This is a genomic window from Phaeodactylibacter sp. (assembly GCF_022763345.1).
GTDB lineage: Bacteria > Bacteroidota > Bacteroidia > Chitinophagales > Saprospiraceae > Phaeodactylibacter.
The window spans coordinates 57,672-115,342 of sequence record NZ_JALEGS010000018.1 but is presented as its reverse complement, the minus strand read 5'-3'; the positions used below and the strand labels follow the sequence as shown (position 1 = coordinate 115,342).

General features: G+C 52.9%; 51 protein-coding genes (2 of these 51 cut by a window edge). 23 read left to right on the top strand and 28 right to left on the bottom strand.

Features of this window, described 5'->3' with window-relative positions:
• Positions 1-242 carry the start of a T9SS type A sorting domain-containing protein gene (locus MRY86_RS04665; RefSeq protein ID WP_293562997.1) on the bottom strand. The gene continues 2,548 nt to the left of window position 1, outside the view, so the window shows 242 of its 2,790 coding nt (coding positions 1-242); its start codon is at positions 240-242; its stop codon lies off the left edge, out of view.
• 104 nt (positions 243-346) lie between these two features.
• Positions 347-844: a DUF427 domain-containing protein gene (locus tag MRY86_RS04660; RefSeq protein WP_293562998.1), complete on the bottom strand. Its 498-nt coding sequence runs from the start codon at positions 842-844 to the stop codon at positions 347-349.
• A gap of 95 nt (positions 845-939) precedes the next feature.
• Here MRY86_RS04660 and MRY86_RS04655 point away from each other — a divergent pair, with 95 nt between their 5' ends.
• Both MRY86_RS04655 and MRY86_RS04650 read left to right on the top strand, forming a co-directional pair.
• Positions 940-2,433, top strand: a complete 1,494-nt coding sequence (locus tag MRY86_RS04655; protein ID WP_293562999.1) for an oligosaccharide flippase family protein — start codon at positions 940-942, stop codon at positions 2,431-2,433.
• 38 nt (positions 2,434-2,471) lie between these two features.
• Entirely contained in the window at positions 2,472-3,029 is a 558-nt protein-coding gene (locus tag MRY86_RS04650; RefSeq protein ID WP_293563000.1) for a Uma2 family endonuclease, read from the top strand.
• Here MRY86_RS04650 and MRY86_RS04645 read toward each other — a convergent pair.
• Positions 3,024-3,602 carry a hypothetical protein gene (locus MRY86_RS04645; RefSeq protein WP_293563001.1) on the bottom strand — a complete coding sequence of 193 codons (579 nt, stop codon included), beginning with the start codon at positions 3,600-3,602 and terminating at the stop codon, positions 3,024-3,026. The two genes, MRY86_RS04650 and MRY86_RS04645, sit on opposite strands and share 6 nt — an antisense overlap.
• Before the next feature lie 191 nt (positions 3,603-3,793).
• Between MRY86_RS04645 and MRY86_RS04640 the strand changes: the two genes are divergently transcribed.
• The 5 genes from MRY86_RS04640 (at position 3,794) to MRY86_RS04620 (ending at position 13,508) form a co-directional block, all read left to right on the top strand.
• Entirely contained in the window at positions 3,794-4,777 is a 984-nt protein-coding gene (locus MRY86_RS04640; protein WP_293563002.1) for a glucosaminidase domain-containing protein, read from the top strand.
• A gap of 26 nt (positions 4,778-4,803) precedes the next feature.
• Positions 4,804-5,874, top strand: a complete 1,071-nt coding sequence (locus tag MRY86_RS04635) for a hypothetical protein (RefSeq protein ID WP_293571036.1) — start codon at positions 4,804-4,806, stop codon at positions 5,872-5,874.
• 470 nt (positions 5,875-6,344) lie between these two features.
• A complete protein-coding gene (locus MRY86_RS04630) occupies positions 6,345-8,660 on the top strand; it encodes a hypothetical protein (RefSeq protein WP_293567896.1) in 2,316 nt (771 codons plus the stop codon).
• 140 nt (positions 8,661-8,800) lie between these two features.
• Positions 8,801-11,968, top strand: coding sequence for a TonB-dependent receptor plug domain-containing protein (locus MRY86_RS04625; protein WP_293567898.1), 3,168 nt, complete (start codon positions 8,801-8,803; stop codon positions 11,966-11,968).
• 1 nt (position 11,969) lies between these two features.
• The gene (locus MRY86_RS04620; protein WP_293567900.1) at positions 11,970-13,508 is read left to right on the top strand and encodes a hypothetical protein; all 1,539 of its coding nucleotides are present in this window, start codon (positions 11,970-11,972) and stop codon (positions 13,506-13,508) included.
• A 196-nt stretch (positions 13,509-13,704) separates the two neighbouring features.
• On the opposite strand, the gene MRY86_RS04615 is transcribed toward MRY86_RS04620, so the two are convergent.
• From MRY86_RS04615 to MRY86_RS04590, 6 genes are all read right to left on the bottom strand, one after another.
• Positions 13,705-14,361, bottom strand: coding sequence for an RluA family pseudouridine synthase (locus tag MRY86_RS04615; protein WP_293567902.1), 657 nt, complete (start codon positions 14,359-14,361; stop codon positions 13,705-13,707).
• A 98-nt stretch (positions 14,362-14,459) separates the two neighbouring features.
• On the bottom strand, positions 14,460-14,960 hold the full coding sequence (locus tag MRY86_RS04610) for a hypothetical protein (RefSeq protein ID WP_293567903.1): 501 nt from the start codon (positions 14,958-14,960) through the stop codon (positions 14,460-14,462).
• A 26-nt stretch (positions 14,961-14,986) separates the two neighbouring features.
• Positions 14,987-16,144: a hypothetical protein gene (locus MRY86_RS04605; protein WP_293567905.1), complete on the bottom strand. Its 1,158-nt coding sequence runs from the start codon at positions 16,142-16,144 to the stop codon at positions 14,987-14,989.
• A gap of 32 nt (positions 16,145-16,176) precedes the next feature.
• A complete protein-coding gene (locus MRY86_RS04600; protein ID WP_363325439.1) occupies positions 16,177-16,950 on the bottom strand; it encodes a glycoside hydrolase family 16 protein in 774 nt (257 codons plus the stop codon).
• A gap of 241 nt (positions 16,951-17,191) precedes the next feature.
• On the bottom strand, positions 17,192-18,325 hold the full coding sequence (locus MRY86_RS04595; protein WP_293567909.1) for a glycosyl hydrolase: 1,134 nt from the start codon (positions 18,323-18,325) through the stop codon (positions 17,192-17,194).
• A gap of 50 nt (positions 18,326-18,375) precedes the next feature.
• Positions 18,376-18,849 carry a hypothetical protein gene (locus MRY86_RS04590; RefSeq protein WP_293567911.1) on the bottom strand — a complete coding sequence of 158 codons (474 nt, stop codon included), beginning with the start codon at positions 18,847-18,849 and terminating at the stop codon, positions 18,376-18,378.
• Between the two features lie 262 nt (positions 18,850-19,111).
• Between MRY86_RS04590 and MRY86_RS04585 the strand changes: the two genes are divergently transcribed.
• From MRY86_RS04585 to MRY86_RS04575, 3 genes are all read left to right on the top strand, one after another.
• Positions 19,112-20,143 (top strand): serine hydrolase domain-containing protein, encoded by a 1,032-nt coding sequence (locus tag MRY86_RS04585; RefSeq protein ID WP_293567913.1) that lies wholly within the window; start codon positions 19,112-19,114, stop codon positions 20,141-20,143.
• A 60-nt stretch (positions 20,144-20,203) separates the two neighbouring features.
• Complete coding sequence (locus MRY86_RS04580; protein WP_293567915.1) at positions 20,204-20,914, top strand: M15 family metallopeptidase; 711 nt, start codon at positions 20,204-20,206, stop codon at positions 20,912-20,914.
• Positions 20,915-21,018: 104 nt separating this feature from the next.
• Positions 21,019-21,990, top strand: coding sequence for an AAA family ATPase (locus MRY86_RS04575; RefSeq protein WP_293567917.1), 972 nt, complete (start codon positions 21,019-21,021; stop codon positions 21,988-21,990).
• A 68-nt stretch (positions 21,991-22,058) separates the two neighbouring features.
• Here the strand turns inward: MRY86_RS04575 and MRY86_RS04570 are convergent, their stop codons facing one another.
• Positions 22,059-22,400, bottom strand: coding sequence for a hypothetical protein (locus MRY86_RS04570; RefSeq protein WP_293567919.1), 342 nt, complete (start codon positions 22,398-22,400; stop codon positions 22,059-22,061).
• Positions 22,401-22,497: 97 nt separating this feature from the next.
• Between MRY86_RS04570 and MRY86_RS04565 the strand changes: the two genes are divergently transcribed.
• The 3 genes from MRY86_RS04565 (at position 22,498) to MRY86_RS04555 (ending at position 25,342) form a co-directional block, all read left to right on the top strand.
• Complete coding sequence (locus tag MRY86_RS04565; protein WP_293567921.1) at positions 22,498-22,983, top strand: hypothetical protein; 486 nt, start codon at positions 22,498-22,500, stop codon at positions 22,981-22,983.
• A 105-nt stretch (positions 22,984-23,088) separates the two neighbouring features.
• Positions 23,089-24,174 carry a DUF4837 family protein gene (locus MRY86_RS04560; protein WP_293567923.1) on the top strand — a complete coding sequence of 362 codons (1,086 nt, stop codon included), beginning with the start codon at positions 23,089-23,091 and terminating at the stop codon, positions 24,172-24,174.
• Positions 24,175-24,355: 181 nt separating this feature from the next.
• The gene (locus tag MRY86_RS04555) at positions 24,356-25,342 is read left to right on the top strand and encodes a lytic transglycosylase domain-containing protein (RefSeq protein WP_293567318.1); all 987 of its coding nucleotides are present in this window, start codon (positions 24,356-24,358) and stop codon (positions 25,340-25,342) included.
• Positions 25,343-25,431: 89 nt separating this feature from the next.
• On the opposite strand, the gene MRY86_RS04550 is transcribed toward MRY86_RS04555, so the two are convergent.
• The 5 genes from MRY86_RS04550 to MRY86_RS04530 form a co-directional block, all read right to left on the bottom strand.
• Positions 25,432-27,993 carry a TonB-dependent receptor gene (locus MRY86_RS04550; protein ID WP_293567317.1) on the bottom strand — a complete coding sequence of 854 codons (2,562 nt, stop codon included), beginning with the start codon at positions 27,991-27,993 and terminating at the stop codon, positions 25,432-25,434.
• A gap of 37 nt (positions 27,994-28,030) precedes the next feature.
• Positions 28,031-28,456, bottom strand: coding sequence for a hypothetical protein (locus tag MRY86_RS04545; protein ID WP_293571034.1), 426 nt, complete (start codon positions 28,454-28,456; stop codon positions 28,031-28,033).
• Complete coding sequence (locus MRY86_RS04540) at positions 28,456-28,713, bottom strand: hypothetical protein (RefSeq protein ID WP_293567316.1); 258 nt, start codon at positions 28,711-28,713, stop codon at positions 28,456-28,458. The genes MRY86_RS04545 and MRY86_RS04540 overlap by 1 nt, the downstream gene beginning before the upstream one ends.
• Before the next feature lie 225 nt (positions 28,714-28,938).
• The gene (locus MRY86_RS04535) at positions 28,939-29,946 is read right to left on the bottom strand and encodes an AraC family transcriptional regulator (RefSeq protein WP_293567315.1); all 1,008 of its coding nucleotides are present in this window, start codon (positions 29,944-29,946) and stop codon (positions 28,939-28,941) included.
• 3 nt (positions 29,947-29,949) lie between these two features.
• Positions 29,950-31,383, bottom strand: coding sequence for an ATP-binding protein (locus tag MRY86_RS04530; protein WP_293567314.1), 1,434 nt, complete (start codon positions 31,381-31,383; stop codon positions 29,950-29,952).
• Positions 31,384-31,622: 239 nt separating this feature from the next.
• Here MRY86_RS04530 and MRY86_RS04525 point away from each other — a divergent pair, with 239 nt between their 5' ends.
• Positions 31,623-32,075 carry an SRPBCC domain-containing protein gene (locus MRY86_RS04525; protein ID WP_293567313.1) on the top strand — a complete coding sequence of 151 codons (453 nt, stop codon included), beginning with the start codon at positions 31,623-31,625 and terminating at the stop codon, positions 32,073-32,075.
• A 30-nt stretch (positions 32,076-32,105) separates the two neighbouring features.
• The gene (locus MRY86_RS04520; protein WP_293567312.1) at positions 32,106-32,702 is read left to right on the top strand and encodes a Uma2 family endonuclease; all 597 of its coding nucleotides are present in this window, start codon (positions 32,106-32,108) and stop codon (positions 32,700-32,702) included.
• 13 nt (positions 32,703-32,715) lie between these two features.
• On the opposite strand, the gene MRY86_RS04515 is transcribed toward MRY86_RS04520, so the two are convergent.
• A complete protein-coding gene (locus MRY86_RS04515; protein WP_293567311.1) occupies positions 32,716-33,390 on the bottom strand; it encodes a Uma2 family endonuclease in 675 nt (224 codons plus the stop codon).
• 44 nt (positions 33,391-33,434) lie between these two features.
• Between MRY86_RS04515 and MRY86_RS04510 the strand changes: the two genes are divergently transcribed.
• Positions 33,435-34,250 carry a hypothetical protein gene (locus MRY86_RS04510; protein WP_293567310.1) on the top strand — a complete coding sequence of 272 codons (816 nt, stop codon included), beginning with the start codon at positions 33,435-33,437 and terminating at the stop codon, positions 34,248-34,250.
• Positions 34,251-34,297: 47 nt separating this feature from the next.
• Positions 34,298-34,927: a hypothetical protein gene (locus tag MRY86_RS04505; protein WP_293567309.1), complete on the top strand. Its 630-nt coding sequence runs from the start codon at positions 34,298-34,300 to the stop codon at positions 34,925-34,927.
• On the opposite strand, the gene MRY86_RS04500 is transcribed toward MRY86_RS04505, so the two are convergent.
• Complete coding sequence (locus tag MRY86_RS04500) at positions 34,915-35,664, bottom strand: LytTR family DNA-binding domain-containing protein (protein ID WP_293567308.1); 750 nt, start codon at positions 35,662-35,664, stop codon at positions 34,915-34,917. The two genes, MRY86_RS04505 and MRY86_RS04500, sit on opposite strands and share 13 nt — an antisense overlap.
• The gene (locus MRY86_RS04495; RefSeq protein WP_293567307.1) at positions 35,657-37,387 is read right to left on the bottom strand and encodes a histidine kinase; all 1,731 of its coding nucleotides are present in this window, start codon (positions 37,385-37,387) and stop codon (positions 35,657-35,659) included. The genes MRY86_RS04500 and MRY86_RS04495 overlap by 8 nt, the downstream gene beginning before the upstream one ends.
• A 146-nt stretch (positions 37,388-37,533) precedes the next feature.
• Here MRY86_RS04495 and MRY86_RS04490 point away from each other — a divergent pair, with 146 nt between their 5' ends.
• Together MRY86_RS04490 and MRY86_RS04485 are read left to right on the top strand one after the other, a co-directional pair.
• Positions 37,534-37,953: a hypothetical protein gene (locus tag MRY86_RS04490; RefSeq protein ID WP_293567306.1), complete on the top strand. Its 420-nt coding sequence runs from the start codon at positions 37,534-37,536 to the stop codon at positions 37,951-37,953.
• Between the two features lie 108 nt (positions 37,954-38,061).
• Positions 38,062-39,849 (top strand): FG-GAP-like repeat-containing protein, encoded by a 1,788-nt coding sequence (locus tag MRY86_RS04485; RefSeq protein ID WP_293567305.1) that lies wholly within the window; start codon positions 38,062-38,064, stop codon positions 39,847-39,849.
• A gap of 12 nt (positions 39,850-39,861) precedes the next feature.
• Here MRY86_RS04485 and MRY86_RS04480 read toward each other — a convergent pair whose 3' ends face one another.
• The 6 genes from MRY86_RS04480 to MRY86_RS04455 all read right to left on the bottom strand — a co-directional run bounded on the left by MRY86_RS04480 (position 39,862) and on the right by MRY86_RS04455 (position 45,564).
• A complete protein-coding gene (locus MRY86_RS04480) occupies positions 39,862-40,719 on the bottom strand; it encodes a DUF695 domain-containing protein (protein WP_293567304.1) in 858 nt (285 codons plus the stop codon).
• A 9-nt stretch (positions 40,720-40,728) separates the two neighbouring features.
• The gene (locus MRY86_RS04475; RefSeq protein WP_293567303.1) at positions 40,729-41,433 is read right to left on the bottom strand and encodes an MBL fold metallo-hydrolase; all 705 of its coding nucleotides are present in this window, start codon (positions 41,431-41,433) and stop codon (positions 40,729-40,731) included.
• An 84-nt stretch (positions 41,434-41,517) separates the two neighbouring features.
• A complete protein-coding gene (modA, locus tag MRY86_RS04470) occupies positions 41,518-42,348 on the bottom strand; it encodes a molybdate ABC transporter substrate-binding protein (protein WP_293567302.1) in 831 nt (276 codons plus the stop codon).
• Positions 42,349-42,382: 34 nt separating this feature from the next.
• Positions 42,383-43,435 carry an endonuclease/exonuclease/phosphatase family protein gene (locus MRY86_RS04465; RefSeq protein WP_293567301.1) on the bottom strand — a complete coding sequence of 351 codons (1,053 nt, stop codon included), beginning with the start codon at positions 43,433-43,435 and terminating at the stop codon, positions 42,383-42,385.
• Positions 43,436-43,532: 97 nt separating this feature from the next.
• Positions 43,533-45,077: a hydroxymethylglutaryl-CoA synthase gene (locus MRY86_RS04460; protein WP_293567300.1), complete on the bottom strand. Its 1,545-nt coding sequence runs from the start codon at positions 45,075-45,077 to the stop codon at positions 43,533-43,535.
• A 244-nt stretch (positions 45,078-45,321) separates the two neighbouring features.
• Positions 45,322-45,564: a 4a-hydroxytetrahydrobiopterin dehydratase gene (locus MRY86_RS04455; protein WP_363325431.1), complete on the bottom strand. Its 243-nt coding sequence runs from the start codon at positions 45,562-45,564 to the stop codon at positions 45,322-45,324.
• Between the two features lie 315 nt (positions 45,565-45,879).
• Between MRY86_RS04455 and MRY86_RS04450 the strand changes: the two genes are divergently transcribed.
• Positions 45,880-46,506 (top strand): hypothetical protein, encoded by a 627-nt coding sequence (locus MRY86_RS04450; protein WP_293567299.1) that lies wholly within the window; start codon positions 45,880-45,882, stop codon positions 46,504-46,506.
• A gap of 77 nt (positions 46,507-46,583) precedes the next feature.
• On the opposite strand, the gene MRY86_RS04445 is transcribed toward MRY86_RS04450, so the two are convergent.
• Positions 46,584-47,828 carry a DEAD/DEAH box helicase gene (locus MRY86_RS04445; protein WP_293567298.1) on the bottom strand — a complete coding sequence of 415 codons (1,245 nt, stop codon included), beginning with the start codon at positions 47,826-47,828 and terminating at the stop codon, positions 46,584-46,586.
• Positions 47,829-48,085: 257 nt separating this feature from the next.
• Here MRY86_RS04445 and MRY86_RS04440 point away from each other — a divergent pair, with 257 nt between their 5' ends.
• On the top strand, positions 48,086-48,577 hold the full coding sequence (locus MRY86_RS04440; RefSeq protein ID WP_293567297.1) for a hypothetical protein: 492 nt from the start codon (positions 48,086-48,088) through the stop codon (positions 48,575-48,577).
• Positions 48,577-49,713, top strand: coding sequence for a glycosyltransferase (locus MRY86_RS04435; RefSeq protein ID WP_293571033.1), 1,137 nt, complete (start codon positions 48,577-48,579; stop codon positions 49,711-49,713). Before MRY86_RS04440 ends, MRY86_RS04435 begins: the two co-directional genes overlap by 1 nt.
• Before the next feature lie 7 nt (positions 49,714-49,720).
• Here MRY86_RS04435 and MRY86_RS04430 read toward each other — a convergent pair whose 3' ends face one another.
• Positions 49,721-53,752, bottom strand: coding sequence for an adenylate/guanylate cyclase domain-containing protein (locus tag MRY86_RS04430; RefSeq protein WP_293567295.1), 4,032 nt, complete (start codon positions 53,750-53,752; stop codon positions 49,721-49,723).
• Between the two features lie 290 nt (positions 53,753-54,042).
• Here MRY86_RS04430 and MRY86_RS04425 point away from each other — a divergent pair, with 290 nt between their 5' ends.
• The gene (locus MRY86_RS04425; protein WP_293567294.1) at positions 54,043-54,858 is read left to right on the top strand and encodes a universal stress protein; all 816 of its coding nucleotides are present in this window, start codon (positions 54,043-54,045) and stop codon (positions 54,856-54,858) included.
• Positions 54,859-54,863: 5 nt separating this feature from the next.
• Here the strand turns inward: MRY86_RS04425 and MRY86_RS04420 are convergent, their stop codons facing one another.
• Together MRY86_RS04420 and MRY86_RS04415 are read right to left on the bottom strand one after the other, a co-directional pair.
• Positions 54,864-56,003: a helix-hairpin-helix domain-containing protein gene (locus tag MRY86_RS04420; RefSeq protein ID WP_293567293.1), complete on the bottom strand. Its 1,140-nt coding sequence runs from the start codon at positions 56,001-56,003 to the stop codon at positions 54,864-54,866.
• Positions 56,000-57,671: the 3' portion of a ComEC/Rec2 family competence protein gene (locus tag MRY86_RS04415; protein WP_293567292.1), read on the bottom strand. 443 nt of this gene lie beyond the right edge of the window; 1,672 of the gene's 2,115 nt are visible here — the last part of the coding sequence; its start codon lies beyond the right edge, outside the window — the gene reads right to left on this strand; its stop codon occupies positions 56,000-56,002. Before MRY86_RS04415 ends, MRY86_RS04420 begins: the two co-directional genes overlap by 4 nt.

Here is a 57,671-nt window from a genome sequence, read left to right as displayed (position 1 = left end):
CTGCTGCCATCAAGGGGGCTGATGTCTGCAATAAGTATGCTGGAACCCTCAGCCGGGTCGTACCGGTGTAGCTCCCGGCCAAACTGCCCATCGTCAGCGGTAAAGTAAATCTTGCCTTCGAGTTCTGCAAAGTCGCGGGGGTCCGAGCTGGCAGGCTCCTGATTGATGTCGCGCTCCAGGGTCAGCTGGGCAGAGGCCGACAAAACGATCAGGCAAAAAACGGTGCTCAATAGTGTCTTCATCAGTTCTTGGGGAATGATTAGACACCAAAGATACCGCCTGCTGCGCTGCCCTTTCTATAGGAATTCATAGAGGTGCTGGCCGGACGGGTATTTTTTGTTGGGCACTACCAGCCCCAGGTGCCGGGGCCGCCTTTGAACGGGCCTACAATTTTGGAAGTAATCCACCCGCCGTAGAAGTCGCCTTCCTGTGCCTGCACCCGCTCATCGCCAACGTAGCACTCGTCTACTTTGCTGGGGTAGAAAGCCAGGTAGCCTTTGATGGGCGCAAAGGCCGGCCGGGGGTCTGGATAGCTCCAGGCCACCTGCTGAACGCTGCTTTCGCCAATCTTTAGGTCCCAGTACCGCGCTTTGCCTTTGAACTCGCAGTGGGTTTGAAACATCGGAGATTGTTTCAGCACCCCTTCTTTAATATCTTCCGGCGGCAGGTAATACACTGGCGGATGGCTGGTTTCCAGCACCCGGTAAGCCCGGTTAGTCGAGGCGATGACCTCGCCCTGGTGTTTGATGGTGATGTGAGCAGAGACCGGTTCCAACTTAGGCGGCCGGGGGTAGTCCCAGACGCTTTCCTGACCGGGTTTGGGTGGTATGCGTTTCTTATTCATACGCTTGAAACGGGAAAAACAGCCGTTGGTTGGCCATCGCATGATCATCCCATGAAAATCACTAGCTTTGCAGGCATCATCATAAGCCGTCGCCCGTGTCCCTACTCAAAAAACTGGCAGGTGAGACCGCCATCTACGGTACGAGCAGCATTCTGAGCCGCTTGCTGCACTTCGTCATCCTGACGCCCTTCCTGACGTACTACTTCACGACGCAGGAATACGGTGTGGTGACGGACCTCTACGCCTGGGCCGCTCTCCTCCTCGTCATTTACACCTACCGGATGGAGACGGCCTTCTTCCGCTTTGGCAGCAAAGAATCGGATATGGAGCGCAGCTTTTCGACGGCTGCCATCAGCCTGTTGGCTTCCACGGCGGTGCTGACGGTGCTTTTCCTGGTCTTTGCCCCGGACATCGCCCGTTGGCTGCACTACCCCGACCGCCCGGAGTACGTCCGCTGGTTTGCGCTCATCATTGCTTTTGATGCCCTGGCAGCCATTCCCTTTGCGCGCCTGCGCCTGGAAAACCGTCCCATCCGCTTTGCGGTGATCAAGACGCTGAATATCCTCGTGAATATTTTCTTCATTTTTTTCTTCCTCAAAATCTGCCCCTGGCTCCTGGAGCAAGGGTACGAATGGGCTGGCTGGCTGTACAATCCTGAGCGGGAAATCGGCTACGTCTTTCTGTCCAACCTGCTGGCCAGCGGGTCGGTCCTGCTTTTTTTGGCGCCCTTGCTGCTTAAGGCACAATGGACCTTTGAAGCCGGTCTTTGGAAGCGGATGCTCCGGTACGCTGCCCCGCTCATCGTGGTGGGCGTCGCCGGTATTGTCAATCAGTTTGTGGGCATCCCCCTGCTGAAGGAACTCGCTTCTGATGATATGGACTACAATATCGCTCAGGTCGGCCTGTACGGGGCTGCCGCCAAACTGGCCGTGCTGATGAACCTCTTCACCCAGGCCTTCAACTACGCCGCCGAGCCTTTCTTCTTCCGCAATGCCGCCCGGGAAGACAAGAGTACGCTCTATGCGCAGGTGGGGCAGGGCTTCACCCTCGTGGGCTGCCTGGCCTTCGTGGGCATTATGCTGTACATGGACATCATTCAGTACTACCTCGGAGCTGACCTGCGGGGCGGTCTCGCTGTAGTGCCATTCCTGCTGATGGCCTACCTTTTTCTCGGGCTCTACTACAACTTCAGCATCTGGTACAAACTCGCGGACCGGACCATTATCGGCGGGTACATTGCCACTGCCGGCTCTGTGATCACAATTGGGCTGAATGTCTGGCTCATCCCCCGGTACGGCTACCTGGCACCGGGATTGGCTGCTTTGACCTGCTACAGTTTCATGGCTGCAGCTAGTTACCTTACCGGGCAGCGGTATTATCCCATCCACTATCCGGTGGGCCGAATGGCGCTATACATACTGGGCGCAATCGCCACCTACGTGCTAAGCTTGCTGTTGCAAAAGTCCTACACACCAGGCTTTGCTGCCGGGCTGGCGCTGAATACGGTTTTACTGCTGGGCTATTTGTCCTTCCTTGCGATGCTGGAAAGGCAAGGGCTCCGGCGATTAGTGCGACAGTTGCGAAAGTGAGAGAATAGGTGTATTTTGACTGAACAGAAGCTCGTAAATTGACAACCGTATCCTTTCCCGATTACCTGGTCCTGGATGAGCAAGCGCCTGAGAGGCTGGAGTTTTACAATGGTGAAGTCTACGCCCTTGCCGGTGGAAGTCTTCATCAGGGTATCATTTGTGGTAATGTCTTTGCAGAGTTAAGATCAGCGCTCACTAAAGGAGCAAATCCTTGTCAGGCTTTCAATAGTGAAGTGCGCATCCATATCCAAGCCGTCAACGCCTACGTTTATCCCGATGCCTCCATTGCCTGCCCGCCCCTGAATACGGTATCGGAGCCCGCAGAAGCCATTGCCAACCCCATCCTAATTGCAGAGGTGTTATCGCCTTCCACCGAAAGTTACGACCGGGGCGGGAAATTTCACCGGTATCGCCAATTGAGTTCCCTTCAGGAGTATGTGTTTATTGACAGTCAATCGTATACAGTGGAAGTGTACCGGCGAAAAGGAGACTTGTGGCAGATTGTGGTCTTCACCGGGCTCGGGCAGGAAGTAGCGCTTGGCGCCATCAACGGCAGCCTGAGCATGGAAGCCATCTACAGCGGTGTGGAACTATAACTTCGGCGTACTGTGGTACACCACTAAAAATCCCAGCAACATCCGCATCGGCAAAGGTACTTCGTCCGACAGTTCATCCACCACAATCCAGTCCCGCAGGTCCCCCTCGTAAGCGGTGTACATCTCAAACCAGCCGTGGCGTTCGCTCCCGATCGCCCAGTCCTCCGCCAGGTTCTGATAGCGGGTGCGCAGGGTGACGGTGTGCGTGCCATCGGTGACCCGCCATTCCCGAAAGTTATTGCGAAAAATGGTCCTTGCCGTAGCGATGGCATTATCGCCCCGGGCTTCCCACTCGTTGGGGTTGTCAGGCCACTTTTGCCGGATGGTGCCTACGCCCTCCCCGATGCGGTACTGCCAGCGGCTCCAGTCGTCCTGTGCCACGGACGTCAGGCGCAATTCGCCCCGGCTCTCCGATTCGGTAGTGAAGATGTCCCATTCGGCAAAGCTATCGTTCCAGCGGGTGGCCATGCCGGTCAGGGCAGCGGTGTCTACGAGGGGCTTGGTGAGGGGCGTTTGGGCGGGGAGAGCAAAGGAGATGCTGATTATAAAAAAGAGGATCTGAAGACGCTTCATTCTGATTGCTTTTCAAAAGAACGCAAGATACGTATACTCTATTTCAAAACATATCCAGCTCCTCAACGAAACACTTGTCGCCTGTTTTCGTAAAACAACCTGTTTATCAGCGAATTACCCCCTTGCCAGATGTTAAACAATTGGTAGTCCGCTTCTACTAAAGTATCTTTGCGCCCACAATCAAAAAGCCTATGCTCCGTCAGTTCCTGGCCGGGATATTTGAAATCACGCACGGTATTATGCTCACTCTGCTCTTCGCTGGAGCTGTGATTACAGGGTTGTATGTCTATCAGAACCGCTGGGACGAGGTATCAGAACTTCCCGTTATCCGGGAAATCACCGGCAACTACCGGCAGGGGCTACAGGCTATAGGCGGGCTCTCCGGACTGGCGCTGGAACGGTACGAAACGGGCGACTTCCAGGCGGTTGGTGGGGATTTAAGCGGACAACTGCCCCAAATCGCCCGCGCCTGGAATGCAGATGATATCCTGCGCAAGCTGCGCTTCTCCAAATCCAAAATGCGGCAGGCGGAAGTCTTTACTCAGTACATCGACCAACATGCGGAAAGCGCCTTGCGCGATATGCTGCTGCACCAGGTACCCGCAAGCGTCAAACTGGCACAGGCACTGCTGGAATCCCGGGCTGGTCAATCCGGCCTCGCGCGCAACACCAACAACCACTTTGGCATCAAAGCCCGCCCCAACGCCCAGGCCCGCCGAAAAATCCGCGAGCGCCGCTACGCCGACCTCCACAATCATGAGTTCATCCCGGTAGCCCCGGCCATCGGTGCCTGGCGCTTCCACGACGATAATACCTACGACCGGTTCGAGACCTACGAAGCCGTTGGTGACAGCTACGCCCGGCATACGCAGTTGCTTACACGTGACTGCACCTTCGGGCATACCGGCTGCTACGCCTGGATTTGGGCTGCTTATCCGCCGGGGCAGGAACACGACATCCGGGAGGCGGCAGCCGCTTTTTACCATCGTTCCGGTATCGCAGCTGCCGAATTTTTTGACGGGGACACCCGCGTCCCTTACTACGCCGCCTGTGCCGCCGGGCTGAAGATGGCCGGCTACGCCACAAGCCCCACTTACCATAAAAAAATCACTTATCTCATCGAGACCTACGAGCTATGGCGTTTTGACCTCGCCCTGCTTAAGGCTTTCGAATAATTTTTTCACGCATCAACACCAACATCATGAGTAATCAATACCGAAATAACAGCAGCCTTAGCAGCCTGCTCAAATTATTGGGGGCCACCTTTGCCCTTATCCTGCTCATCGGCGCGCTCGACAAGGCTGGCGTCAAAGTCATTATGGGGGACAAGCCCGCCGGTAATGCCTATGAAAGCAGCATGCTGCCCCGCACTGCCGAACGGGCAGAAGAAGGGCATACCGATTACGCTCCACCCCGCACGCGTGAACACTACCGGCGCTCTGCTGCCCGGGAAGCAACAGCCCCGGCCCGGGAAGGCCTTTCTGCCACAGACATCGACAATTTCCTTGATCAGTTCGCGGCTACGGCCCGTAAGCAGGCGCTGGAGAATGGTGTTCCCGCTGGTATCGCTCTGGCTTACGGCATAGAAGAACTGAAACGTGGGCAGCGCATTGATTCCTGGGAGGCTTTTCAGGAGAAGGTAACCGCTCCACTTTCCCGCCTCAAGCAGGAAGTGCCCCGGGACGCCCTGAGCCGCTATTTCAAATACTCCGCCAACAGTCAGCGCTGGGCGCAGGGCCTGGGCCGCTACTCCCGCCATTCTGAACAGCAATTGATGAGCAATCTGCAGCATTTCAACCTGGAAGCTGAGGACGAAGCTGTGACCGAAATCTTGCTGCAACAACCCGAAGACGCCTCCCGCGTACAGGAAGTCGCTGATGAAGTGACTGCAAAGATCGTTCATCGTCAGAATAAAGGGCAACGTACAGAAACACCCACTGCACGGGCACCTGAGACGGGTACAAAAGCCTGGCGCAATTTCTACGAAGAGGAAGTCGGCCATGAGGTGGCTAAGGAGATTGCCCGCAAAAAACTGCGCAGCGGGCAATACATTGGAGAAGCCGATATGGAAGCGCTGATTGAAGAAACCAATCAGGAAACAGAAGCCACTATGCAGAGCAACATCGGACTGCTGGGCCGGAAGATCAACCGGGAGCACCAAAATGCTGGTCAGAAAACGGACATCACCGACCCGCGTAATGCACAAGCCCGGGAAGAATTGTACCAACGGAAACTCCGGGAGCAGGGCTATGTAAAGGGCCACAAGAAATAGCGGGCCGGCCGTTGTGGAAATAATGGTGTTAATATTTTCAATTTCCGCTGCTTTCAGGAAAATAAATATAGGATAAATCTTATATTTGTGCCTGTTTCCACACTAGACGACCTGATCAGAAGTGCAAAAGCGCACCATTGTGCCGTATTTGCGCTTCAGCCTGGATAAACACTTCAAGTTAGTAAACCAACTAAACAAGCCAGGTTCTTACGATTCAAATAAATCCACCCGACACCCGGTGGACATCAGGCGGCGCTACGCTTTCCCTTTGCTGAAAGACAGCAGCGCTTATCAAGATTGAGAACATCCATACTTATGCCCTGCGGGGCATTAGAGAAACTAAAATGCCCGTTTTTGCGTATAAGCCGCTTACGGGGCTTTTTCTAAGGAGACCGACTTGCGCCAGGTGGCCGGGTCGTAAGCAATTTTGATTTTCAGGCGCTAATTTGCCTTAATTATAGCTACTCGATATGAATAAAACATTGATCTACCCATTGGCCATGATCGCCGCCCTTTTCCTAGGGCCGGTAAGCAACTATGCACAGGACATTTTCGACGGGCTCTTTGAAAAGGAACAGCCCCGGTTTTTCGCACAGGTCAACCCCACTTCGGTACCTGGCGAAGTCGAAATGATTTTTCACTTTACGCACAGTAAGGCCAGTGAGGTGGAAGCCTCCGTATGGCTTACCGATCTTGGTGCTAGCCTGCAGGACCCGGAAAGCAAAGAGATGGTTAGCGGATTGCGGACGCTCGGCAACCGAAAGCGTGACACCCTAGTCATCTCTGGTCTGACCCCACGCCATTTTTACAATATTGGTGTGGACTATCGGGTGAAGTCTACGATTCCCAAAAAATTTGAGTCTACCGTAGTGCGGGAACATTTTCGCTATGAGGGCAGCCAGTCACAGCCTGTGGTACAGCAGCCCCAAACGCAGCGCACTGCCCCCGCCAATCGGGACTGGCAGGCACGTTCTGCCCAGCCCATGCCGCAATCCAATGCACAACCCAACAGGGCACTCGCTCAGCAACCCTGCCAGGAACCACAGCTCAATCTTCGTGTGGACCCGGCAGGCTACTGCGACCGGCTCAATCGCCCGGCCGTTATCATCTCCTGCTCCAATTGCCAGGGCACGACCTGGGACTTTTTGGTCGAAGTAAAAGCTGGCAACGGCAAATGGTTCCCCACCCGTGCTGACGGGCGCCCACAGGCAGCCCTTGGCGTAGCGCCACGTACAGAGCCATTGTGCCTTATACCCGATAACAACTATCAGCTCCGGGTACTTGCATGGGGTGAAAACTGTAATTTGCCGGTGGTTAAAGAATTGGGTACCACGATTCAGGTGGGCAATTCCGTTGCTCAGCAGCCTGCGGCCCAATCTTATGGTCAACCTACCTCCAGCCCTTACCGCACTCAACCTGCAGCACCGGTTAATGCCCCGGAGGTTTGCGGTGTCTCCGGTACAGCAACGCTTATGGGCAAAACTATTCGGGGAAGCCTGCAGTTGCCCGCTAATTCTGACTGCTCTGCCCTCAATCCCTACGCCGAAGTAGCCTATGTGCACCCCGGCTACCGGGATATCAACATGGGTAAAATCAGCCTCTATCCCGGTTTAGATATGCCCTTCGAGCTCGACCTTGATCAGCGGGACCTACAGCGTGGTATCCATACGCTTCGGGTAACGGTTTATATGCCATTGCCTGACCTGCCCCGCCCGGTTGCTGCTGAAACCTTCTGGATTCGCGCAGAAGAGCAGGCAGCGACAGCCAATCGGAGCAGCGTCATTCCAGACCTGGAAAACCGCCTCCAAAATCAGCCCAGCGCTTACGCATCAACACCGGAGAGCTATAGCCAAACACCGGATGCTCCGATGCGGGGTACCATCGGCACCAAAGGTATTGAGCGTACGAATGAGGACTTATACATTGATGAAGCACTGCTGGAAGAACAAGCCAATACCATTAGCGTAACGGCTACGGACCCCAATTGCACGCCCATTCAGGACCTACAGTTGGTGTACAGCCCCACGCAGCCTGACCGGCCGCTTTACCTAAGCTGGCTCAGCCCGCGCTGCTGTCAGGAAGAAGGCTGTAAATACACCGTTTGGGCTGGCCCCACACCGGAAAAGCTCAGCCTCGTGGTTACCGGTCAGAAAGCCGGGGCACAGGTGAGTGAAATCCTGAACAACCTGCCCGCCCGGCACAACTATTTCGAGGTAGCCGTGGAAACCACAAATGGTGTCCGAAAAGCCGCTTATGTACCCGGCAACGGCCCCATCTACGGCATCGAAGCCGTATTAGACTACCACGATCAGTTCAAGCCCCAGAAAAGTGACCCTATACAGGGACAAATGAGCTCAGATACGCAGCGTAAAGGCGGCGTAGACGGAGGCCTGTCTGGCCGAATGAGCCCTCCTGCGCTGCCGGTAGCCATGGAAAGCAATCCGTTGCAGCCAAAGCTGCCAATTTCCAAATTCCGCCCCTGCAAATATCAGCGGGAAACCACGGTAACAGCAGATTACCCGATTCAGGCGGGTGAGACCGTAACCATCGATTACGCCTTTACGGAGCCCGACCATCAGTTTACGCTCTACCATCAGCCTTTCGGCAGCACCGAATGGCAACTGGCGCCGGGCACGACCGAACTGCAGTCTAAGCCAAGCTTCGAACTGCAAGCTACCGACTACCACGCCGGCAAATACCTGGTGCTGGTTTATAAAGATACCAAGAACTGGGGCTGTCTTTCCGCACCCCTTAGTGACCCGATTGAGCTGAATGTGGTCCGGTAAGGGCTTCTCGAAAGGTGTGTATTTTATTTTTGCCCCACTACTAAGTGTTGATCCTGCAACGGGTAGATTTACTGCTCGTTGCAGGATAATTCCCCACAACAGCAACGCTGCTCCACCCACAACCTTGAAAAAAAACGATTATGAGAAAAACGAGCTTCGTCCCTACCGGGATGCTGCTACTCTTATGCCTTTTGCCTGCTTTTGAAGCTGCTGCCCAGCGCCTGACCGTTCGGGGTACCGTCACCTCTTCCCTCACTGGGGAGCCGGTTAAAGGCGTCAAAGTGAGCCTCAATACCAGTGCAGAGACCGCACGATCGGAAAAGGACGGGAGTTACATCATCAATGTAGACCAGAATTTTTTCAATCCCAATCCTACGCCCACCCTGACATTCGCGCATCCCGATTACGAGGAGCAGTCCATAGCAGTGATCGGGCGCAAGCGGGTCGATGTATTGCTCCGGCCCATTAATGCACCGGGGGCGGTTTCTTTCTCCACCGGGCTGGCACAGCCTCGGGCTGTTCCTTTGCTGCCCTTTGGCGGGACCTTGCTGGAAGATGCCACGCTACAGCAAAACCGACCGAACCGGTTGAGTACTGCTCTTGCCGGACGAGTACCGGGGCTCCGCCTGCTACAGCCCGGCGGACAAGCGGGACAGGCTTACCATATCCAGCTTCGGGGCATCAATCAGCTATCTGGCACCCAACAGCCTCTTGTTCTGATTGATGGCATTTTCATGGCTGATGCTCAACTCCTGGATATCAACCCGGAGGATGTTGATAAGGTGGAGGTCTTGAGAGGAGCCGCCGGAGCCGCCGCCTTTGGCGCGCAGGGGGCCAATGGCGTTATACAGATTTTTACGAAAAACGGATACGAGCTGGCAGACGAGCAAACCCAGGTGACCTACCGTACGGATTATCAGGTGAGTGATGTGCAGGAAGCTTATCCCACGCTTGGTTTTACCAATCGGGAAATCCTAAGCCCAGCTGGCCCGCAACCTCTGTTGGGCGGCCCTCTGCCTGCCAACACTTTCACCAACGCCCTGCCCAATATTCAGGATTACGAAAGCAGTCATCTGTTCGAACGGCGCAGCCTGCGTTCCAACTCGCTCACAGTTACCGGAAGAACAGGCGGTACCTCCTTCCGGGGCTCGGCCCAGCGTTTCCGCGACGAAGGCGTCATCCCGGGCCGTGAAGGCTATACCCGGCACGCCTTTCGTGCCAATCTTGGTCATCAGGCGGGCGACCGGCTGAAGGTCAGGGGCAGCGCCTACTATGTGAGCAGTCAGAACGATGCGGGGGCAGCATTGGGCGCTACGCCCGACAACCCCGTTGCCAACACCCTGCTCATGACCCCCATGTTTGACCTTGATGCCCGAAACGAAGAAGATGGAACGCCCTTTGACTGGGACATCGACAATACCGGTGCACGCATCACCAATCCGCTTTACCTGCGGGAGCAACTCCAGGCTGAGGAGCGCCACAGCCGTCTGATGGGTATGTTTGGAGGCACTTTTGAGGCTGCTAAATGGCTGGACATCGACTACGCCGCCACCCTTGACCGCAGCACCACGCAGCGTCAATTGTTTATCGACAAAGGCTACCTAAGCACGAACGTACCGGTCGGTTTCAGCCCGCTTGTGACCTCGGGCGTTCAGGGCAGCAACGGCGGCGGGCTGGAATATGCCGAGCGCCTGCAACAGTACTTCACTTCCTCACTCAGCCTTTTGCTGCATAAGGAATGGCTGGGCTTCAATACCGCCTTCCGGGCGGGGCTGCTGTATGAGGACCTCGACCGGGACTTTTCCCTGGCAAGGGGCGAAAACCTGGCGGTGGCCGGCAACCGCTCCCTCGATAATCCGCAATCCGAAACCAATATTTCTTCCCTGGCGGAGGAGATGACGACCTACAGCGGGTTTGCGCAGGCCGATGTGGACTTCCGCGACCGCTATGTGTTCACTGCTGCAGCCCGGGCAGAACAGTCGACGCTATTTGGCGAAAGTGTGGACTGGCCCGCCTTTTACCGCATCGGTGCCGCTTACCGTATGAGCGAGGACGTTAATCTGAAAATCTTCCAGGAACTGAAATTCCGGGCAGCAATGGGTACTGCAGGCATACGCCCCGCCTATCAGCAACGGTATGAGACCTACGAGCTGGTCAACGGCAGCCTGAGCCGGCAAACCATTGCCAACGATGCCCTGCAGCCGGCCCGAACGCAGGAACTGGAAGTGGGCGTGGATATGACAATTTTCAAAGCCTTTACTCTTTCCGGGACCTACGTACAGTCCACGACCGAAGATCAAATCCTCTTTCAGCAGCTGTCCGGTGGTGCCGGTTTTGAAGGGCAATGGCGCAATGCCGGGACGGTGGAAGCCGATATTTACGAAGGCAGCCTTTCCATAGATTTCAAAAAGCTGTTCCGCATTCCGGGCGCTAAGGTGCGCTGGAACGTACAAGCTACCGGGCAACGGGTGGAGCAGCGGGTAGCCGCCCTTGCCATTCCTGCCTATGAAACGGGCCCTGGCTGGGCGAATACCAGTCTCTTTCGCATAGAAGAAGGGCAGCCCCTGGGCATAATGGTGGGCCAGGCCTTTGCCCGTACCCCCGATGATTTATCGGACAATCCCGATTTCAACCCCTTCGACTACACCACCAATGAGCAGGGTTTTATCGTGCAGCAGGACCTCCTCGGGACGCCTGCAGAAGTCCCCCTGCTGATTACAGATGAGAATGGCGCGCCCGTGCAGCAAGTCATCGGCGATATTAATCCCGACTTTCAGCTTGGCATTGCCCATACCTTTGCCTATGCAGGCTTCGAGCTCTTTGCGTTGTTCGACTGGCGCAAGGGCGGGGATATTTACAACTATACCAAACAGTGGATGTATGCCAATGAGCGTCATGCCGACCTGGCCGCCTCCCCCGAACTGCCTGCCACGTTCTACGGGGCGCAGGGCTTGTCCAATAACCTGATCCCGAATGCCTATTTTGTAGAAGACGGGTCCTACTTCATGCTCCGGGAGGCCGCTATCAGTTACACTTTTACACCGGAGCGCCTGCCTGCTCTGAAGAATATCTTTGAAGAAATCCGCTTCAGCCTGATCGGGCGAAATCTGTTTACCCTGACCGACTACAGCGGCTACCACCCGGCCTTAACCACCACCACAGCCGGCAATCCCCTACAGCAGCGGCAGCCCGGGACACCGGGTAGTCAGCTGGCGAGCCCCGGGGGCAATCCCACCCTGTTTGCCGTCGATTTCTTTAACCATCCGCTGCGGCGCCACCTGGGCTTCAGCGCACAAATAACGTTTTGATATGCTACGTAAATTTACCTTTTCCGTTCTGACGGTGCTGATGGCTGGCCTTTGGTCCTGCGAGTCGCTGGACAATGCTCCTCAGCTTACGCCCGATGGGCAGCAGGTCATCAGCAAAGGCACGGACTTGCAGGAAGCCCTGCGCCGCGGCTATGCCACCTGGTGGGGCAGCATCCACAGTCCGGAGCCCGCTGTGGCGCTCGGTGTTACCGCGGATGCCTACGCCCTGCCCTGGGATGACTTTGGCGCGGCTGCCATGGGGCAGGAACCACGCCTTTCTTACCGTAACCTCAATTCCGAGCCCCTGGATTACCGGGCGATCGTGGAAGTACCCTGGTACGGGTGCCTGCAGGCGGTGGCTGATGCGAATGATGTGCTGAATGCCCTTTCGCAAGGCGTGAGCATTGATCAGAACGGCCCGCAGGATCAGTCGGTACGGGCAGCCGCGTATGCCCTGCGTGGACTGAGCTGGGGCTATTTGTCGCTTTGGTTTGATCAGGCACCAGTGGTGGATGAAAATACCAAGCTGGGCGGTACGATTGAATTTCTGCCCTACACAACGGTCAATGCCCGGGCAGTAGAGGAACTGGAAGCCGCCATCCAATTGGCTGAGGCGAATGGCATTGATTTCATCCACAACTACTTTAATGGGCTGCCATTGGACGGGAGTGCTTTCGCAGAGCTTGCCCACAGCTACGCTGCCCGTTTTTTGGCGCAAGCCGCCCGCACGCTGGATGAAAATGAGACGACCAATTGGCAGGCCGTCCTCCAACACGCTGAGCTAGGGGTGACTTTTGACTTCGCTCCCAACGCCAATGGCAATCAGTGGACAAGCTATCAGCAATATACCCTTGCCAATACGGAAGCCGGCCCTTTCTGGGCGCGCCTCGACCAACGCCTTGTGGCCGCCTTCGACCCCAATCAGCCGGCCCGCTACCCGCAAGTGGAAGCCAATGGAGAAGCCCCCTTGTCCGAAACACAGGCGACCTCCGGGGATGCCCGCCTGACTTCCGACTTTGTTTACAGCCCGGTGGTGGGATTCCCCGCCGAACGAGGGGAATGGCACTTTTCGCACTATCAGCATAAACGCCAACTGATCCAGCCTGGCTTATTCGGTGATGGCCTTGCCGGTCCTATGCCGACCTTTCTCAAAGCCGATAATGACCTGCTTAAGGCAGAAGCGCTCCTTCGCACCAGCCAAACTGCTGCTGCTGCCAACGTGATCGACGGTGGTTCCCGAACTAGCCGGGGCAACTTACCGCCCCTTACCGCTGCGGCCTCCTATTTTGAAGTGGAAGAAGCCCTGCTCTACGAGCGCGCCATTGAGCTGTTCAATACGGCCCCAGCCAGTCTCTGGCTCGACCGCCGCCGGATGCGCCCCCGCGAAGCCTTCACCGAAGTGACGGCCCTGGGCGGCCTGCAATTGGGTACACCGGCACAGCTGCCAGTACCCGCTTCTGAGCTACGCATCAATGGTATGGAGGAGTATAGCTTTGGTGGTGAGCAGGACCCGCAGGGAATAGAGCGTTTTTTCTATTGATATGATCCAACCTTCCAAAGAATACCGTAGATCAAATTGTAAGGAGTGAAATGCCCGCTTTTCCAAAGCGTGTGCATTTTGTGTGAATCTTTCGGCACCGGCGGTTAGGAGCGCGCCGGTCCGATGCTAAGCAAAATTGCTATTGTAAAGATTTTGCTTAATCGATGCAGTGGTGCAGTTTGTGCCACTGCTTTTTCTATTTCAACGCCTCTGCCCATTCCGGGAGTGGCGCTTCCACCAATTGCCGGTCTTTTTTCCGCTCGTCGAAGAATTCCAGTTTCCAGGCATGCAGCATGATGTGGTGGTCCTGATAAGGCTGGGCAGCACCATAGTGGACATCACCAGCTACCGGACAGCCCTCGAATGCCAGCTGAGCCCGGATTTGATGGTAGCGGCCCGTGAGGGGCTCCAATTCCAAGAGGGTTCGATTGTCCGAAGTTGTAGTCAGGGCTTTGTAGTTGAGCAGGCATTCCCGGGCCTTTTCGGCAGGTTCTTTATGGACAATGGCCCGCTTTGATGCCCGGTCTTTTTCCAGCCAATGGTGTAGTGTGCCCTGTTCAGATGGTGGGGGCTGACTGACCGCAGCAAGGTAGGTCTTGCGTACGTCCTTTTCCACAAACTGCCGGTTGAGCTTCCGCAGGACACTTCTGTGCTTGGCGACGAGCACGACGCCGGTCGTTACCCGGTCCAGCCGGTGCACAATCCCCACATAGGGATTGCGGCGCTCCGCTTCCAGGTGCGCATAAACCAAGGACTCCACCGATGGGCCAAAGGGGTTACGCTCTACCTGAATACCGGCCGGCTTGCTAACCACCAGCCAGTCTTTGGTCTCTTCGATGATGTGTATTTGCAAGATAATCGTTTTTAAAAGTCTGTATGCCGGTAGGGCTGCAAATATAGTAAGGGGTTTATCCCGTCTCAATCCAGGTTCTCCCCGTTCCCTAATTGATCCTATTTCCGAACTCTTGTAGAATGAAGTTGCTGAAGCTTCCACCTGCCTTCATCCTTTATGGCAATGGCGCTTTCCAGCCAATGGGCCGTACCTAAAGTGTCCTGTCCTTTGACCCAGGTGCCGTAATTGTGATAAGCCACCCAGATGGCGTGCTTGTGGTGTTCAGATTTTAGGAAATCAAAACGGTTTAGTCGCTGGTATTGTTGGGCCTTCATTGATTCCCGCTCCCTGATCAGGTAACTCGCCACGGAGTCATTGTTCCAGACCACACCATTTTCCAGCAGCATGAAGTCTTGGGTGTGGTGGGCTTCGATCTTTTGAGTGTCCAAATCTGACCAGATGTCGTCGAAGGACTGCATGACCAAGCTTTTTACCGTCTCTATATCACGCTGTATCTGCTGGCTGTCGATTGGATTCGTTTGCGGGTCGGCAGGCTCGGAGCTTTCACTGCAGGACAATAAGCCGAAGAGGAGGAAGGTAAGGGAAAGGATTCTTTTCATAATTGGATAAGTTAGAAACAATGGGGTCAGTCCGAAAATCTGGACTCAAAATAAGACTTTCGGTCAGCGTTTTCGATATGAGTAATAATACCACGGGCGATTTCGCGGACAAACCGCTGTTCGTCAGCACTAAGCTGTGCATAAACCGCATCAAAGAAAAGCAGATACCCTTTGTTGATATCCCTGATCCGGGGCAGTAAGGTTGTGAACTCAAGATCTGCCCGGAGGTAATCTAAAATGAAATGCTCCCTAAAAAATGCTTTATTTTTTCCAGGTTGTGGTTGAAAGGTTCTGGTCAGTCCTTCGACTTTGAGCTGGTCTGCAAAGGGTTGGTACCATTGTTGGGAAACCGATAGCCCGATATGTACCGGGCGGTCACCCTGATAGGACCCTAGAAAGTGCTGTACAACGTTAGCCCAGTTCGTCTCGTATTCGTTGATGTCTACTTCTTCCAGGATGAAGGCGGGGATATCCAATTGCTCAAAAACACGCTCCCGGTACCCGTCAAAAAGGAGGAAATCGATATTGATCACCAGAATATCAGTACGGATGCCCTTTGCATCCTGAAGCATCCACACCGGGTAAGTATCATTATCATGCTGCGTTAGCAATATGCCATTTTCACCAACCGACTGCAGGGTATTGTACCCGTAGTTCATCAGCGCAATTGGGAATTCCCGCTTCTCAAACCAGCGTTGGTTGACTTCTTTTCTCAGCTCCGGGTTGTGCGTGCTTGTGGCGTAGGTAGCCACTGTAGCGAGCAGCCCGGGAAAATCCGGGTTCATTTGGTAGGCCTTTATGAGATACGCTCCTTCTCCGGGATATACGGCGGCAGTGGAGCCCCTTACGAAATTGTAAGTAAAGGACTCCGGGATGTGCTCGCCCATCAGTTTGACGATGTCATCCCCAAGCCTAAGGTGCGGCCCTTCCTTTACGAAATCGGAGCTCCAGTTGGCTTTGCCCTGAGCATTTCGGTTGGCCCGGTAGTAATTGTACCAGCTGTCTTCGTTTTGGAGGTCCTTTTGGAGCACTTCCCACCACAAGCCTGCCTGTGCTATATAATAACTCAAAGGCCGGTCTTCCTTAGCGAATGAAATCTGGGGTTCTGGTACCGCGGTGGGCTGAGCGGTGCCAGCGGACTGGAAGGTCCAACTTAGGCATAGTAGAAGGAGTATTTTTCTCATAGATGACGTTTTTCTGTAAGCCGGGCTGGGAATTATTGATTTTTTCGCCGCTCGTGCTTCACCCAGTCTACCTCCATCACCCATTCGCCCGTCATAGGCGAGTCAGTAATTTTGGCGTAGTTCAGAATGGCAAACATCGGCTCCGGGTATTTGTCCCCTTCCCCTTCGTTACGGTACACCTCTTTGCCATCGAGGCGGTAGACCAGGTCGCTGCCTTCCCATTCGACGGCGTACTCGTGAAATTCATTCAGGGTGGCCGGGAAGTTCCGTCGCATGCTTTCCCAATCACCTTTGTCGCACTCCCCAAGGCTAACGATAGCGCCTGTGGTAAACTCGTCTTTCATGTGGTCGCCATGGTGCTCAAAGATGTCGATTTCGCCGGACCCAGTTAGCGGCCAGCAGACATTTTCGTCTTCCTCCTGCACCGGGGGCTCGTTGTTTTGAGCGCCCAGCAGCCACCATGCGGGAAACATACTGGCTTCCCCGTTGCTGGATAACTTCAAACGGGCAGTCCACCTGCCTTTGATAAACTCCTTTCGGTTTTTAGAGCAAATCCGGCCGGCTACATATTCGGTAGGAGGGTGCTGATTGCCGTGTTTATCAAAATTGTCACAGGGGCGCTGCTCACCGATGTTGACCACTTTGAGCTTTAGCGTACCGTTGCTGACTTCACGAGTGCCAAATTCGCCATCAGGTACGTAGCATTGATTTTCATTGTTCACCCAAATGCGCTGGTCCTGCCAGTTATCGGGATTGAAAGTCTCGAAATCATCTTGAAAATCGACTTCCCAGGTATCATCAGACATATCTTGAGCGGTGTTGTTTTTTGGGCTGCTTTCCTGGCAACTGAAAACCAGCTGCACTAGCACTAACAGTGCCATTGTTGAAATGAGTCTCATTTTTATATCCTTTTGATTGGAACTATGGATTTAAGGTATCACTTATCTGGTAATTCTAAAGCATGATTTTAAAAGTCTGAGAGGATTCTAACTCCGGCATTCTGGCTCTGATGATGCACTTTATTTACAGCCATAAGCTATTGCCCCCTCACTTCATGTACCCCAACTGCTCAAAAAGCCTCTCCGACTGTTTCAAATATCGGTCCTTGCCGGTCTCCTCAAACCAAGCCTTTGCGACCTGTGGGTTGTTCTGCAGCCGGCTGTCCTGCCAGGTGGATATCCCTTCAATGTTCAATTGAGTCCAGTCTTCATTGATGAAGCTGATCGCTTTGATATTCTTGTTGTAAGCGAAGGAGAAGAAGTTTACAAACCATTGATCCCAGACCGCCGTACTTTCCTCTGTTATGCCGTTGATGGGGCTGGCCTCTGCGATCATGACGGGCTTTTTGTGGGTTTTAGCAAAATCAAGGACCCGGTTGCAATCCGGTCCAAAATCAGTTCCATTGTAGGCGTGCCCAAATACCGATATGCCCACCCAGTCCACGTAATCATCTCCCGGATACCAGTCTGCGATGGGGTATCCTTTATAAGTCGGAGCAGCATAGGAATGCCAGACCAACGCCACATTTTCCACTCCCTCTGCGCGCATCAGGTCAACGATGTGGCGATAGGCTTTCACATACTCCTCCGGTTCAAGCGCGTTGTGGGCGCCATCGAACTCGTAGCCAATCCGCAGATAAACCGGCCGGTTGGCCGCCTTTGCCCAGGCACTGTACTTGATGATGACATCATCGTATTCGCCTTTACCAGCTTTCTCTGCGATTCCCCATTTGCCTACCATCCACAGGGCGCTTTGGATGGCCGTGTTCGGGAATTTTCTGACCAACATCTGGTGGTTTTGAGTATTGCCCGTTTGGATTTCATGAGCCTTCGCTACACCCGTAAATTCCGGAATGCCCCAGTAAGCGGACCACCCGCCGGGGAGGGGTTCGGATCGGAAGGCTTTCTGGTATTCGGTAATCTGCTCCACTGTTTGCCCCATAATAAGTAGGGTTTTCCCCTCCGGTGGTACAAACCTGGATTGCCCGTAAGCGTACACAAATTCCGGATCTACTGCTGTATTGATTTTTCCAACCATGTCCTTTGCTATTTGATTACTGGCCTTTTCACCCTGATGCTCAGGCAGGGTTTTTGTGCCGCCACAGGATACTGTCACCAAAACCAGGATAACTGATAGCAATAGAAAGAAAGCAGAATGGATGACCTTTTCCTGTGGAATCATTCTTGTTTTATTGTTTTCCTGATTGTATAAACCGGTAAACCACAGGCTCCTTAGTGGCCGGAGGCCTGGAGTACTTTACGGTTGGACCGGTACTGTCCGAGGCCAACGCTGTCAAACTCATCCATATCTTCCGAACGGTGAACGCCTAAATGCTTCAGGACGTGGTTGACTGCACCGTCTACTACTGTGAAATGCCGGCTTTCCGTTGTCGGCTCTACGCCATCGTAGGATATCATTGGGCCCTCAATTTGTGCACCATCTTCCCATATAGCGGAGGTTTGCGTGCCTATGCCTCCAAAGTAGGCGGTTTCGATATAGGCACATTTTCCCAGCATAGAAAGCCGGCGGATTACCGATGTTGTGGCTTTACTGAGTGCTTCAAAAGGAGGTATTGGTGCTTCAGGAGCGTTGTCTTGTTCAGGGCTGCTCAAAGCGATCAGGTGATACCCCTCAGCCAACTTGACATTCGGTAAATCACCCAAATAGGTGAAGCCCGTTATTATACCGTGTAGATTATGCGCCATTGTGGTGGTGATTGAGTCATTGAGGAATTGAAGCGTTATTTAAGCCCAAACCATGGAAAAGCAATACTGCTGGCACCGGGCATGAAGGGTACGATCTTACTAATTCCACTGCAATATAGTCATCAATCCTGTTATTCCAGATTCCGGAACAATCATGCTGCAAAAGAATAATTATTGCAAATCCTGCTAAGTTATGTACCTTCCTGCATCAGTGGCCCGTTTTTAGCCGTTCCTTCAGACAGTAAAAAAATCGGAATACCCTATGTCAGCTGACCGGAAAACGCAGATTATCAGAATCGTCCTCTTCGTTGGGACAATCGTCTCTTTGTACTTCGTGCCCTGGCCTATGCTTAAAGCGTGGTTAAAGCCGCTGCCGGATACGGTACAGGAGCAGGTGGAAGACGCCCTTGACTACGGGTTCGATGGGGTCATCGTTTACGTAGATCAGGCGGGGCAGCCCCCGGCGTATCATGCAGCCGGCTGGCATGATCCCAAAAACAAAATTCCCGCTTATCCGGAAGCTTTTTTTAAAATTGCCAGCATCAGTAAGCTTTACACCGCCGTAGCCATCGCCAAATTGGTGCACGATGGCCATTTATCTTTGGACAAAACCCTTGCCGATTACTTTCCTGAACTGGCCGGGCGAATGAAGTATGCCGACAAAGTGACGCTGGCTATGCTGGTACAGCACCGCAGCGGCATTCCCAATTACACCAATACGCCTAACTACTGGGTGGCCCCAAAGGAAACCAATGAGGAAAATCTGGAGCTCATACTCGATCTGCCTGCTAATTTCGAACCCGGTACCAGCTATGAATACAGCAATACCAATTACCTGCTGCTGGGGGAACTGATGGACAAAGTGCTGGGGTATCCCCACTTTCAGTTTATTCAGAAAGCCATCCTTGACCGGCTCCATCTGAAAAATACGTTTGCATCAGTCAGTGACGTTGATCCTGACCGGGTGATGAGTGGTTATTATGTGGGCTATCCTCATGATTTAAAAGGTGAAGACATGGGCATGCTCGCCACAGCCGAGGATGTCGGCATCTTTTTGAGGGCGCTAAACGACGGGTCTGTCTTTGATGGTAAAGAGCAGGAAATTTATTCGTCGATTTACGTTTACGAACATACCGGGCTGATCCCCGGCTATCAGAGTATTGCCCGGTACCACAGGGATATTGATGCGGTGGTGGTACAGTTTACGGGCCCAACCGACTTTGAGGGCTACAACTGGGGCTTAGCGGATATCGTTTATGGCCGGGTTTTGAAGATACTGCGTAGGAACAAGTAAAATGTTAGGTAAATAGCTTTCATCTCAGGCTGAATTCATTATCCACCAAGATACATCATTATGCGATTAAAACTGCTTTTTTACTTTTGGGCAATGCTTGGGCTTTTTGCCTGTCAGTCCGCTCCTGATGCCGGGCAGGAAGCGGCTGAAGTAGCCACCGATACGCTGTCATCCATGTCCCAACCGGCTGCCCAAAAACCGCTGCCGCCACCGCCGCCCGATTACGATACCGCAGCGTGGACAGAAGTCGCCCGCCTCGACAGCAGCATCGTTATCGATATGAAGTATGCAACCACGGAGAACTTTGTGGAGGAAAAAATGTACGATTGCAGCCGTTGCTTCCTGCGGCCTGAGGTAGCCAAGGCGGTGGTAAGGATACATCAGCGTCTTCAAAAACAAGGGCTGGGCTTGAAGTTACTGGACTGCTTCCGCCCCCGGCCTATTCAGTGGAAGCTTTGGGAAAAAGTGCCCGACCCACGCTACGTAGCTGACCCACGGGAAGGCTCTATGCACAATCGCGGTGCTGCCGTAGACCTCACCCTGGTCAGTGCAGAGGGCGAAGAACTCGATATGGGCACTCCGTTTGACTTTTTTGGCCCCGAGGCCCATCCGGCCTACACCAACCTGCCGGACAGTGTGCTGACCAACCGGGCCATCCTGAGGGAAGCTATGCTCAGCGAAGGCTTTCAGCCTATCACCACTGAATGGTGGCACTTTTCCCTAAGCGGTAAAAACTATGCGCTTTCCGATATGTTATGGAAGTGTTATTGAACAGGTAAGCGCTTTCGGCTGCAAAAAGAAAGTTTATTTTCGCCTGTTCCGTAACTTGCGCTGCCCGAACAGCACGCATAGACGATCAAAACTAATATCAACGAATGGCAAATACAGAATTTCAGTCGGAAGCTAAGGCAATCGATAACCTCGCAGCTTCCTACGAAGAGCTCAGGAAGGAAATTGGTAAAGTGATTATCGGGCAGGAAGATGTGGTCCGGGCAGTCATTATTTCACTTTTCAGTAATGGCCACAGCCTGCTGGTTGGAGTGCCCGGACTGGCGAAGACCCTTCTGGTGAGTACTATTGCCGAAGTGCTGGACCTTGACTTCAAGCGCATTCAGTTTACGCCTGACCTGATGCCTTCTGATATCACCGGCTCAGAAATTCTGGACGAAGACCGGCACTTCAAGTTTACGCCTGGCCCGCTGTTTGCCAATATCGTGCTGGCGGATGAGATCAACCGTACGCCGCCTAAAACACAGGCTGCCCTGCTGGAAGCCATGCAGGAACGCTCCGTAACCGTAAGCGGGGTGCGCCATAAGCTGCCCGCACCGTTTTTCGTACTGGCTACGCAAAACCCGATTGAACAGGAAGGTACTTACCCTCTGCCCGAGGCACAGCTGGACCGTTTTATGTTCAATATCCCACTTGACTACCCTTCCTACGAAGAGGAAATCAATGTGGTAAAGGGCACCACCACGGTCCAAAACTATGAGCTCAGGCATGTGCTTACCGGTGAGCAAATTCTGCACTATCAGCAGCTCATCCGCAAAGTACCCATTGCTGATAACGTGCTGGAATACGCCGTTTCCCTCGCTACCAAAACCCGCCCCAATACTGAACGGGCATCCGAAGCGGTAAACAACTACATCTCCTGGGGAGCCGGGCCGCGTGCCTCTCAATACCTGGTGCTGGGCGCGAAGTGCCACGCTGCCATTCATGGCAAGTACTCTCCGGATATTGAAGACGTAAGGGCAATTGCCAAGTATGTACTGCGCCACCGTATCGTGCGCAATTACAAAGCCGAAGCGGAAGGGATTACGGAAGAAAAGGTAATCGAAGGTTTGTTTTAAGCCTGAACCTTCGCGACAGCGAACAAGGCCCCGGTTTTCCAGTTCAGGAGAGCCGGGGCCTTGTCTTTTCAGAATAGAGGGTAGACCGCTTTCCTCGATTTTAGGCTCACCTTTAGGAAGGGCTCCTGATCATCAATTCGCCCACCGCCCATCACGATGCCGGTTTCTGCTTCCGAAGCCAGGTAAAGCTTGGTGCCCACGGCATAGCGGCGGGTGATTTGCGCGCCCGGGGCTACCGTCAGCTGTTCTGTGCTATTGCCAAAGCGTAAAGGGCTGTACCAAATAAGTGTGATGGCTTGTGCTTCTGCGCTGTTGTTTTCCAGAGTGACGGGCACGCTTAGAGGGAGGGTGCCGGCCGGTGCGTTCAGGCTAAGGGCGATGGCGGTCAGGTAAGTGTACAGTATCGTCATGATAGATAATTTTAAAGGTGGCAGGGAACTTCTCTCCGATTGTGCTTGTTTGCCCTATGTTAACTCAGCGTTAATTAAAAGTAAATTTAAAGTTATTATGCCAAATCAACATAAAGAGGTACAGCGTTTTCGCCGGTGGGAAATCCTGCTGCCACTGGTACTGTTAATGATATTTACGATTTACAACATTTACGAATCCACGGTGCTTTCGGATTTCCGGCCGGAAGCCCATTTCTGGAAAGGAGTATTGGCGCTCTTGCTGCTTGGGGGGACACTGGCTTACCTGCTCTCCATCCGACTGCTGGTCAAAGTGGATGCGGAGAAGATCAAATTCCAGTACTTTCCCGTACACCGCAAGAAGCAGAAAATTTACTGGGAGGAAGTAGAGCGCTGTGAGGTCCTCAACCTGCCGCTTTCCGTACAGCTCAGCGGCTGGGGCGTACATGTTGGCGAGCGCATGTTTTGCGTCAAGCCGGGTTCAGGCATACGGCTGCACCTTAAGGACGGCCAAAAGTTCTTCATCAGTTGCAAAGACCCCGAAGCGGTGGCCCAAATCCTGCGCGAGCGGGAAGCGAAGGCATAAGTTGGGCAGCAGGCACGCCAAAACATGCCAGGAAAGCATCTGTTTTACGAATCCAATGATTAATATTTTACCTTTATTAGCGATTCCGTAAATACAGACTTTTTTATGAAAATATATCCGAGAATTCTGGCTTTTGCCATGCTGCTGCCTCTTTTGTCTACCTTACAGAGCTGTTCGGAAGATGTGCAGCGGAGCATGAAAGCCATCCCTACTGCTTTCGGGCAACTCAACGAGATTGTGATCGTCATGGATGAAGAGCTCTGGGAGAGCCCGGTAGGCGACACGATACGCTATTACTATTCTTCCGCTTACCCACTGTTGCCACAGCCCGAGCCTGTCTTCGACCTGCGCCACTTCACGCCGCTTGAGCTAAAAAAGGACCCGCTTCGAAAGGAGCTGCGCACCTATATGTTGGTCGGCAACCTGTCTGACGAAGACTCTCCTACGGCACAGATGATCCGAAAGGATATTGGCGAAGAAATGAGCGAGAGTGCCCGGGGCGACCTCACGAAAAACAACGCTGCCGGCCGTGACAAGTGGGCCAAAGGGCAGCTTTTGCTTTACCAGTTCGCCTATTCCAATCAGGACCTGATCAAGGTGCTCAAGGAAAATTATCCAGCGATTAAGAAGAAAGTCAACAAGTTTGATGAGAAAAAGCTGGAGTCTTACGCTTACCTCAATGGGGTCAATAATAATCTGATCAATGAAGTAAAGGAGTCGATAGGAGTAAGTATCCGGATGCCTTCTGATTACTTCATGGCCATCAACGATGGCGAGGTGATCTGGATGCGCAAAGAGACCGACAAGACCTCCAGCAATATCATGCTGCGCAAGGTGAAGTACGAAGATCAGGAGCAACTCAGCAAGGACAACCTCATCGCCATGCGCGACTCTCTGGGCAAGCAGTACGTTTCTTCTACGATTGAGGGGACCTACATGCAGGTGAACGATGGGGACCTGCCCGTGATTTTCAACACCACAAAGGTAAACGGTAATTATGCAGTGGAAGGCAGGGGCGTATGGGAAATCGTCAATGACTTCATGGGCGGTTCCTTCATTAGTTATCTTATTTTAAACCCGAACAAGGGCGAATTGCTTTTCGTGGATGGGTTCCTGCACGCCCCGGGTGAAGATAAGCGGGACTTTATGGAGCAGTTGGACTATGTAATTCACACGATCAAATTTCAATAGTACAGATCGAAAATTGACCTGACGTGCATACTGCGTTAGAGCAGTACAGGTAAGGGTTCTGGCGTTCCAAGGTTGATTTAAGGGCTTGATTGTTAGTGGTTTGTTTTCGGAAAATACCGGGAATCGGGTAACGATTTTTGTGTTGCCTCGTATAACCTTACCGAAAACTAAACCTCAGTGTATGAAAGCCCCAACATTCATCCGTAGCACGTTACTGGCAGGTTGCCTGCTTTGTTCGTATGTAAGCCAGGCAGAGCAGTCCGATTGGAAAGAGGCCGTCACCCACGATATCCCTTACCGGCTGCTTTGTGTTCAGGATCAATGGCCCTTCGAGGTTCACTATAATGAACAAGTGCAGGAGGAGCTATCGAGCTACCTGCGCACCGGCAGGCGGGAAGCCGAAGCTATGCTGGGGCGGACGCCACAGTACTTCCCCATCATTGAACATTACCTCAAGGTGTATCAGCTGCCTGAAGAACTGAAGTACATTCCCTTGTTGGAGTCTCGCCTCCACCCGGCTGTAGAATCTGCGGCAGGGGCAGTTGGGCTCTGGCAGTTTATGCCGGGCACGGCTACAGGGCTCGGGCTACATATCAATGAGTATGTCGATGAGCGGCGCAGCCCTTACCAGGCTACTGAAACGGCAATGCGCTACCTCAGTCGGTTGTACCGGCAATTCGACGATTGGGCGCTCGCACTTGCGGCTTACAACTGTGGACCCGGCAGAGTCAGAAAGGCCCAACAGCAAACCGGCTGTTCTTCCTTTTGGGATATCGAGCACAAGCTGCCCCTACAGACCCGCAGGTACCTGCCCCGCCTTATCGCAACCATCTACGTAGGCGAATTTTATGAGCAACATGGCCTCCGACCCAAACAACACCAATACCACGCCAGCCACTTCCGTGTATTCCGAATCCACCACAGCGTGGAACTGGATGAAATCGCCCGCTACTGTGAAGTCAGCCTTCCCTGGCTCCGGGCACTCAATCCTGGCTATTTGGGCGACTACGCTCCGAGGCAGAAAACGCCGCACTATCTCATTTTGCCCGAGCAGGCGCTGCCTTATTTTGCCCGGTATATTGATAAAGAAAGCCGTAAGGTTGGTACCGACTATGCGATAGCAGTGCTGGATTCCCAGTGGAAGCGTCGTGCTGCAACCGGCGGGTAAGTATATCGACTGTGAGTTGGCTTGCCCTCTCTGTATAAATAAAGCCCCCGTATGCCATTATGCAGGTGTATACGGGGGCTTTAATTAGCTTACTGAATCTTATACCGCATGCCGGCATACAGGTTGCGCCCAAAGATTGGCCCCCATACCATAGAGGCATCGAAGTAGTTGCCGAAGGGGTCATCGCTGCCCAGAATGGGGTTGTCCTGCCGGAAATTGAGGAGGTTCTCACCGCCCAGGTAGAGCTCAAACAACCCTTCTTTCCAGGACTTAGTGATTTGCCCGCTCAACAGGAAAAAGTCGGGTGATGCTGCTTCCAGCCGGTATTCTTCCGGATTAGCCGTAGTGTTGGGCAGGCGTTTTTGCCCCTGCCAGTTGAGGGTGGCATCGAATGCCCAGCCACTTTCCGTTTCGTAGGCTGTGTTGAGGAAGGCGCGGTTGCGGGCAATCAGTGGCTTCTCTAACTGCTCGCTGCGGTAATCCACTCGTACATCGTTGAAGCGGTAGGCCAGGCGGACATCAAAGCGGGCGAAAAGCTCGTAGTCCAGCTGTGCCTGCAGGCTGTTGGAGAAGGAGTTCCCATCCAGATTGTAAAAGAATAACGCCTGTGGATCAGCATCAAAGTCGGCCACAATCTGCTGCTGAAAACGGGTGTGGTAAGCATCGAGGCTCAGTAGGGCCTGCCGTCCGCCCCAGATGAACTCCTGAGCGTAGTTGAGCCCGAAGTTCCAGGCGATTTCCTGGTCCAGCCCGTAGGGCTTGTCGGAATCATCTCCTTCAATCATGAAGACTCGGTTGGAAGCCATGGCGCCAATCTGCTCGATCAGGATGTTGGCGGTGCGCTGTCCGCGGCCGGCAATGGCCCGCAGGACTGCCGTTTCGCTAAAGTTGTACTTCAGGTGAAGGCGGGGCGTCACGAAAGCGCCAAAAAGATTGTGGTAGTCCGCCCGTAAGCCGGCGACCAGCGTAAAATCCTCCCGTCCTGTCCAGGTGTACTCCCCGAATACGCCGGGCACCGATTCGATACGATCGTAAACCTGCCCCTCGAAGACCTCATCGTAGTGGTCCCATTGCCAGCTCGCCCCGGTTTTGATTTGGTGGCGGGTATCAGTGATGATGGTTTTGTAAATCCAGTTGGCATAAAAGCTTTCCTGATCGCCATCGTAGGACCGGTTGCCGAAGGTGGATTCCTGATGGTGGATATTGCCGGAGAGCTGTAGCCCCATGCTCGCGTAGGGGCGGTTGGGGAATACTTTTCCCACCTTTACCCAGGCTTCAGCACGGCGGGCATCGTGGGTGGATCCCCAAAGGTCGGTATCCTCGGACTGTCCCCGCTTGAAGTCGAACTGCCCACCGGTTGATTCCAGGAGGGTCCCTTTGATGCCAAACTGCCCCATCCAGCCATTTTTGCCCATAAAACGCCAGCGGTGTACACCTATCAGGGCTTCCGAGAGCGGATTGTCCAGAAAGCCATCCCCGTTTTGGTCGAACCGGCCCTTTTGGTGCTTGCCGTGGAGGAGCAGCCCGGTATGCGCATTTTTGCTCAGCGAGTGGCGCAGGCTGAGGTTACCCTCAAAACGCTGCATGGCGTTGGCAAACAGGTTGAGGTAGAGGCGTTCGCCCTCCTCCGGCTTATGGAGCTCTACGTTGATCTGCCCGGCAATGGCTTCGTACCCGTTCACAACAGAACCGGTACCCATATTCAGCATGATGCCATCAATCCAGGCGCCCGGGGTATACTCCATACCATGCATGGAAGCCAACCCGCGCACATCCGGCATGTTTTCCCGGGTAATTTGTACATAAGGGCTGGCCAGCCCGAGCATTTGGATCTGCCGGGTGCCCGTCACAGCATCCGTGAAGCCTACATCCACCGAAGGCGTGGTCTCAAAGCTCTCGCTGAGGTTGCAGCAGGCAGCTTTCGCCAGTTCGTCTTCACCAATGCGCTGCACTTTAACAGGGTCGATAAAGGACACCTCGGTAGAGCGGCGGCGGCGGGTAACCTCTACTGTATTCAAATTCACAGCATCGGCGAGTACCAGTTGAACCGTGCCTTCCTGATTAATGGTAACGGTATCCGTAGCAAAGCCCACGTAGCTGACAATGAGCTGCCCGTATTCGTCTGCGCCTTCGAGCTCAAAGAACCCATCAGCATTGGTAACCGCTCCTTCCGGGCTGCCCAGCCAGCGCACATTAGCGCCAACAAGGGGAATGCGTTTTTGGCCTTTGCCATGCTCGTAAACGTACCCGTGGAGATGGTCGTGATGTTCTTCTTCTTTTAATTTTCCGCCTTCATGCTGTGCCACGATGGCCGCATCCCGGTATTTGCAGCAGCCGTGGAGGGCCTCGTAGGCGTCATCTGTAGCTTTGATACGGCGGGTATCATGCCCAACGCTGGCGATTTGCTGGTGCAATTGGTTTTCATCCAGGGGCTCAGGGCTTTGGGTAATGGTAAGGGTGCGGGAAGCTACGTCCCAGTCGGCGAAAGCCACACCGGGTACCTGGTAGACCGCATCTTCAATACGGTCTTTGCACATGCCGCAGATGCCGTCTACCCAAAGCTGAAGGGTGTCACCGGCCTGCGCTTGCAAATGGGTGGTAAGGAGGACCAACAGGGCAATGCCCGGCAGTCCTTTGGAAAGCTTATTCATAAGAAATTTTAGTCTTGACGATTAGAAAAAATGGTGCTCAGGCGTCAAGACCAAAGGGCGGTGGCTGCCAGATGAGTTGTGGGGACTCGCGCCCGGTTTCGGGCAGGTAGGCGAGCTCGGCGCGTGCAATGGGGGACCATTCGACAGCGCGGTGCTCCGGTAAGATTTGTAAAAAGATGGTACCGCAGCACTGACAGGAACAAAAGGTGCTGCATCCGTCTGCACCGTGCTCATCGCCACATCCATCGGACGCTTCCTTTGGTGGGGCTTCCGCGGCACAGCAGTGATGAGCGTTACTATTCGCCACTACCATTGGGCAAGCTTCCCGGGTTTCTTCCGGCACGTGCCCGTCCTGACAAGGCTGCAGGGCAGACCAGGTCACGAATATGGCGAGTAGTATGGCGAATGTGCTTTTCACAGGTGCAAAGGTATGGATAATTGGGGTGGGAGGCAAGTGGGGCATTACAAGGCCTTTTGCTCAAAAGTTCTTCTGCCTACGGTATAGGCGTACGCTGCGGCAGGCAGGAATTGTATATGAAGACCGTTTATTTCGATGCTTCTGGTTTGATCTATAGTAGTGACTAATGCTCTTTTAAGGTCGTTTTGTTGGCAGAAAGCAAGCAGGTTTTTCAGTTCATTTGGACGACTAATGTATCGGTTGCTCCACTTGATTTCTACATCCCAAATAGGTTTTTGATCACGGTTGATAACAGTCTTCATCCTGCCCGGTTTTCCACCAGGGATTATCAAAGCGAATACGCTCCTTTATTTGTGATTTAGCAAATTTAAATTGCATGAATTTTCTTATTCGAATTTATTTCAGCAAATAAGATAAAAAGAATAGGCTTAAAATTCAAATTATCAACTGATAAGGTGTGTAAATGTGGTTTGGTTCTACCTGAATGGGTGTGCAATCCTATGCCGCATCGAGCTACTTAACTCTAACTATGTCTTCTCCCACCACTCCCGGGGCGCCACCCCATACCACCGTTTAAACGACCGGCTGAAGGTACTGCTGTCAGCATAACCGAGGAGGGCGGCGATATCGGTGAGGCTGAGGTCAGGCTGCTGCAGGTAGCTTAGGGCGAGTGATTTGCGGATATCTTCAGTAAGGTCCTGATAAGTGTGGCCTTGGGCTTTCAACCGGCGCTGCAGACTACGGACACTTTGGTGAAGATTGGCGGCGACTTGCTCAATGGAGGGGAGCCCAAAGTCCATCAGTTGCAGTATAGCTTCCCGTACCTGATATACCGTGCCTGTTTGCTGCTGGACGGCAGCGAGCTGTTCCTCCGCGTGCCGGACCAGGATACGTAATAGTTGGTAGTCGCTGGTAAGGACGGGCGCTTCCAGCTGACGGGCGGAAAAGAACAGTGCGCCCTCCTCCTGCCCAAAGTGCAGCGGCGCTTTGAATACCCGCTCGAACTCTGCTACCAATTCCGGGCGCGGGCGGGTGAGGTGTACCCGGAGCGGTGGTTGCGGCCCCAGTACCAGCTGCTGATACTCCCGCAGGCTAAAGGCCAGGTGCCCTTCGAGAGTGTGCAGGGCAGCTTCCGGGGATTGCGCCTGCCATACGGGGTCGGGCTTCATGCGCAGGGCGTAGGCATCGCCAGTTTTTTCCAACCTGAGTGGGATGGCGCGGCAGCCCAGCATCGAAAACTCGCAGCAATACTGCAGGGCCTCCAGCATGGTGGTGCTGGTTTGGGTGATTTGGGCGATAATGCCGGCTGCGCCGAGATTGAAATACTCGCCGGCATGCAGGCCCATGAAAGGATCGGGAACCTGAGACAGGGCGGTTTCGAGGACGACGTTGTAGACAGGGGCTTCCACCCGCAGTTTTTCATCCATCAGACTTTTCTGCGTGTGCCCGGCTATGGCCAATAAGTCAGCAGCCGATGCCCCCTGCCGGGCAGCGAAGTGGATCATGTTGAGGAGGAAGCGGCCGGAGAAGGTCATTGTTTAGGAATTAAATAAATCTTCCAAAGTCAGCTCTTGCTGTACCAGGCCCAAGCTATGCGCATTCGGCAGTAAGCCAAAGGTGGTAATCAGGGATAAAAATACCTGTTTTTTAGTCTGCGTGTAACTTTGGAAAAGGGCTACTTTTTTACGTAGTGCTTTAGCTTCTGCTTTAGTCAGCGTAAAGGGAGCGTTGTAAAATTTGATCTCAAAGAGATTGATGACATGATCGTTCCGGTCAATGAGCAGATCAATTTGAACGCCACGCTTTTCCCCTTCGCCCTGATGGTAGTAGGTAGAAGCCTCGGTATACACACCAGCAACGCCTAGTGCGTGCTTAATTTCCCTGATGTGCTTAAGGCAAATATTTTCAAAGGCATAACCACTCCAGCTTTTAAATGCCGCTGTCTGACTCAGCCGGTGCCACGCTCCCTCTCCGCTGAGGCGCTTTTGCTGCATAAATTGCAGATAAAACAGGGAATACTCATCCGTGAGGCGATACAGCTGACCTTTTTTGGCTTTCCCAAACGGCCGGTAAGCGGTGATAAAGCCTGACTGTTCCAGTTCCTCCAGCACGCGTTTAAGGGTGCCGCCTTTAGGCACCGACGATGACGCGGCAATCTGCTTCCGGGTTAGCCCTTTCCACTTTTTGCCTAATGCCCGGATGATCGCAATATGGTGTTCTGCATTGGTAAACAGGGCCGGGTATAGCTTTTGAAACTCATCCCGTAACAAACCCTGGTCTGAAAAGCAGATTTCGTCGATGTTTTGTGCGGCACTTTTCCCCTGCTTTACTTCTTTAAGGTAATGAGGGATACCGCCAAGTGCCATGTAAATCTGAGTCGTCTGATAATGATCCAGCCCTACGCCCCGGCTACTCAGGTAGTCCGCTGTCTCGCTTAATGAAAAGGGAGCGAGGAAAATCCGCCGGGTAATCCGGTTGTGCAGCCCTCCGGTGTGATGAACCACTTTACGGATCATCCAAGAGGCCGCCGAACCACACACTACAACTACGATACGCTGATCGGCTGCCCAACTATTCCAAAAAAAGCTTAATCCGCGCAGAAAGCCAGACCGCCGGGAGGCCAGCCAGGGCAGTTCGTCCAAAAAAACAACGGGTTTAGGACCTACTTTTTCAACCAGTGGTTTCAGGGCCTGAATCAATTGCTGAAAGGCTTCCATCCAATTGCCCGGCTTTTTGTATTCCGTATTTGAGTGCTCTTGCAATTGATAATGGAAATTGCTGAGCTGCTCCTGCAGAGGCGCCCCCTGAACACCGGTAATGGCAAAACCAATATGCCCTGCACAGACGCTTTTAACCAGGAAAGTCTTGCCTACACGTCGGCGCCCAATCACCGATACCATCTCAGCCTCACCTGAGGCGAGTGCGTCCCGTAACACCTGGATTTCGGCTTTTCGCCCTATCAGCTGATCCATAGGCCTATAGATTTTTCCGAAAATACATTCTTTATTTGGAAAAATCTATCCAAAAAAGCACGATTTTTCCAGATATAGCTGTGGTAGCCTCCGCCTGGCACTAAATGCCAAGCCTTTGGCACCTGTTGCAAAGTGGGGCGAACGGCAGGGGCATAGCTTTGTGGTATCCTTTTATCAAGAGGACTGGCAAATGCAGCAGGAGCGCTGTGAAGGCTGGCCCGGCTAAAATCAGCATTACCATGAAGCAAATCGAAACCCGAGTCGTTATCAACGCAAGCCCGGAACAAGTCTGGGCCACCCTTACCGACTTTCAGGCTTACCCGGACTGGAACCCTTTTATCGTCAAGTTAAAGGGCAAGCCTGCGGTGGGCACTACGCTGGAGGCGCATCTGAAACTGGGCAACAAAGCACCACAGGTCTTTAAGCCCGAAGTTTTGGTTGCGCAAGTAGGCTCAGAGTTCCGCTGGCGTGGAAAACTCTTTGTACGCGGCTTGTTCGACGGGGAGCATTACTTCAAACTACGCCCATTAAAAGACGGGCAAACTGAGCTGACACAGGGGGAAAGGTTTAGCGGGTTGTTGTCCGGGCCCATTATGAGGATGATCCATGCGGAAACCGTGCAAGGGTTCGAGTTGATGAACAGGGCACTGCGGGAGCGGTCGGAAGCAGGCGTGGTGGCGAAGAAGCGGTAAAAACCTTATCTTGCAAGAAAGCTTTCTGCCATGCCACCATCTATAGCTACATCTCCGCCATTTTCCCAACCTGAGGCAACGATTACCTGGGAAGCCTTCCAGCGGGAGTACCTCAGCCGGGAAGATAGCTATACCTACGAATGGCTGAATGGTACGGTAGAACGAACCCCAAATACCATGAATGCTGCGCAGCTCTACATCCTCAACAACCTGCTTAATTTTTTTATGCGCCTCAAGTTTCAAGGGCAGATGTCCGGGCAATTAATGCCGGAGAGCGATCTGTTTTTTGGCGATCACCACCGCCGCCCGGACATATGCTGGTTGACAGACGCCCAAATTAATGCTTTGGCAGAAGGGGAATATAAGGTACCCGCTTTTCTGATTGAAGTCATCTCGAACCACGATGAGATGAACACGGTAGTCGGAAAAATGCAAGACTACCGGGCGGCTGGCGTTCAAATCGTTTGGCATATTCTGCCTAATCACGGGGAAGTGCATGTCTACAAAGGGCAGGCACTGGAGGAAATGAAAGTTTGTAAGGGAAATGACACCTGTAGTGCAGCGCCAGTTCTCCCTGATTTTGAGCTGCCAGCTTCTGAAATCTTCCAGCGGGAAAACGCCGGGTAACCTCCTGAACCATCTACTTAGGTGTTGCAGTTAGTAAGCGTTCCACTTCCGCCTGCGCTTTCCGCTCATCAAAAAAGGCAGGGATGGGTAGGCTTAGACCTGGCAGGGCTCGCACTTCTACGCCCCCGTTATCCGATTTTTTGTGAAGCTGGTAGGTCGTATCGCCCTGGGGCAACAGGTACTGCTCTAAAGTCCGCTCCCTGGGATCGACGATCCAGTATTCGGGTATACCGTGGTAAGCGTAATCCTGGAATTTGACGCCCCGGTCACGCGCCTCTGTCTTTGGGGAGAGCACTTTCACCACCAGTCGTGGAGCCGGGAACAAGCTGGTCTCTTCGTTGAATTCAGCGACTTGTGCAGTGTCAAAGTAACAGATATCCGGTTCGTAGTCATTGCGGGTGAGGCGTATCATGGCTTTCTCCTGATGAACTTCCCCGACTTGTCGAAGCAATACCGATGTACGAAGCAAAGATGCGACATTACCGCTGACCAAAGCTTCTATACGCTGAGCGGTAGCATGGACGATCACTTGCCCGTTGATGAATTCCATTTTGGATGTATCTGTTCGCCAGTCTTTCAGCCATTCCTTACGCTGCTGTTCCTCCATCGCAAGCCGATGCTGTAACTCTTTGAGGACTACAGGAAGATCCGGGCGCTGCATCAATTGTTCGACAATATTGGTGGTCATCCGGAAGTTTTGAATAAATATAGCCATTCATTCAAAACGGGTCAATGACAGTGATTGCTATTTTGCGCCGGGCAGCCCTCTTCCTCATCCTTACCGTATTCACCCAGGTCGGAGGGGTACTCTACCTGCTCTATCAGCCCATCCGGTGGCAAATTAGCCAGCGGGTACCTGGCAAGTGGCGTTCGCGTGGGTACCGCCTGCTTGCCTTTACCATGGTCTATGCACTGGGCAGCCTGCTGCTTGTCCCGCCCCTCGCTCTATTGAACGGGCGCGTGCCACTCCCGGTTTTTTCAGAATCTTCTCTTAAGCCTGCCAACTATTTTTTTGTCATAGCCAACCGGCATTATGTCAAACCCGCACTGCTCGAAGCTGTATTGGACGTCGCCAACCAAATGGATCATTCCGTCACATTATACTTTTTGGATGCCAACTTTCCGTTTCTCGATGGTTTTCCGCTACTACCTCACCGCAGCCACGATGACGGCGGCAAATTGGACCTGGCTTTTATTTATGAAAAGCCGGTCACAGGTAAACTCTTGTCTGGGAGCCCTTCCTGGCTCGGCTACGGCTACCTGGAAACACCAAAAGCAGGCGAGTATGATCAGCCAGCGAATTGTGAGGGTCGGGGTTATTGGCAGTACAGTTTATTATCCCGCCTTGTTCCGCAAGACAATAATCTTGATTTTTCGGCTTCACTAAACCGGCAGCTGCTCCTCCGCCTGGCGCGGCATCCTGCAATAGGCAAAATCTTCCTGGAGCCTCATTTGAAAACGAGATTAGGGCTGGAAGGGCAGAAAAAGATCCGCTTCCACGGTTGTGCAGCGGTTCGCCACGACGACCACATCCACATTCAATTGTGAATTAGGCGGTAAAAAGCGTACCTTAATTTTTTCATTCAATCTGTGTTATGTCTTTCCTACTCCTCTTTTTCAGCTGTAGCCTTGCCTGGGCTACGCCTGCCGTTTCACCAGCTTCCTCCTTCGAGCTTGTTGATGAAGAAAGCGGCATCCAACTCTACGAACGCTGGCACAAAACGGCCGAGGGCAACGCCTATCGCGAACTCAAAACCGTACTTAAAGTAAAAGCCCCAACCCTAACCTTACTGCGTACCCTGCGCGAAGAGCAACAAGCTGAAAAGTGGATGCGCCGGGTGGATGAAGTCCGGTCCTTCCCCGGTCAGCATGAGCGCCACTGGTACGCCTACGTGCACTACGGGCTGCCCTGGCCGGCACGCGACCATGACTGTACCATCGCTTACCGGCAAACCGGCAGTACTGCCGGTAGTACCACCATTCAGTTTGAGTCCGTAGCACTGAAGCAATACCCCGTCAAAGATGGGATTGAGCGCATCACGGGCTTGTCGGGCCGCTGGGAATTTGAACGGCAGGCCAACGGCTACGCAGAGGTCCGCTATTTTATACAGACGACGAAGGCCTCTTCCCTGCCGCGCTTCATCACCGACCCTATTGTGCGCTCCAATATGATGCGTACCATGGAGGGCTTTCGGGAGGTGGCAGAGGAGGGCTATTCCAACTGATCAATATATTGCAACACTTCCTGCTTGCGGCTTCTGGCCACTTCCACTTCCTCACCATTAGTCAGGGTCAGGGTGCCACCTCTACCCTTATGGTAGGTGCGGATGAAGCGGGCGTTGATCAAATGGGACTGATGCACGCGTAGGAAACCGTATTCCCCTAAAACGCCTTCAAAGTCTTTCAGTGTACGGCTGCAAAGCAGGCGCTTGGCATTGGCGAAAATCACCCAGCTATAGTTTTTGCTGGCCTCCAGCCGGACGATTTCGGAGAAGGAACTCACCTGATACCCTCCGGAAAATGGGAGTACGACCCGCTGTTGTTGAGCGGGCGTATCCAAATTATTCAGTAGCGTGATGTAACGCTCATTGCGCTGTCGCAACGCCAGCGCTTTGGCTGCCTTCCGGACCGCCTCCTGTAGCTCCCCAATATCGATGGGTTTAAGCAGGTAGTCCAGTGCGCTAAGCCTTAACGCATGTAAGGCATACTCACTGTAAGCCGTGGTGAAAATCACCTCAAAGCCGGGATACTCATAAGCCTTTAGGAGTTCCAGCCCGTTGCCAAATGGCATCCGGATATCCAGGAACAGCAGGGCGGGCTTACGCGCTTCGATCAACTGATGCGCTTGATTGGCAGAAGCCGCTTCACCAATGAGCTGAACTTCCGGACAGAACTGCCGAACCAGCCCCCTGAGCGTATCCCGGGCATTCTTTTCGTCGTCAATGATTACCGCTTCAATCATAATGGGGCAGTATTAATTTTACACAAAACCCATGTGCTGTTGTGATTTCTACCGGATCAGCGATAGCGTCCGGGTATTTTCGCCATAGCGCGATCAGCCGGTTGCGGGCAATCTGAATACCGGAGACTGTCCTTTCCTCGACGGCTTTTAGCAAATCTCCTGCCACCTCTCCCGGATCTCCTGCCCCGTCGTCTGAAAGGGTTACAGATACCTGATTGAGAGCAGGCTGTTCAAGCCGGATGTGTATGGTCAGCGGTGTCATATCATCGGGCGGCAGCCCATGCCAGATGCTGTTTTCGATAAAGGGCTGAAGTAAAAGCGGAGGGATTTGGAGCGTTTCCGGGTCGAGGTGCTCGGGGATAGACCATTCCAGTTTCAACCGATGGTCTAGCCGGCTGTTTTCCAGGGCTATGTAGCGTTCCAGGAGGGCGATTTCCTCAGAGAAAGGCACCATCCTACTGGTGCTCAATTCCAGCACATTGCGAATCATCTTACCAAACCTGGACAGGAAAGTATTGGCCTGAGGGATGTCACGGGAAAGTATAAATCGCTGTACACTGTTTAGGGCATTAAAAATGAAGTGGGGGTTCATCTGGGCCACCAGGGCTTTCAATTCCAGCTGTTCCCGCTCTGTGATTAATTCCTGGTTGCGCAGGGCCAGTTCGACATTTGCCGCTTGTGTGCGGCGGTACTGCCGGTACAGCAGCAGAGAAAGTAGGAGTAACACGGCCAAGAGCACCGCAATCACCAAAAGAGAAACCGTCCGTTGCCACAGGAGGTCTTTCTGGGCGCTGTTTGTCAGCCGGAGGCGTTCGTTCTCCATTCCTGTGCGCTCCGCTTCAAAGGCTGTTAGGAGTTCCTGCACGCGCTGGTTGATCATCCGGTAATAGAGGGTATCGGTGGCAGCTTCATATTGCAACCGGTAGCGGTAGGCGGTTTCATAATCTCCCAGCGCAGCATAAGTCTTTGACAGCCCCTGAAAGGATTTCCCCTGATGAACGAGGGTGTCTTGCTCTATCAGTGCAGCCCGTTGGTACCATTCGAGTGCGGAGGCAAAAGCATTTAGTTTGAAGAAGTTACTGCCAATAGAAGTGCCGAGGCGGGCCTGTGCCGTTGCAGCCTCCGGTGGCCTCAACGCCAGGCTTTGCTGGTAATAAGTGGTTGAAGAATCTATGTAAGCAGCCATCCCTTTCTGTTCCCAAAGCCTGAAAAAGAAGTTGCCAATCGTCTCTGTAACCAATGCAAGCAACTCTTTGTCCCGTACCGACCGGGCATAGTCCAGCGACCGGGCAAACAACAAATGGGCTGAATCGGCTTTCTCCACTGCGCCGAAGTTGGCCGCGGTATTCAGGAGCAGGGTACTGCGTTCCGATGGTGCCCATGGAAGTGGGGACTTCTCATACAAAGACAGTAGGTTTTGAAAATAGGGATGGGCATCGGTATGTTCGCCGCTCATGTGCTGCACCAGCCCTATGCCGTTGAGCTTACTCATTACCAAGGCATCGTAGCCCATGGTTTCACACTGCTCCAGGTGCCGGGTGAAGTAGACCAAAGCCGAATCGTACCGCTCCTGCCGGAAAAACCAGTATCCGATTTTGTTTTCTAAAGCCCATCTTACAGAGTCCCCTTCTGACGCTTCAAAGGCTTCCCGCAGGTGGTCAGGCCCTGCCGGTTGACCAACCACAAAACCCCAACCCAGAATTAAGATTAATGTGAGTCTCATGCTCCTAAAATAAGGGAAAATTACGGCCCTTCAGCTACGCTGTCCGAATATCCTGAAAGTAAGCCCGGATAATCAAAAAGTCGCCTTTTTCAAGCACCTCACCAGCTTCCGCCCTAGTTTTGAATCAAAATCAAAACGATCAAAGCATGAAAACTCATTTTTCCTGGATCACCATGGCGCTGTTTTTATTAACTGGTTCGGCATGTGAAAAGGAAGCGGACTTATCCAACGAGGATATTCTGGTACAGTCCCCCTGGCAGCTTCAATCCTTACAGGTCGTCTGGCAGGATGGGAATGCCACCCTTCAGGACGAAACCGGTCCAGTGGCGGGCACCATCACCTTCACCGCTGATTACAAAGTGGTAACCGAAATGCCGGGCTCAGAACCTACTGCCGAAAACTGGCTGATGACTGCACAAACCCTTCAGGTGGGGGAAGAGACTTATACCTACACCACACTCACCGAAGCCAAATTGGTACTGGAAACCCGCCGGGAGGCGGTGCATCCGGATGATCCGTCCCTGGGAAATATCACTATTACGGAACGGCTGACCCTAATACGTTAATGCCCGTATCCACAACCTTGTAATTTAATCACTTCATGAGGACCGGGCCTATTCACCCGATTGTTACGCTATTTTTTTTGGCAGGCCCGGTCTTTTTTAATTTTCATCATGAAAACCTTCTCCATTACCTGTATAATTTGTCTTTTTGGCGTTAGTTGTGCGGCTCAAGTTTTCCAGTTTATTGCTGAGGATGCTTTGAATAATCCACCCTCAGACAGTCGAAGTGTCAACTTTGTTGATGTAAACAGCGATGGTCTAGATGACCTTTTTATTTCCAATGGTTCGGAAGGTGGTGCGCCTGATTTTCTCTATCTGAATCAAGAAGGTAACCAACTTTCTCTGCAGGAAGACCAGCCTTTCTATCTCAACGTTAAACCTTCTGTAGGGGCCACCTTTGCTGACGCAGACAACGATGGCGACCTTGATGCTTCTGTTGCTTCCTGGTACGGCGTGACCAATGGTTTTTACCTGAATGACGGCACCGGTCAATTTATCAGCCCGACCGGTACACCCCTTAATCAAACCAACAGCTACTCTGAATCTTCTGCTTGGGGGGATTTCAATAGAGATGGTTGGCTTGACTTATTTGTGACCAATAGCGGAGGGGCAGACCGCTCCAACTCGCTATACCAGCAAACTCAAGCAGGCTCGTTTGAGCCGCAGCCTTCTATAAACTGGTCATTGCCCAATAACTATTCCAGGAGCGTATCCTGGATTGATTATGACAGCGATGATGACCTAGACCTTTATGTCACTAATGAAAACGCGCAGCCCAATGAGCTCTATATCAATCAAGGGGATGACACTTTTATCCGTGCTGAAAATCTACCCATTCTTGAAAATACCGGAAGCACAATTACCCATAGCTGGGGCGATATTGATAATGATGGCGATGTTGATTTGTTTTTGGGGAATGCCGGCTACTTTCAACCTCAGGCCAACAAGCTATTCCGTAATCTTGGGAATGGTGAGTTTGAACTGGTGGCCAATAGCGTTTTATCAAACCTGTCGCAATGTACTTTTGGCTCTGCCTTTGGCGATATTGACAATGATGCCGATCTAGACTTGGTACTGACCAGTGGTTACTGCACACCCGATAAGTTGGGGGCGCAATTGTTCCTTAATGACGGCAACGGCAACTTTGCTTTAGCAGATAGCGATTACTGGCCAGACTTGCCTCAGGTTTGCTCTTATGGTACCGCTATGGGTGACCTTAATAACGATGGCTTTCTGGATATTGCCGTAGCGCACTGCAAAAACAATTCAGCTAGCCCGGCACCTCCGAATTCAATTTTACTAAATACGCCTAATGACAATAACTGGCTCAAAGTTAAATTGATAGGCAATACTTCCAACCGTTCTGCAATTGGAGCAAGAGTTGAAATGGTCGCGCTTATCAATGAGGCGCCAGTGTTCCAACAACGGAGGGTTAGCGCTCAGACTGGTTATGCCGGACAGAACAGTCTTACTGTACACTTTGGCCTTGCTGAAGAGGCTACTGGTGTTTGGTTGATTATCGTATGGCCAGATGGTAAAATCCAGCAAGTGAATAACCTGGAAATTAATCAAACAGTTACTATTGAAGAATCAGAGCCGGTAAGTACAACAGCTTCTAATTATTCTCTGGACAGGGTAGCTATTTCCCCAAACCCTGTATATGGAAGGGGGACAGGACTGAGCGTTTTTCAACAAGACGAACAATCGCTGCCTGAATTTGAAGTGCGGATATTTGACGGTACAGGCAAAGTGGTATTTGAAAAACACTTCGATGGCACGACACAGAGTGACATTAATCTTTCCTGGCCTTACGCCCGTACTCCAAATGGAAGCTATTTTGTGCAAATTTGGGATCGGCAAAAGCTTTTCCGGGTTTTTCCCATCCTGAAAGTGGATTAAGCTAAGCCCATTTTATTTTGGCTGCACCACAATCGTTTCCCAACCATCGTAGGCACCGCCCAGCCCTTCCGCCAGTTGAGTCAGGCCCCAGGTGAGGTCGTGAATGTATGGGGTGTGAATGCTGTCCTGCCGCACAAAGTGTATCCCATAGGGCATAGGGCTCTGCGCAAGCGTATCGTAACCGATGGGCTCAAAGCTGTACCGTTTCAGGGAGTCCTGAAAGACGCTGCGGGCTTTGGTGGATTTGAAGTACGCCCAGTGCTCAATCGGCCGGGGCTGAGACAGCGGGTCGCCGGCTTCCTGCAGGCGGATGAGCACGCCATCGTTGTTGATTTCTGCCTGTTCTCGCTGATTGGGGAAGAGCTGTCCTGTGTAGGCGGACCAGGTGTCGTCGGGCGCAATGGACGCTTCTACTTTTCGTTTGGTGTATGCTGCTACGGTCTCCTGTGCCAGCTCGTCGGCTTGGGGCTCTGCACGCAGGTAGTAGTACAACTGCTTCTCACCGGGCACGACAATGCTCCCCACAAACACCCCAAAGTTGCCGCGCTCGAGCTTCTGCAACAGCTGGTCCTGTAATTCATTGGCCATCCGGGTTTCTGCTTCGGTGGGAAAGCCGGTGGGCAAGGTCTCATTTGCTTTCACAGTAACCTTCAGCAGGCGTGGGTGCGTCTGTAGCGGGGCCTGTTCTGACCAGCCCTGATCTACCGTAATGACCTGAGGCCCGGCAAGCTGCTGCCGTAAGAATACCGACCAACGTTCTTCGTGGCCCGGTAGAGGCGGCGCTTCACTTTTTTGCTGCTGAGGACCTACGTCTCCACAGCCTGATAAGAGCAATAAAAGTATCGGGAACAACCCAATTGAGTATTTCATAACTTTGTTTTAATCAACCGTAAAGGTAAGCCCATCGTAACCAGGGGCTACATTTTCAGGCAACTTTTGGGATACTTCCCGGTGCAGCCCCATCCGGTGGCTCATATGTGTGAGAAAAGCCTGCCGGGGGGCTAGTTGTTGGATAAGGTCGAGGGCCTGCTCCAGATTGAGGTGCGAATGGTGCTCACGGTGATGCAGGGCGCTCAGCACCAGGGTGTCCAATCCCCTAAGCTTTTCCAGTTCCTCCTCTGCAATTGTTCTTACGTCGGTCACATAGGCAAAGTTGCCAAACCGGAAGCCCAGCACAGGCATACGACCGTGCATCAACTCTATTGGAATGACTTGCTGCCCTTCCACCTCGAAAGGCTGGGTTTTGGAAATGCGGTGGATTTGCACCTGCGGTGCCCCGGGGTAGCGGTTCTGGCTTTCAAAAATGTAGGCAAACCGCTGCTTCAGCTCTGTCTCTACCGGGGCGGTACAGTAGACCGGCATGTCCATGTTATTGCGAAAGTTGAACGGGCGTACATCATCCAGCCCAATGATATGGTCATTGTGCTGATGGGTAATGAGAATCGCATCCAGCCGGTCAATGCCCGTTCGGAGCATCTGTGCCCTGAAGTCCGGACCGCAGTCAATGGCGATGTTTTTCCCACCCACCTGCAGCAAGGCCGCTGTGCGCAGGCGTTTGTCCTTGAGGTCTGCCGATTGGCACACCGCACAGTCGCAGCCGATAACCGGTACGCCCTGTGAGGTGCCTGTCCCGAGTAATGTAATGCGTTTCTCGATGGTCGTTGTTTTTTACTGAGTGTTGGTGCTTGGGCCTGGCAGTTTATAGCCGTATTTCAAAAAGATTTCCTGCGCAGTTTCTGAAAACAAAAAAGTAAAAAAAGCCAGGCTCTCTCTTGAGTGGCGCTCATTGCCGTAACGGGTAATCACCACCCCCTGCTCAATAGGAGAGTAACTGCTATCGGGCAGCTCCAGCCACCGCCCCCGGCCTTTTACATCAGGCGAAAGTACAACTGATTTGGCGGTGAGCCCTACATCTGCCGCTTTGGAGGTGATGTACTGATTGGTTTGTGCAATACTTTCTCCGTAAACCAGTAGCGGCTCCACCTCTTCAAATACACCATAATGCTTGAAGTAGTTGATGGCTTGCTCGCCGTAGGGGGCATTTTTGGGGTTTGCGATGGCAATTTTTGATACCCTGCCCTCTACCAGGTATTCCGGAGTCACTCGTATGTGCTGCCCGGTCATACTCCAGGCGACGAGGGTGCCATAGGCATAAACGCTGACGCTGCCTACTGCTTCATTCTTTTCCAGCAGATATTCAGGGTACTTCATATTGGCGGATACCAGCAAGTCATAGGGCGCGCCTTCCATAATTTGTGCGGTAAGCTTACCGGAAGAGCTGACTACAGCAGAAGCTCCGATGCCAGTCTGTGCCTGAAATTCGCGGATCAGTTCATCCATAGCAAACTGCACATTAGCCGCTGTGGCAATCGTGAGGGTGGGCTGAGGGGGCTTTGAGGATGCTGTTGCTTCGGGACCGGAAGCCTCCGCGGGCGGAGCACCACAGGCAGCAAGCACGATCAAAGCTACCCAACAGAGATGATACGCTAGTTGATGCATTATTCATTGGGTTTGTTCGGCAGTGAAGATAGCGCTATTCCTGAAATTTTGCATTCGCAGCTGCAAGGTCTTCTTCTGCCGGCTCGGGAGCTTTTTCTGGCTGCACGATCTCATGGTAGAGCTGAAATGCAATGAACACCGGGAAGTGGTCAGACCCTATCGACTTCAGCCGGCGCAACTGACGGAGCTTAAAGTGACGGGAACAGAAAATATGGTCTAACGGGAAGCGCATTACCGGCCACTTCACCGGGAAGGTATTGAAAAAGCCCCTGCCTTTTCTGGGGTCGAGCAAACGGCTCATTTTCTGGAAAAGTTCGGTGGTATAGCTCCAGGCGACATCGTTGAGGTCACCTGCCACGATGACCGGCTGTTGGGAAGCCTGAGCCCGCTCAGCTACGATCAGCAGCTCCCGGTCTTTTTCCGTAGAGGTCACGCTTTCGGAAGGGGCCGGCGGGCGGGGGTGTACACCAAAGAAGTGGACTTTATGCCCTGAACCCAGTATCATCCTGCATTCAATAGAAGGCACATCGGGCTCAATCAGGTAGTGCACCTGAGCGTCTTCCAGCTTGATCTTGCTGTACAACAACATGCCGTAGGTATTTTCCATGGGCACCAGCACGGTGTAGGGGTAAGTTTCCTCCAAGGGCTGCAATTGCGTTTTCCACCAGTCGTTGGTTTCCAGCAGGAGCACTACGTCCGGGGACAGCTTTTCTGCCAGGTCCAGGACTCGTTCTGCTTTCCGGTTGGGTTGATATACATTGGCAATCATCAGGCTAAGGCGCTGCCCTTGTTTTGCTTCATCAGATGCGCTGTCTTCCAGCACTTCTCGCTTGGCCAGAGGCAGGTAAGGGTAAATCTGATAGCTGAGAAAGGAAAATGACAAGGCAAAAGCGCCCAGGCCTGCCCAGAATAGCCAGCTCGAAGAATCACCCCAAACCAGGCAGGCGATGATTCCAATGCCCACGAGTACCCATTTTTGCAGCCGTGGGTACTCCATAGACCTGAACACCCAGTAGTCCGATCGGACCAGGGGCAGCGATACCATGGTTAAAACAAGGATAGCATAAACGATAAGGGCAATAGGCATAGCACAGTATTCTACTAGGTTAAAGAGGTCACCGTGGCACTCATTGTGCCACAGCATGCCCTTATAAAACCCATTCCCAATGCCGGTGTTTGGTACTTTAGGCTTGTGTAGCCGTAGCCGGTACTTTAACGTAAGGCTGCCAGCCATAAGCCCGGGCACCTTCCTGTACGCCTGGCTCCCGGTTGACCGCTTTCAGGTAGAACGTACCTTCGGGGGGGGCAACGCTTGTAGTTTGTTGCCCACGGTGCAGGTCCTCGTAAGTGGCGTAATCCAAAGCACGGCGCTCTGCCAGCTTTTGGTTTAGCCCGAACTGCTCTACCACGGCTTTCCAGTTACGGCCCACTGTAGCGGCAAAGACTTTGGATTTAGAGCCACTGCCGTAAGCAAAAAAGCCTATTTTTTTGCCAGTCAGGTCCTGTGCTTCCTCCAGGTCAGCCTCTAAGGTGCTCATCAGGCTCAGGAATAGGGAAGAGGTGTAGAGGTTGCCAACGAGAGAGGAAGCCCGCTCTCCTTTTTCAATCTTTTCCGCCACAAATTTCCGATAGCGGTCGGTCTTAGTGATGGCGCGCAGGTATTTACTCACTGCCTTTTGATGAGCGGCATCGGATTCGAAGTCTGCGGCATCTGGCCAAGGCTGATCAATCAGGGCAGCGGTCCGTTCCCAGTCACCCCGCTTCAGGCTTTCTTCCCTGAAGATTTCCGAGAACATGCGGCGGGCCTGATAGGCATAGGGCAGGTGGAAAACCATGCGGTGCCAGTCATCTGTGACCGGTTCTTTTTCGGGTAGGTGCTCCTGTTCTGCGTAATGCTGCATGGCTTCCCCGATTCGCTGCTGATAGCAATCATTGGAGTAGGGACCGTCAAAGACAGGGGTGTCGCGGTGGATGTCCACGTGGGCATCATCGTGGTGGAGTATGGAGTTTGGGGCACCCGTTTCGAGCTTTGCCAGAAGGGCCTCGGCGTCCACACCTGTCACGTCGGCCAGCTGAAGCACCTCTTCAATAATCTGTTTCTTGGAAAAACGGCGCACTGGCTTAAAGAAGTCGTGTACCGGGCGGGAGGCCACGCCCCAGGCATCCTCAAAAGCCAGCAGCCGGGGTTGCTGACGGACCAGGACGGCGATGGCACCGGCGCCTTGCGTGTACTCGCCACCGGAGTTCAATTCGTAGCGGGCCACATCCGAGCCCACCACAATACCTATGCGGTCGGCTCCGCCCCTTACCCAGTCCAGGGTATTCTGCAGGGCGTCCACTGCACCGATACAGGCAAAGGTCATATCTACCACATCACAGTTCAGGAATGCGCCTTCGCCATGCGTGGGCTCGAAGTACTGGTTGAGCATATCCTGCACATAGGTTGCCATGGGTTTAGATCCGTCCAGGGCGCTTTCCGTGCCCATGTAAATCCGGCCAATCTGTTCCGGTTGCAGTGCGTTGCGCTGCAAAAGCTCAAGTACGGCATTTGCAGCCATTGTGGCCACATCTTCGTGGGCATCGGGCACCGACATAGCGGTTAGCCCCAGCCCTTTGTTGAGCTTTGCGTATTCTAAATCCCTTGCAGAAGCCAGGTCTTCAATTGGTAGGTACAGATTGGGAATGTAGGCGGCCATGTCGTCAATGCCTACCGTGTTCACTCTATGCATAATCCCTTGGTTTTTAATTGCGTTAGTGCCGAAAGCTGTGCCGTAATCCGGAAAAGATCCAGCAGGGAGACCTTCGGGCGACCGAGTCTGATGATTTGGTTGGCTTGTGGCTAGGGTTGCCTTTTACTTAGAGGCAACAGGGTTACAGTATTAGTAAACCCCGATAAAACAAGGGTTCAAACAAAAAGGGATCATTATGGTTTGAGGCAGCTGTATTTTTAGTGCCATAGTTTTTCCGGACCGCCTATTTGAAACGCTCGAAAACCTCATCAATGGCTTTGGCCAGGTCCCGGTCTTTATCGGTCACTTTATTGCCCGCATCGTGGGTGCTCAAGGTAAAATCCACAGTATTGTAGACGTTGTGCCAATCCGGGTGGTGCTGCATTTTTTCAGCATGGAAGGCGACTTCAGTCATAAAGCTGAAAGCCTGTGTAAAGTCTTTAAATTTGAAGGTTGCTTTGAGTTGGTCATTTTCTTCTTTCCACATAGGTTGCTTTATTTTCTTCTTTCAAGCTTATGGGGCGCTAAATGTTCAGGTACAACAGCAAAAATTGAGCATAATCCCCAAACCTGGTAGAAAAAAAGAGCCTTACTGCCCGGCCCGGCATTCCCCAACAGGCCCGAATAGCTCAAAAACAGCGCTGGCAACCAGCCCCGGCGTTAAAATCTTCTTAACTTCTGCGGTTTTTTGTGGAAAAAATGCGACTTTCAGATCCTGAATCTAGTCAAAATTGGAAGTAGGCCAGAAAATAAACAGCCTCTGCCACTCATTAATACAATCAGACAAAAAACCTATTTGAATATGAGAATACTATTTCTGACTGCAGCACTACTCTTTGCCTTTGGCATTTCTGTAACGGTACAGGCGCAAGAGCTATCCAAAGAGGAGAAAAAAGAATGGAAAAATAAAGCCAAGGAGTACAAGCGTAATCCGGCAGCTTTGAAAGCACTTTCAGAAAGTGTGGACCGCTATAAGCGGGAAGCCAACGAGTATGCCGCACAAATCAACGAAATGGAGGCAGAGAAGGCAAACCGCCGCGCCCGTATTGCACAGCTCGAGCGCGAAAATGCCCAGATGCAGGACAAGCTGGCTGCCACCCTGAATGAGCTTGATCAGCTAAGAATGTCCCCTCCGCCAACACAGCCGCAAATGGACAATTCTATGCAGGGGCTTGTCTTCCGCGTACAAATTGGTGCATTCGAAAGGCTCAATGTGCCTTCCACATTGGACGGCGAAGATGACAATATGGACCTGGAAATGGTAGATGGGCTTCAAAAAATCATTATCGGCAAATATCCGGATGTGGAAAGCGCGGAGGCACTTCGAAGCTACATGCAGCAGTTAGGTATTTCTGATGCCTGGGTGGTTGCTTATCAGGATGGCATGCGCATCCCGGTAGAAAACGTGGTGCCCGGATACGGTCAATAGGAACGGTCAAAAAAATAAATCAGAATGGGTTGTTGATCAAACAGTCAGAACCAACGATGTGATCAGCAACCCATTTTTTATCTTCTTTTTCCACCACCTTTACCACGGTGGCTTCCGCCTTTTTTCCCTTTCCGGAAATTGCCTCCCCTGCCGCCACCACGGCCTTTTCGGGGTTGGGGTTTGGCATCTTTCAATTCTTCCGGCAGCGGCAGGCGCTGTACTTTTCGCTCAATCAGTTCCTCGATGCGCTTGAAGCGGTACATATCTTCCCCATTGATGTAGGTGAAAGCCATACCAGAAGCTTCTGCCCGGGCAGTACGCCCTATACGGTGCACGTAGTCTTCTGCGTCGCCCGGTACATCAAAGTTGATGACTGCGTCAATACCTTTGATATCAATACCCCGAGATAGTACATCTGTAGCCACAATTACAGGGGTGTTGCCACTTTTGAAGCCATGCAGCTGTTTTTCCCGCTCTTCCTGCGAAAGGTCGGAGTGGATAGCGCCGGCTTGTATGCCTTTGCGTTGCAGGGCCTGGGCCAGATCTTTGACCGTTTTTTTGCGGCCCGCAAAGATGATGACGCGCTCCAGTCGTTTATTGGCCTCCAGTACCTTTTCGGTCAATGCGATTTTGGCGTGGTCTTCCACTTCGTAGACCAGCTGCAGGATGTTCTCTGCTGGTTTAGAGATGGCAATGCTGATCTCCTTAGTCGGCCCGTTCAGGATTTGCATAGCAAACTTCCGGATTTGGGCAGGCATAGTGGCGGAGAACAGGAGGTTCTGCCGTTCGAGAGGGAGCTTATGCACGATGTTCATAATAGCCGGTGCAAACCCCATATCCAGCATTCGGTCTGCTTCATCCAGGATCAGGTACTTCAGACCGCTAAAGTCCACATAACCCATATCCATGTGAGAGGTGAAGCGCCCCGGTGTCGCGACAATAATGCTGGCGCCCCGCTTCAGCGCTCGTTTTTCCTGCTCCATCGCATGACCGTCCCGGCCACCGTAAATGGCAATGGAGCTGATCGGCGTGAAATAAGAGAGGGCTTCCAGTTGCTGGTCTACCTGCATCGCTAACTCCCGCGTTGGCTCAATGATCAATGCCCGGACTTTGTCGTCGGACGATTCTTTGCTCAGTTCGTTCAGGACAGGCAGCAAAAAGGCAGCTGTTTTGCCGGTCCCGGTTTGGGCACAAGCCAGTACATCCTGTCCTTCCATAATTGGAGGGATGGCTTGTTCTTGTACCGGAGTAGCCTCTTCAAAACCCATCGCGTAAAGGCCTTCCAGCAGGGAAGGCTCAAAACCAAATTCGTTAAATTTCAATGTCTCTGTATTATTTAGTATCGCTTTATACGCAAATTTGCGCTAAAAACGACTGAAAATCACGATTTCTTACATAATAACGGCCACAAAGGTACGCTAATGCAGCTAAACTGCTGGAATTACTTTCATCCGCCGCCTTTTTCTTCCGTTTTTCGTCGACAACTCTCTCGATTCAGTCTATAGAACAACTCATTCAAGCAACAAATAATGACTGTAGCAGGTTCTTAACGTAAATTCGCAGTGCAAGATAATCCACTATGCAATACCATAAATCTTTTCAGACTTCCAATAATAACCCTTTTAGCTCCATCATTGGCGTGGTGCTGGGCATCCTTTTTTTGCTGGGGCTCTTTTTTGTCGCCCGCTTTATCTTTACCATCCTGTATTACCTTTCGCCGGTGATGCTGATAGCCGCACTCATCATCGACTATAAAACTGTAACGGGGTATGGCAAATGGCTGGTGGACAAGGTAAAGACAAATCCGCTATTGGGTATCGGTGGCATTCTGCTGACGATCCTCGCCTTTCCTCTGGTGAGCTTGTTCCTGTTGGGCAAGGCCTTGTTCAAAAAGAAAGTACGGGAGGTCGAGCAGGAAGTAAAGCGGCAGCGGGAAGGCGAATACGTTGACTTTGAAGAGCTCAATAGCGAGCCCATGGACCTCAAGCGGCTGGAAGAGCAATTTCGTGAACATGAAAACCTCAAACGCCGGCGCGGCAATTACGACGATTTCTTCGATAGCCAGTCCTGATGGCGGTGGGGTGGATCATTGGTGGAGCCTGCCTGACCCTTGGCATTGCGTACTTTATGTTGGTCCAATGGGTCATCAAACAGTGGCATAAGCTCCCCGTATTTGAATCTGTCCCCATTGATTCCGCCCCTTCTGTGACGGTTCTTGTAGCTGCCCGCAATGAAGCTGCCAATATCCACGATTGCCTTCAGGCTTTATCCCGACAAAACTATCCTAAGCAATCCCTGCAAATCGTCGTGATTGACGACCACTCCACCGATGCCACCGCCGCAATAGTGGAAGCCTTCCCAAATCCCCATCTCACCTTGCTCCGCCTGCCTACTGGGCAGTATGGGAAAAAGCGGGCGCTGGAGCTGGGAGCAGCCGCAACGCAAAGTACGTACCTACTCACCACTGATGCCGATTGCCAGCCGCCACCGCTTTGGGTGCAGGGTCAGGTGCAGCATTTGGAAAATGGGCAGCTTGCCGCTTCTACGGGCCCGGTGTTGCTTACCGGCGAGGATGATCCACGCTACCGTTTTCAGGCGCTTGATATGGCTGGCATGATGGTGTTAACGGCAGTGGGCCTGCATACCGGCACCTGGATTTTGGGCAACGGAGCCAGCCTTGCCTATCGCCGGGCTGCTTTTGAGGCAGCGGGCGGATATGCGGATAACCGGAGTACGGCTTCGGGGGACGATATTTTTCTAATTGCTAAAATCACCAGGGGGCAGGGGCTTCCGGTCCGGTTTTTAAAAAGTACAGCTGTGGCGGTACCTACGCCGGCGGCGCCGGACTGGCCCGCTTTTTTCCGGCAACGGCTGCGGTGGGGCACCAAAAATGCGGCTGCACCGGCAAGTGCGGGCACGACGCTTGCACTGGGTATCGCTTTCTTGCTGAGTTGGTCTATTTTGCTGTCGCCCCTGTTGTTTCTGGTCGTAGGGCACTTCTGGCTGGTCCATTTAGTGCTGTTGTTACTGCTCAAATCCAGGGCCGACTACCGGTTGCTCAAAACAGCCTGTCAGTTTTTTCATCAGGAGCATTTACTGAAATCTTTTGCCCGCTCAGAGGCACTGCACATTGGCTACATAGCATTTATTGGGCTGGCCTCCTTGTTCGTGAGAAAGTATCAATGGAAGGGGCGGTCTGTGCATTAGACCTGGGTCAGGCTAAAGCTTTGAGTCTTTCGAGCCGGGTTTTGAAGAGATACTTCGGCGTGGAAGCATAAAGCGCTTCGTACCGCTGCAGAGCTGATTTCCGGTACTTTTCCACCTCAGGCAGCAAGAGGAAGAGCTCGTAGTAGATGGCGGCTTCCTCTTCCAGTTCGGCCACTTCTTGTAGCAGGTTTTCCAGCGATTGCAGGGCTTTTTCCTTTGCGCCATGGGCATGTTCCTGCTTGGCCAGCAACATCCGGGTTTCGAAAATCAGGTCCGGATTGCCCAGTGCTTCTGCAATAGCCTGGGCTTCGTCTGCAACGGGCTTAAGCTCTTCAAGCCGGTTGAGGGCAAGCAATACCAGACCTTTCTCTGCAAGGCTGGCTCCCAGCACAAGGCGGTTGTTGATCATCCGGGTTACCTCAATGGCGCGGTTGTAGTAATACAGGGACCGGTCGTAGGCCTGGGTAAAGTAAAAGACATCGCCCAGGGTATTCAGCGCTTTCGCAATCCCTTTCTGATAGCCCAGCTCTTCGCAGAGCATCAGGTTTTTTTGCAGGTACTCAATAGCCCGCTGGAAGTGGCCTTCAATGCTGTACAACTCTCCGATTAGCCCCAGCGCGATAGCAGTCCCCTGTTTATCGCCGAGTTCCTCACAGAGTTCCAGGTCATGCTGAAAGTTTTCCATGGCCCGCAGGTAATCGCCCTTGCGTTCATAAACACTGCCGATACAGCCGATGGCAATGGATGTCAGTTGCTTGTTGCCCAACTCTTCACTAAGTTTCAGCCCTTTCTGGTAGCTTTCCAGGGCGGCATCATAGTCGCCTTTTTCAAAGTAGACGATACCGAGATTGGTAAACAGGTTAGCCATGCCCTGTTTGTCGTTGAGCCGCTCGCTGACTTTGAGCTGAGCCAGTTGGCAGCGGATGCCCTCATCATAGTTGCCCTGATTCATGTGGGTGAGCCCAAGGTTGGCGGCCACCTGTGCGCTACCTGTTGGGTCGGATTCCTCCTTATCTGTACTCAGGCTTCTTTCGAAGTATCCCTTGGCCTCATCGTACTTCCCTTGCCGGAAGAAAAACTCGCCCAGGCTACCATAAGCTTTGGCTTTGCCCGTTTCGTCCTCTATCGATTCGAACAGGCCTGCTGCGACCTGTAGGTACTGCTGTGCACGGCTGTAATCACCCTTGAGCATGAGTAGCCGGCCCAGATTATTGTTGGCCTGCCCCAGAAGCAGCACATCCCGCGTTTGTTTGGCCAGGCTCAGGGCCTCCTCGTAAGTTCGTTCGCACTCTTCCCAGTTGCCAATCAGCTCCAGGACTTTGCCTTTATTAAGGTAGGTTTGAATTTGATCGGCATTGTCCTTTTGTTTGCCCAGCTTGTTGAGCAGCTTTTCGTAGTAGTCGAGTGCCTGTTGATTTTGATAGTTGCTGCGGGCATAATCGGCAGCTTTTTGAAGGTATTCACAGGTTTTGTCAAAAACATTGGCTTGCTCATAGTGGAAGGCCAGATCCGCATAACGTTCTTCGATATTGTCGGCGTAGAGGTCTTCAATCGCTTCCCCGATGAGGCCATGAAGTTGCTCCAGGCGAGTGCGGAGCTGCATACCGTAGACGGCTTCCCGGAGCAGGGAATGCCGGAAGATGTAGCGCAGCTCATTCATGGCGTGCCAGATTTGCCCCTTTTCCGCCCGCTTGATCTGATCGCGGAGGACGGCCGAGGCAGCGCCGTTCTTCGCCGCAAAGCCATCCTGTTTGCGCATGACTTGCGTCAAAATAGGGATGTCAAACTCGCGGCCGATCACCGCAGCGGCTTTTACGGTTTCCTTCACCAGTTCACTCAGCCGGTCGATGCGGGCGGTGAGGATGGCATTGATGGAGCTGGAAAGCTTCACATCTTGATCGTGTATGGTCCAGCGCCCGTTCTCCTGTACCAGCAAATCACGCTCAGCAAAGTATTCCAGCATCTGCTCCAGGTAAAAAGGGTTGCTGTTGGAGGTCCGGAGCAGGGTGTCCAAAAATTCCGGATGGATGGTGCCGCCCAGGCGCAGTTCGGCAAACTCCTGCACGGCATCAGGAGTCAATGTGTTCAGGTCTACTTCAATGTGGGGCAGCCTATACTGCTCCAGCAGGGCGGGCTCCAGCAATTTCGGTTTGGAACCATCGTCAAGGTAGCGGGAAGTCAGGACCAATGCAATCGGATAGCGGTTCACCTGACGGATAAACTCCGAGAGCAACTCCCGGCTGTTTTCATCCATCCAGTGCCCGTCTTCCACTTCTACAATAACCGGCTGTATGAGAGACTCCGCAATAAAAAGGTTGATAATGGAGGCGATGGTATTCTGGTAGCGGCCTTTGGCGTCAAGTACATCCCAGATAGAATCCTGGTAATTAAGCCCGATGAGGGCCGCCAGTACCGATTTGGTCCGCACCAGTTCACGGCGGGCGGTTTTGGCTTCGGGGCGGTTGAGCTCCTCCAGGTCTTCCAGCAACTGGTTATAGCGCTCCTCGAAGTGCTGGAAATTAGCCAAGGAGGTACTCTCCGGGTACTGCTCGAAGTAATTTTTCAGGAAGGTAATAAAAGGGTTGAAGGGCTTGCGCAAAATCTGATCGGCCTGGCAAGTGTGCCATTGTACCAGCCCTTCCTCAAACAATAGTTTTTTGAGCTCATGCATCAGGCGGCTTTTCCCAACGCCGGCCTCTCCAAAAATATACGCTACGCCTGCGGCCTGCTCTTTAAATACAGGCTGTATGAAAGACAACAACTCGCTCAGCTCCTGATTGCGGCCCACCATCTGACTGGAATAGGCTGGTCGGGATTCGTAGTTGCGCCCAATCAGCTTGTAGGTAGGTACGTTGCCTTTGATGCCTTTGTAGCGGATGTCGCCACGGTGCTGAAAGTTGAAGTGGTGGTTTTTCTGTATCTCACTGTCCACCAGCACATCGCCCCACTTGGCATGCGTCATAAGCCGGGCAGCCAAATTGACCCGGTTGCCTACTGCAGCGTACTGACAGCGCTCCCGCCCTCCGACAATGCCGGTGTAGGCGGTGCCGATGGTGATGCCCGCCCGGTACTCCAGCCCGGTATCCAACTGTAATTGCCGCAGGTTTTCCCTTACACTGAAAATGAACTCCAGGGCCCGGTCGTTGCTGTTCTCAAAAGAAACAGGCGCCCCGAAAAAGCCGACCATGACCCCTCCCTTGTCTCCAAAATCCACTTCCTTGAAGTAACCAGAAAAGTTGTGCATTTCCTCGATCACGATAGTCGCGAACTCATCCAGTACCTCATGGCTTTCCACGCCTTGAAAGGAAAGGAAAATGGAAATAACGGTGCGGAACTCTCCATCTTGCTGATAGCTGGCTACAGATTCCGGTAGGAATTGCCGTACGACGGCTTTATCCAGTGCTGATAATTCAGCGCGTTCCGGCAGCGTGCGTTCCTCTTCCGGCAGCAGCCCCCAGACTTTATAGAAGCCCTGTTCCAGTTTTTTCAGGTAGAAGCCTTCCTGCTTAAGCTGATGCCCCAGCTCGTCATCCACCACAATATCCTGGTCTTTAGCCTTCACCTGGCACTCGGCGCACTGATCAATAGGCTTGCCCCGGAAATAGAAGGATTTATGGTCCGTTTTGCCTACGATCCCCCATTCCACGGTGCCGTAAGAGAGCCCAAACTTGATGCCAATGGTAAAGTTGTTGAAACGGAATTCCCGCTTACTGAAAAGGTAGCGGGCAAGCATGGCTACCTTGATGATATCCTGCCCCCGCTCCTCTGAACGGTCGGCAGGGAAAATAGCCGTGAAGGCGTCGCCGGCAAAATAAGGGATAAATCCGCCCCTGCTGTAGACCAAATGGACGAGCGGCTCAAATATTTCATTGAGGACATTGGTCAATTGCTCCGCCCCCCGGCTACCCTGTTGCATCAGGGCTTCGGTCAGCGGTGTAAAGCCGGACAGGTCCACAAATAGCGTATAGGCTTGCAACTGCCCCTGGGCGTGCCCTGCCTTAAACCGGTCCTGAATGAAGTGTGGAATTAGGTTTTTCACAGATCGTTTGTCCTCGTTCCGTTATCAGTGTGGCAAATTACAAATTTTCCGGTTGGTGGACTAATCCGCAGGCGGACAGTGCCATCGTAAACCGGATAGGAGGCGGGCAAAATGGCAGGCAAGATGTGATCTGGGGGCGTGATAATAATCGCTCAATAGTTTTTGAGATTGATTTCGCGGGGTATAACGCAGATGGTTTTAACTAAATTATGTTAGAGGAGATTAATTCGCGTTTCAGCACTAGAAGTCTCGTTCTTTTTTTATTTTCCAGTCTAAAAAGTGCCAACCTTATGCACCGATTGCTAGTCGCGACTGATTTTTCTCCCGCTGCCTGGACTGCTTTTGAGTACACCCTGCAACTGGCCGCCCACCTGAAGGCTGAAATCCACCTGCTTTTCATCAATAAGGCGGTGAAAGCGGAGACCTCCCTGCCCGAGCAGCACAGGCGGGCACTCATTGAACGCGATAACCAGGCGTATGAAAAAAAGCTGCAACGCTGGGCCCGGCACTATCCTGATCAGCCCCGGGAGTATGTAGCTTCGTCCAATCTTCATTTTCAGGTAAGAGCAGGGAAAGTCGCCTCTGGAATTATTCAGGCTGCCAGCGAGCTGCAGGCGGAGGTCATCGTTCTGGGTGGGCGCGAAAAGCACAACATCCGGGAGCACTTGTTTGGCAGTGTTACTACCCAGCTCATTGGCCGCAGCCCCTGCCCTATGCTCATCATACCGGAAAAAGCGCGTTACCAGAAGCTGGAAAGCATTGCTCTTGCGATTGATATCACCCTCAGCGAAGAGCGTGTATTCCAGGGGCTGAAAGAGATAGCCGGGCCGCTGAATGCTTCTGTACAGCCTTTTTTTGTCAATATGCTTCCGGGAGAACAGGATAAGGTCAAATTGGAGCAGCTTGACGCGAATGGACAGCGCATCGACATGGTACGTGACCGGGAGATAACGAGCGGCATTACCTATTATCTGGAGCAAAACCCGGTACAGATGCTTGCCATGTACATTCCGCGAAGGGCCTTTCATGAACACCTGCTGCATGGGCACCTGTTGCGGTACATGGCCTGGCATACGCCCTTGCCTTTATTACTGGTGCGGGAGTAGCCGCTCTAGTCAAACGACCAGTAAGGCTCCATTTTTTTCAGTACCTCTGCCGGGATCGACCGGATTTTTGATACCTCCTCAGCCGAGCTGAAAGCCCCGTGCTGCCCCCGGTAAGCGATAATGGCGTTGGCGTGCTTCCAGGTCAGATAAGGGTGTGCCTTCAGGCCGGCCGCATCCAAATGGTTGATCCGCAGGCGCTGCACCGGGCGGTCTACTACCAATTGCGGACGGATGCGCTGAAAGGTGCTGTCGGGCAGCCCGTAAGTCTCCCCAACCTGGTCCACATGAGCAAAACCGCCCAGCTTGTCTCTGAATCCACAGATACGGCGGGCGAAAGCCGGGCCGATTCCCTGCAAAGCCTGCCACTCTTCCGGGGTCGCGGTATTGATTCGGATGGATGTAGGGGTTTCAGGTGCTTTAGGCTTCGGCGGGGCGACTTGGGCTTCTGCACCTGCTGCCTGGTCTTCTGGCTTGCGCTCACTTGTGGGGATCGATACAAAAGGCATTAGTGCTTCTGCCTGATCAGAAGGTAAGCCATATATCTTTTTCAGGTCTTCGGGCTGTCGAAACTTCCCTCCCTTATCCCGGTAATTAATCAGGGTGCGCACGGTACGCCCGGAGAACCCTAACAGCATCAGGCTGTCGCCGGAAAGGGTATTGGGGTCGAAGGCAAAGCGTTGGGGGGCGGGCGCTTCGGCAGCAGGTTTCGATTGAGGTTGGGGCTTAGGTGGGCGGCTCAGTATGCGGACGTAAGGGGCGATCCGGGCATAATCCTCCTCAGAGAGGGTGTAAATATCCTGAAGGTCTTCGGGCTGCCGGAAGGGCTTGACCTTTTCGCGAAAGCGGACAATAGTGGTAGCAGTCTTGCGCGACAGACCCAGCAGCTGAAGGCTGTCCAAGGGTAAGGTATTGGGATCAAAATGGAATAAGTCTGGCTCCTGTACAGTAGCGGAGGGGGCATCCTTAGGAGGCAGGAATGCTTTAAGCTCCGCCTCGAAATCATCAAATCCAACAGAAGTTGGAGGAGATAAAATGGGGTACACCAATGGCAGCAGTGCAAAAGTAAAGATCAAAATCGCCAGTATCCACGCTCCGTTGCGCTCCGATTTGGTGTAATAGAAGTAGTCTTTAAGCCAGTCGTTCATTCTGCCGGGGTTTTAATCCATGATTCGATGATACTGTTTTCCAGCGTTACCGCCCCTGTCTGGGCAGTGTAATAAAAAGCCAGTCCCAGCGCTTTCGCCTCCTCCGACCAGTCTGCTGCCCGCCAGGGTGGATTGGAGCCATCAGCGATAAAGCAGGAGGTGTTTATGCGCTCCAGGACTTCGCCAAGCCTTACTTTAGGGCTTTGGCTAAGGACCACGGCATCCACCCGGAAGCTTCCTTCACCTGCCAATTGTTCCGGTTCTTCGAGGACCAGCAACCGGGCCTCCCCAAGCTGCCAGTAGCCCTTTTGCCCCGCCGCGGCATCCACCTTTGCGGACTGCCGGGAGTGAAGGAGGGTATCCACACGGGCCCGACGGCGCCAGCGGTGCGCCTCACAGGCGAAAGCCAGGCGGTCCTGCTCCAATCCAGGGCTGGTGATTTGAGCAATGCCGTTGCCGTGAAATACATCTACCGCAGTATGCTTATACACCTGATACACGACCACCGATTGTTGATGCCAGCTTACCCACTTCTGCCAGGCGTAACTCCCTGCCAGCAAAGCTCCTGTCAACAAGCTGCCCAGTACCCACCGGAACTGCCGGGTCCGGTGCCCCAGTATCAGCCCAGTTAATAGGGCATAGAGCCCCCAAACGCCAGCGAGCCCAATCCAAATGCCTTCCAAAAGCCCGCCGGGCAGTTGCTGAATGATAAAGATGCCCGCATTGACCCAATAGATGAGGCCGTAGAGTGCTTTGGCGATCAGCGCTCCCAGCACAGGTACACTATGGAAGGCCAGCAGCAGAAGCGTTAGGGAAAGGATGAGCCCGGCAGCGGGCACTACAATCAGGCCCGAAAGCACAAAGTAGAGTGGGAACTGATGAAAGTAGTACAGGCTGATGGGTAGTGTGCCGAGTTGCGCCGCCAGAGAAACCGCTGATAGCTGCCAAAGATAGTCACCAATCCGGTGCTCAATATGCCAAAGGCTGTAGATGCGGGGCTGAAAGTAGACGATGCCCAGCACCGCCAGGTAGGACAGCTGAAAACCTACATGGTATAACAGATTGGGGTTGATCGCCAGGAGCACAAGCGCTGAAGCAGACAGGGTGTTGTAGACATTTGTAGTCCGCTGTAAAGCAAGGCCTACAGCCAGAAAGCTAAACATAGTGGAAGCACGGAGCACGGAGGGTGCGGCACCTGTCAAAAGCGCAAACGCCCAAATGCCGGCAATGATTAGCCCGGTCTTGACTATTTTCCACCACGGCTGCCTTAGCGGGATAAGCCCCAGCAGCCACATGAGAATGAGCTGTACCAGGCCAACGTGCAGCCCGGAGACGGCCAGCACATGCATGGCCCCGGTATTGGCATAGGCGTTTTCTACTTCCTCCGTTAGGGCCGATTTGTACCCCATAGTCAGCGCGGCGCCTACGGCATATTCGTTTGGGGTAGGCAGGTATCGTTCCAGTATCTTTAAAGCCCGGGTACGCAGATGGGCAGCATAGCTCAGCAGGCCCGGTCGGTGCTCCAGCCTTATCCAATTGGTATCGGCAAAAACCTGATGGTGGATATCCCGGGCCGCCAGGTATTTTCTATAGTCGAACTGATCCGGATTAAGAGGCGGGCTTACCGGGCGGACTTTTCCGTGAAGCATAATCCGGTCACCAGTAATG

Coding starts and splice junctions, on each gene's coding strand:
- MRY86_RS04610 (WP_293567903.1), bottom strand. CDS start 14,960: ATGAAAAGAATCCTTTCCCTTACCTTCCTCCTCTTCGGCTTATTGTCC.
- MRY86_RS04485 (WP_293567305.1), top strand. CDS start 38,062: ATGAAAACCTTCTCCATTACCTGTATAATTTGTCTTTTTGGCGTTAGT.
- MRY86_RS04465 (WP_293567301.1), bottom strand. CDS start 43,435: ATGCCTATTGCCCTTATCGTTTATGCTATCCTTGTTTTAACCATGGTA.
- MRY86_RS04640 (WP_293563002.1), top strand. CDS start 3,794: ATGCTCCGTCAGTTCCTGGCCGGGATATTTGAAATCACGCACGGTATT.
- MRY86_RS04550 (WP_293567317.1), bottom strand. CDS start 27,993: ATGAATAAGCTTTCCAAAGGACTGCCGGGCATTGCCCTGTTGGTCCTC.
- MRY86_RS04585 (WP_293567913.1), top strand. CDS start 19,112: ATGTCAGCTGACCGGAAAACGCAGATTATCAGAATCGTCCTCTTCGTT.
- MRY86_RS04600 (WP_363325439.1), bottom strand. CDS start 16,950: ATGTCTGATGATACCTGGGAAGTCGATTTTCAAGATGATTTCGAGACT.
- MRY86_RS04505 (WP_293567309.1), top strand. CDS start 34,298: ATGTCTTTCCTACTCCTCTTTTTCAGCTGTAGCCTTGCCTGGGCTACG.
- MRY86_RS04635 (WP_293571036.1), top strand. CDS start 4,804: ATGAGTAATCAATACCGAAATAACAGCAGCCTTAGCAGCCTGCTCAAA.
- MRY86_RS04620 (WP_293567900.1), top strand. CDS start 11,970: ATGCTACGTAAATTTACCTTTTCCGTTCTGACGGTGCTGATGGCTGGC.
- MRY86_RS04645 (WP_293563001.1), bottom strand. CDS start 3,602: ATGAAGCGTCTTCAGATCCTCTTTTTTATAATCAGCATCTCCTTTGCT.
- MRY86_RS04605 (WP_293567905.1), bottom strand. CDS start 16,144: ATGAGAAAAATACTCCTTCTACTATGCCTAAGTTGGACCTTCCAGTCC.
- MRY86_RS04545 (WP_293571034.1), bottom strand. CDS start 28,456: ATGCCCCACTTGCCTCCCACCCCAATTATCCATACCTTTGCACCTGTG.
- MRY86_RS04580 (WP_293567915.1), top strand. CDS start 20,204: ATGCGATTAAAACTGCTTTTTTACTTTTGGGCAATGCTTGGGCTTTTT.
- MRY86_RS04535 (WP_293567315.1), bottom strand. CDS start 29,946: ATGACCTTCTCCGGCCGCTTCCTCCTCAACATGATCCACTTCGCTGCC.
- MRY86_RS04500 (WP_293567308.1), bottom strand. CDS start 35,664: ATGATTGAAGCGGTAATCATTGACGACGAAAAGAATGCCCGGGATACG.
- MRY86_RS04440 (WP_293567297.1), top strand. CDS start 48,086: ATGCAATACCATAAATCTTTTCAGACTTCCAATAATAACCCTTTTAGC.
- MRY86_RS04450 (WP_293567299.1), top strand. CDS start 45,880: ATGAGAATACTATTTCTGACTGCAGCACTACTCTTTGCCTTTGGCATT.
- MRY86_RS04425 (WP_293567294.1), top strand. CDS start 54,043: ATGCACCGATTGCTAGTCGCGACTGATTTTTCTCCCGCTGCCTGGACT.
- MRY86_RS04565 (WP_293567921.1), top strand. CDS start 22,498: ATGCCAAATCAACATAAAGAGGTACAGCGTTTTCGCCGGTGGGAAATC.
- MRY86_RS04520 (WP_293567312.1), top strand. CDS start 32,106: ATGCCACCATCTATAGCTACATCTCCGCCATTTTCCCAACCTGAGGCA.
- MRY86_RS04420 (WP_293567293.1), bottom strand. CDS start 56,003: ATGAACGACTGGCTTAAAGACTACTTCTATTACACCAAATCGGAGCGC.
- MRY86_RS04560 (WP_293567923.1), top strand. CDS start 23,089: ATGAAAATATATCCGAGAATTCTGGCTTTTGCCATGCTGCTGCCTCTT.
- MRY86_RS04495 (WP_293567307.1), bottom strand. CDS start 37,387: ATGAGACTCACATTAATCTTAATTCTGGGTTGGGGTTTTGTGGTTGGT.
- MRY86_RS04575 (WP_293567917.1), top strand. CDS start 21,019: ATGGCAAATACAGAATTTCAGTCGGAAGCTAAGGCAATCGATAACCTC.
- MRY86_RS04555 (WP_293567318.1), top strand. CDS start 24,356: ATGAAAGCCCCAACATTCATCCGTAGCACGTTACTGGCAGGTTGCCTG.
- MRY86_RS04590 (WP_293567911.1), bottom strand. CDS start 18,849: ATGGCGCATAATCTACACGGTATAATAACGGGCTTCACCTATTTGGGT.
- MRY86_RS04435 (WP_293571033.1), top strand. CDS start 48,577: ATGGCGGTGGGGTGGATCATTGGTGGAGCCTGCCTGACCCTTGGCATT.
- MRY86_RS04525 (WP_293567313.1), top strand. CDS start 31,623: ATGAAGCAAATCGAAACCCGAGTCGTTATCAACGCAAGCCCGGAACAA.
- MRY86_RS04515 (WP_293567311.1), bottom strand. CDS start 33,390: ATGACCACCAATATTGTCGAACAATTGATGCAGCGCCCGGATCTTCCT.
- MRY86_RS04510 (WP_293567310.1), top strand. CDS start 33,435: ATGACAGTGATTGCTATTTTGCGCCGGGCAGCCCTCTTCCTCATCCTT.
- MRY86_RS04455 (WP_363325431.1), bottom strand. CDS start 45,564: ATGTGGAAAGAAGAAAATGACCAACTCAAAGCAACCTTCAAATTTAAA.
- MRY86_RS04570 (WP_293567919.1), bottom strand. CDS start 22,400: ATGACGATACTGTACACTTACCTGACCGCCATCGCCCTTAGCCTGAAC.
- MRY86_RS04595 (WP_293567909.1), bottom strand. CDS start 18,325: ATGATTCCACAGGAAAAGGTCATCCATTCTGCTTTCTTTCTATTGCTA.
- MRY86_RS04630 (WP_293567896.1), top strand. CDS start 6,345: ATGAATAAAACATTGATCTACCCATTGGCCATGATCGCCGCCCTTTTC.
- MRY86_RS04530 (WP_293567314.1), bottom strand. CDS start 31,383: ATGGATCAGCTGATAGGGCGAAAAGCCGAAATCCAGGTGTTACGGGAC.
- MRY86_RS04625 (WP_293567898.1), top strand. CDS start 8,801: ATGAGAAAAACGAGCTTCGTCCCTACCGGGATGCTGCTACTCTTATGC.
- MRY86_RS04660 (WP_293562998.1), bottom strand. CDS start 844: ATGAATAAGAAACGCATACCACCCAAACCCGGTCAGGAAAGCGTCTGG.
- MRY86_RS04490 (WP_293567306.1), top strand. CDS start 37,534: ATGAAAACTCATTTTTCCTGGATCACCATGGCGCTGTTTTTATTAACT.
- MRY86_RS04460 (WP_293567300.1), bottom strand. CDS start 45,077: ATGCATAGAGTGAACACGGTAGGCATTGACGACATGGCCGCCTACATT.
- MRY86_RS04480 (WP_293567304.1), bottom strand. CDS start 40,719: ATGAAATACTCAATTGGGTTGTTCCCGATACTTTTATTGCTCTTATCA.
- modA (WP_293567302.1), bottom strand. CDS start 42,348: ATGCATCAACTAGCGTATCATCTCTGTTGGGTAGCTTTGATCGTGCTT.
- MRY86_RS04540 (WP_293567316.1), bottom strand. CDS start 28,713: ATGAAGACTGTTATCAACCGTGATCAAAAACCTATTTGGGATGTAGAA.